The sequence below is a fragment of the Trinickia sp. Y13 genome (assembly GCF_029522115.1).
Lineage (GTDB): Bacteria > Pseudomonadota > Gammaproteobacteria > Burkholderiales > Burkholderiaceae > Trinickia.
Window position 1 is genome coordinate 1 of the sequence record NZ_JAKWFK010000009.1, and the last position, 57,538, is coordinate 57,538.

At 65.6% G+C, this 57,538-nt stretch carries 48 protein-coding genes, 1 other RNA gene, 1 pseudogene and 1 riboswitch (1 of these 51 cut by a window edge); of the genes and pseudogenes, 24 read left to right on the forward strand and 26 right to left on the reverse strand.

The window, feature by feature from the left end:
• Both MMB74_RS16670 and cobA read left to right on the forward strand, forming a co-directional pair.
• Positions 1-182, forward strand: a pseudogene (locus tag MMB74_RS16670) (sulfate adenylyltransferase); the annotation flags it as partial.
• Between the two features lie 56 nt (positions 183-238).
• Complete coding sequence (cobA, locus tag MMB74_RS16675) at positions 239-1,003, forward strand: uroporphyrinogen-III C-methyltransferase (RefSeq protein ID WP_277429771.1); 765 nt, start codon at positions 239-241, stop codon at positions 1,001-1,003.
• Between the two features lie 185 nt (positions 1,004-1,188).
• On the opposite strand, the gene MMB74_RS16680 is transcribed toward cobA, so the two are convergent.
• The 3 genes from MMB74_RS16680 to lptF are packed head-to-tail and all read right to left on the reverse strand — an operon-like array spanning position 1,189 to position 3,849.
• Complete coding sequence (locus tag MMB74_RS16680) at positions 1,189-1,572, reverse strand: CbiX/SirB N-terminal domain-containing protein (protein WP_277429772.1); 384 nt, start codon at positions 1,570-1,572, stop codon at positions 1,189-1,191.
• 25 nt (positions 1,573-1,597) lie between these two features.
• Positions 1,598-2,746 carry an LPS export ABC transporter permease LptG gene (gene lptG / locus MMB74_RS16685; protein WP_277429773.1) on the reverse strand — a complete coding sequence of 383 codons (1,149 nt, stop codon included), beginning with the start codon at positions 2,744-2,746 and terminating at the stop codon, positions 1,598-1,600.
• Between the two features lie 5 nt (positions 2,747-2,751).
• A complete protein-coding gene (gene lptF / locus MMB74_RS16690) occupies positions 2,752-3,849 on the reverse strand; it encodes an LPS export ABC transporter permease LptF (RefSeq protein ID WP_277429774.1) in 1,098 nt (365 codons plus the stop codon).
• Positions 3,850-3,977: 128 nt separating this feature from the next.
• On the opposite strand from lptF, the gene MMB74_RS16695 reads away from it, so the two are divergent.
• Genes MMB74_RS16695 through MMB74_RS16705 form a run of 3 tightly spaced genes read left to right on the forward strand, consistent with a single transcriptional unit; the run spans position 3,978 to position 6,498 of the window.
• Positions 3,978-5,489 (forward strand): leucyl aminopeptidase, encoded by a 1,512-nt coding sequence (locus MMB74_RS16695; RefSeq protein WP_277429775.1) that lies wholly within the window; start codon positions 3,978-3,980, stop codon positions 5,487-5,489.
• A 34-nt stretch (positions 5,490-5,523) separates the two neighbouring features.
• Positions 5,524-5,940 (forward strand): DNA polymerase III subunit chi, encoded by a 417-nt coding sequence (locus tag MMB74_RS16700; RefSeq protein WP_277429776.1) that lies wholly within the window; start codon positions 5,524-5,526, stop codon positions 5,938-5,940.
• Positions 5,941-5,985: 45 nt separating this feature from the next.
• Positions 5,986-6,498, forward strand: coding sequence for a DUF2486 family protein (locus tag MMB74_RS16705; RefSeq protein ID WP_277429777.1), 513 nt, complete (start codon positions 5,986-5,988; stop codon positions 6,496-6,498).
• Between the two features lie 111 nt (positions 6,499-6,609).
• Here MMB74_RS16705 and ilvD read toward each other — a convergent pair whose 3' ends face one another.
• Positions 6,610-8,283: a dihydroxy-acid dehydratase gene (gene ilvD, locus MMB74_RS16710; protein ID WP_277429778.1), complete on the reverse strand. Its 1,674-nt coding sequence runs from the start codon at positions 8,281-8,283 to the stop codon at positions 6,610-6,612.
• Between the two features lie 209 nt (positions 8,284-8,492).
• On the opposite strand from ilvD, the gene MMB74_RS16715 reads away from it, so the two are divergent.
• A complete protein-coding gene (locus tag MMB74_RS16715; protein WP_277429779.1) occupies positions 8,493-9,434 on the forward strand; it encodes a LysR substrate-binding domain-containing protein in 942 nt (313 codons plus the stop codon).
• A gap of 8 nt (positions 9,435-9,442) precedes the next feature.
• Positions 9,443-10,345 (forward strand): prolipoprotein diacylglyceryl transferase, encoded by a 903-nt coding sequence (lgt, locus tag MMB74_RS16720; protein WP_277429780.1) that lies wholly within the window; start codon positions 9,443-9,445, stop codon positions 10,343-10,345.
• 108 nt (positions 10,346-10,453) lie between these two features.
• Here lgt and MMB74_RS16725 read toward each other — a convergent pair whose 3' ends face one another.
• The 5 genes from MMB74_RS16725 to MMB74_RS16745 form a co-directional block, all read right to left on the reverse strand.
• Positions 10,454-11,176: an SIMPL domain-containing protein gene (locus MMB74_RS16725; protein ID WP_277429781.1), complete on the reverse strand. Its 723-nt coding sequence runs from the start codon at positions 11,174-11,176 to the stop codon at positions 10,454-10,456.
• A gap of 105 nt (positions 11,177-11,281) precedes the next feature.
• Positions 11,282-11,740: an EVE domain-containing protein gene (locus tag MMB74_RS16730; protein ID WP_277429782.1), complete on the reverse strand. Its 459-nt coding sequence runs from the start codon at positions 11,738-11,740 to the stop codon at positions 11,282-11,284.
• Positions 11,741-11,791: 51 nt separating this feature from the next.
• Positions 11,792-11,973, reverse strand: a non-coding RNA gene (gene ssrS / locus MMB74_RS16735) — 6S RNA.
• Between the two features lie 32 nt (positions 11,974-12,005).
• The gene (locus MMB74_RS16740) at positions 12,006-12,320 is read right to left on the reverse strand and encodes a cell division protein ZapA (protein ID WP_277429783.1); all 315 of its coding nucleotides are present in this window, start codon (positions 12,318-12,320) and stop codon (positions 12,006-12,008) included.
• Positions 12,317-12,667: an ATPase gene (locus MMB74_RS16745; protein ID WP_277429784.1), complete on the reverse strand. Its 351-nt coding sequence runs from the start codon at positions 12,665-12,667 to the stop codon at positions 12,317-12,319. Before MMB74_RS16745 ends, MMB74_RS16740 begins: the two co-directional genes overlap by 4 nt.
• A 167-nt stretch (positions 12,668-12,834) precedes the next feature.
• Positions 12,835-13,077, forward strand: a riboswitch (cobalamin riboswitch).
• 101 nt (positions 13,078-13,178) lie between these two features.
• Between MMB74_RS16745 and MMB74_RS16750 the strand changes: the two genes are divergently transcribed.
• The 6 genes from MMB74_RS16750 to cobC all read left to right on the forward strand — a co-directional run bounded on the left by MMB74_RS16750 (position 13,179) and on the right by cobC (position 19,820).
• Positions 13,179-15,170 (forward strand): TonB-dependent receptor, encoded by a 1,992-nt coding sequence (locus MMB74_RS16750; RefSeq protein WP_277429785.1) that lies wholly within the window; start codon positions 13,179-13,181, stop codon positions 15,168-15,170.
• A gap of 36 nt (positions 15,171-15,206) precedes the next feature.
• Positions 15,207-16,259, forward strand: coding sequence for an iron ABC transporter permease (locus MMB74_RS16755; RefSeq protein ID WP_277429786.1), 1,053 nt, complete (start codon positions 15,207-15,209; stop codon positions 16,257-16,259).
• Positions 16,256-17,077, forward strand: coding sequence for an ABC transporter ATP-binding protein (locus MMB74_RS16760; protein WP_277429787.1), 822 nt, complete (start codon positions 16,256-16,258; stop codon positions 17,075-17,077). Before MMB74_RS16755 ends, MMB74_RS16760 begins: the two co-directional genes overlap by 4 nt.
• A 192-nt stretch (positions 17,078-17,269) precedes the next feature.
• Positions 17,270-18,325 carry a nicotinate-nucleotide--dimethylbenzimidazole phosphoribosyltransferase gene (gene cobT, locus MMB74_RS16765; RefSeq protein ID WP_277429788.1) on the forward strand — a complete coding sequence of 352 codons (1,056 nt, stop codon included), beginning with the start codon at positions 17,270-17,272 and terminating at the stop codon, positions 18,323-18,325.
• Entirely contained in the window at positions 18,322-19,233 is a 912-nt protein-coding gene (locus MMB74_RS16770; protein ID WP_277429789.1) for an adenosylcobinamide-GDP ribazoletransferase, read from the forward strand. Before cobT ends, MMB74_RS16770 begins: the two co-directional genes overlap by 4 nt.
• Positions 19,218-19,820, forward strand: a complete 603-nt coding sequence (gene cobC, locus MMB74_RS16775) for an alpha-ribazole phosphatase (protein WP_277429790.1) — start codon at positions 19,218-19,220, stop codon at positions 19,818-19,820. The genes MMB74_RS16770 and cobC overlap by 16 nt, the downstream gene beginning before the upstream one ends.
• Before the next feature lie 28 nt (positions 19,821-19,848).
• Here the strand turns inward: cobC and MMB74_RS16780 are convergent, their stop codons facing one another.
• Genes MMB74_RS16780 through MMB74_RS16790 form a run of 3 tightly spaced genes read right to left on the reverse strand, consistent with a single transcriptional unit; the run spans position 19,849 to position 21,869 of the window.
• Complete coding sequence (locus MMB74_RS16780) at positions 19,849-20,889, reverse strand: cobalamin-binding protein (protein ID WP_277429791.1); 1,041 nt, start codon at positions 20,887-20,889, stop codon at positions 19,849-19,851.
• Positions 20,886-21,446 carry a bifunctional adenosylcobinamide kinase/adenosylcobinamide-phosphate guanylyltransferase gene (cobU, locus tag MMB74_RS16785; protein ID WP_277429792.1) on the reverse strand — a complete coding sequence of 187 codons (561 nt, stop codon included), beginning with the start codon at positions 21,444-21,446 and terminating at the stop codon, positions 20,886-20,888. The genes MMB74_RS16780 and cobU overlap by 4 nt, the downstream gene beginning before the upstream one ends.
• A 3-nt stretch (positions 21,447-21,449) precedes the next feature.
• A complete protein-coding gene (locus tag MMB74_RS16790) occupies positions 21,450-21,869 on the reverse strand; it encodes a PaaI family thioesterase (protein WP_277429793.1) in 420 nt (139 codons plus the stop codon).
• A 166-nt stretch (positions 21,870-22,035) separates the two neighbouring features.
• Between MMB74_RS16790 and MMB74_RS16795 the strand changes: the two genes are divergently transcribed.
• Positions 22,036-22,659: a ParA family protein gene (locus MMB74_RS16795; protein WP_277429794.1), complete on the forward strand. Its 624-nt coding sequence runs from the start codon at positions 22,036-22,038 to the stop codon at positions 22,657-22,659.
• Positions 22,660-22,743: 84 nt separating this feature from the next.
• On the opposite strand, the gene panD is transcribed toward MMB74_RS16795, so the two are convergent.
• The 4 genes from panD to MMB74_RS16815 all read right to left on the reverse strand — a co-directional run bounded on the left by panD (position 22,744) and on the right by MMB74_RS16815 (position 25,187).
• Complete coding sequence (gene panD, locus MMB74_RS16800; protein ID WP_277429795.1) at positions 22,744-23,130, reverse strand: aspartate 1-decarboxylase; 387 nt, start codon at positions 23,128-23,130, stop codon at positions 22,744-22,746.
• Positions 23,131-23,180: 50 nt separating this feature from the next.
• Complete coding sequence (gene panC / locus MMB74_RS16805) at positions 23,181-24,014, reverse strand: pantoate--beta-alanine ligase (protein ID WP_277429796.1); 834 nt, start codon at positions 24,012-24,014, stop codon at positions 23,181-23,183.
• A gap of 121 nt (positions 24,015-24,135) precedes the next feature.
• On the reverse strand, positions 24,136-24,996 hold the full coding sequence (locus tag MMB74_RS16810) for a ScpA family protein (protein ID WP_277429797.1): 861 nt from the start codon (positions 24,994-24,996) through the stop codon (positions 24,136-24,138).
• Positions 24,997-24,998: 2 nt separating this feature from the next.
• A complete protein-coding gene (locus tag MMB74_RS16815) occupies positions 24,999-25,187 on the reverse strand; it encodes a DUF3460 family protein (RefSeq protein ID WP_277429798.1) in 189 nt (62 codons plus the stop codon).
• A gap of 344 nt (positions 25,188-25,531) precedes the next feature.
• On the opposite strand from MMB74_RS16815, the gene MMB74_RS16820 reads away from it, so the two are divergent.
• Together MMB74_RS16820 and MMB74_RS16825 are read left to right on the forward strand one after the other, a co-directional pair.
• Positions 25,532-27,292 (forward strand): autotransporter assembly complex family protein, encoded by a 1,761-nt coding sequence (locus MMB74_RS16820; RefSeq protein WP_346780690.1) that lies wholly within the window; start codon positions 25,532-25,534, stop codon positions 27,290-27,292.
• Positions 27,293-27,321: 29 nt separating this feature from the next.
• Positions 27,322-31,485 (forward strand): translocation/assembly module TamB domain-containing protein, encoded by a 4,164-nt coding sequence (locus MMB74_RS16825; RefSeq protein WP_277429799.1) that lies wholly within the window; start codon positions 27,322-27,324, stop codon positions 31,483-31,485.
• A 22-nt stretch (positions 31,486-31,507) separates the two neighbouring features.
• On the opposite strand, the gene metG is transcribed toward MMB74_RS16825, so the two are convergent.
• Positions 31,508-33,658, reverse strand: a complete 2,151-nt coding sequence (metG, locus tag MMB74_RS16830) for a methionine--tRNA ligase (protein ID WP_277429800.1) — start codon at positions 33,656-33,658, stop codon at positions 31,508-31,510.
• A gap of 520 nt (positions 33,659-34,178) precedes the next feature.
• A complete protein-coding gene (locus MMB74_RS16835; RefSeq protein WP_277429801.1) occupies positions 34,179-34,829 on the reverse strand; it encodes an OmpA family protein in 651 nt (216 codons plus the stop codon).
• 556 nt (positions 34,830-35,385) lie between these two features.
• Here MMB74_RS16835 and apbC point away from each other — a divergent pair.
• The 5 genes from apbC to MMB74_RS16860 all read left to right on the forward strand — a co-directional run bounded on the left by apbC (position 35,386) and on the right by MMB74_RS16860 (position 41,055).
• Complete coding sequence (gene apbC, locus MMB74_RS16840; protein WP_277429802.1) at positions 35,386-36,474, forward strand: iron-sulfur cluster carrier protein ApbC; 1,089 nt, start codon at positions 35,386-35,388, stop codon at positions 36,472-36,474.
• A 214-nt stretch (positions 36,475-36,688) separates the two neighbouring features.
• Positions 36,689-37,177: a superoxide dismutase family protein gene (locus tag MMB74_RS16845; protein WP_277430026.1), complete on the forward strand. Its 489-nt coding sequence runs from the start codon at positions 36,689-36,691 to the stop codon at positions 37,175-37,177.
• A gap of 24 nt (positions 37,178-37,201) precedes the next feature.
• On the forward strand, positions 37,202-37,771 hold the full coding sequence (gene dcd / locus MMB74_RS16850; protein ID WP_277429803.1) for a dCTP deaminase: 570 nt from the start codon (positions 37,202-37,204) through the stop codon (positions 37,769-37,771).
• Between the two features lie 129 nt (positions 37,772-37,900).
• Entirely contained in the window at positions 37,901-40,180 is a 2,280-nt protein-coding gene (locus tag MMB74_RS16855; protein ID WP_277429804.1) for an arginine/lysine/ornithine decarboxylase, read from the forward strand.
• A 14-nt stretch (positions 40,181-40,194) separates the two neighbouring features.
• Positions 40,195-41,055 (forward strand): lysozyme inhibitor LprI family protein, encoded by an 861-nt coding sequence (locus tag MMB74_RS16860; protein WP_277429805.1) that lies wholly within the window; start codon positions 40,195-40,197, stop codon positions 41,053-41,055.
• A 123-nt stretch (positions 41,056-41,178) separates the two neighbouring features.
• Here the strand turns inward: MMB74_RS16860 and argH are convergent, their stop codons facing one another.
• The 4 genes from argH to MMB74_RS16880 all read right to left on the reverse strand — a co-directional run bounded on the left by argH (position 41,179) and on the right by MMB74_RS16880 (position 45,240).
• Entirely contained in the window at positions 41,179-42,582 is a 1,404-nt protein-coding gene (gene argH, locus MMB74_RS16865) for an argininosuccinate lyase (RefSeq protein WP_277429806.1), read from the reverse strand.
• Positions 42,583-42,689: 107 nt separating this feature from the next.
• Positions 42,690-43,523: an anti-sigma factor gene (locus MMB74_RS16870; protein WP_277429807.1), complete on the reverse strand. Its 834-nt coding sequence runs from the start codon at positions 43,521-43,523 to the stop codon at positions 42,690-42,692.
• Between the two features lie 114 nt (positions 43,524-43,637).
• Entirely contained in the window at positions 43,638-44,228 is a 591-nt protein-coding gene (locus MMB74_RS16875) for a sigma-70 family RNA polymerase sigma factor (protein ID WP_277429808.1), read from the reverse strand.
• A 130-nt stretch (positions 44,229-44,358) separates the two neighbouring features.
• On the reverse strand, positions 44,359-45,240 hold the full coding sequence (locus MMB74_RS16880; protein ID WP_277429809.1) for a helix-turn-helix transcriptional regulator: 882 nt from the start codon (positions 45,238-45,240) through the stop codon (positions 44,359-44,361).
• Between the two features lie 214 nt (positions 45,241-45,454).
• Here MMB74_RS16880 and MMB74_RS16885 point away from each other — a divergent pair, with 214 nt between their 5' ends.
• Entirely contained in the window at positions 45,455-46,207 is a 753-nt protein-coding gene (locus MMB74_RS16885) for a class I SAM-dependent methyltransferase (protein WP_277429810.1), read from the forward strand.
• 101 nt (positions 46,208-46,308) lie between these two features.
• Here MMB74_RS16885 and MMB74_RS16890 read toward each other — a convergent pair whose 3' ends face one another.
• From MMB74_RS16890 to ppc, 4 genes are all read right to left on the reverse strand, one after another.
• Positions 46,309-47,517, reverse strand: coding sequence for an EAL domain-containing response regulator (locus MMB74_RS16890; protein WP_277429811.1), 1,209 nt, complete (start codon positions 47,515-47,517; stop codon positions 46,309-46,311).
• A gap of 67 nt (positions 47,518-47,584) precedes the next feature.
• Positions 47,585-48,577, reverse strand: coding sequence for a response regulator (locus MMB74_RS16895; RefSeq protein WP_277429812.1), 993 nt, complete (start codon positions 48,575-48,577; stop codon positions 47,585-47,587).
• 27 nt (positions 48,578-48,604) lie between these two features.
• Positions 48,605-52,276, reverse strand: coding sequence for a PAS domain S-box protein (locus MMB74_RS16900; RefSeq protein ID WP_277429813.1), 3,672 nt, complete (start codon positions 52,274-52,276; stop codon positions 48,605-48,607).
• 354 nt (positions 52,277-52,630) lie between these two features.
• Positions 52,631-55,600: a phosphoenolpyruvate carboxylase gene (gene ppc, locus MMB74_RS16905; RefSeq protein ID WP_277429814.1), complete on the reverse strand. Its 2,970-nt coding sequence runs from the start codon at positions 55,598-55,600 to the stop codon at positions 52,631-52,633.
• A gap of 242 nt (positions 55,601-55,842) precedes the next feature.
• Between ppc and hemC the strand changes: the two genes are divergently transcribed.
• Both hemC and hemDX read left to right on the forward strand, forming a co-directional pair.
• Positions 55,843-56,826: a hydroxymethylbilane synthase gene (hemC, locus tag MMB74_RS16910; RefSeq protein WP_277429815.1), complete on the forward strand. Its 984-nt coding sequence runs from the start codon at positions 55,843-55,845 to the stop codon at positions 56,824-56,826.
• A 15-nt stretch (positions 56,827-56,841) separates the two neighbouring features.
• Positions 56,842-57,538, forward strand: the start of a protein-coding gene (hemDX, locus tag MMB74_RS16915; protein WP_277429816.1) for a fused uroporphyrinogen-III synthase HemD/membrane protein HemX. The gene runs 1,427 nt beyond the window's last position; 697 of the gene's 2,124 nt are visible here — the first part of the coding sequence; it begins with the start codon at positions 56,842-56,844; the stop codon falls past the right edge of the window.

The following is a 57,538-nucleotide window of genomic DNA, read 5'->3' on the forward strand; positions in this document are numbered from 1 at the left end:
CGCATACGAGCGAGAAGGGCGCATTGGCGATGAACGATATCGGGCGCGTGGCGTTGACGCTGCAAAAGCCGATCGTTTGCGATGCCTACGACGTGCATCCGGGGACGGGCGCGTTCGTGCTGATCGATGAAGCGACGCATCATACCGTGGCGGCCGGCATGATTCGTGCATATTCCGCGTGACTGACGAAGGCGGCGCCCGGCGCGCCGCCACATACACGCGAGAGGATGGAAGCGCAATGGGCAAGGTGTACTTGATCGGTGCAGGACCGGGAGCGGCGGATCTCATCACGGTGCGCGGCGCCCGATTGTTGGGCGCGGCGGACGTCGTGCTGCACGATGCGCTCGTCGAGCCGGCGATGCTCGACTATGCCCCGCATGCGCGCAAGATCGCGGTCGGCAAGCGTTGCGGCCAGCGTTCGACGGCCCAGCACTTCATCAATAAGCAGATCGTCGATGCTGCGCTCGCGCATGATGTCGTCGTGCGGCTCAAGGGTGGCGACCCGATGCTGTTCGGCCGCGCCGACGAGGAAATGCGCGCGCTCGAAGAGGCTGGCATCGACTATGAGGTCGTGCCGGGTATTACCGCGGCCCTTGCAGCCGCCGCCGCGGTCAAGCGCTCGCTTACGTTACGCGGCGTCTCGCGCAGCGTCGCGCTGGCCACGAAAAGCCGTGCGCCCGACACCGAGGCGATTCGCGAGACGCTGAACGCGGACTCGGTCGTCTTCTACATGGGCCGCGACAGCGCGCCCGACATCGCCCAGCAGCTGATCGATGCGGGGCGTGCGGCCACGACGCCCGTGGCTATCGTCGAAGCCTGCAGCACGCCGCGCGAAAGAACCCTGACGCTCACGCTCGAGGCGCTAGCGATGGGCGAAGCGCAACCTTGGCTAGACCCAACCCAGCCTAGCTTGTTGATGATTGGGCGGGCATTCGCGGAACGCGCATCGGCGAAAGCAGGGGCCGAGCGCGAGCGGCGCGACGCGTTCGCGCATGCAGCCTGAGCAGCCTGGCCATGCTGCGCATGCCTAAAGTGCTGGGGTCTAGGTAGAGGAGGTAACCTCGGCCACCGGCGAGGCGCCGGCGCATCGTTTCGTTTTATTGGTGTTTTCCATCGCGGTGGCCCTGCCTAGCTGCCGAACCATCCACGCGCCGATGCGCGCGACTCCCAAGCGACTCCCAAAACGTTCTACGCCTGACGCAGGCAATAGGCGGCTAGCGCGTCGAGCACCGCGTCGTCTTCGCCCACGGGCCCTGCCAGATGAATGCGAACGCCCGGATGGGCGGCGCGGCAGGCGTCGACGATCGAGGGCAAGTCGCGCCGCACGTGGCCGCCTTGTCCGAAGAACACGGGTATGACGGTGATCGCGCTGCAGCCCTGTGCGGCTTGATCGGCCACGGCTGTGGGCAAATCCGGCGCCATCAGTTCGAGGAAGGCGAGCGAAACCGCGGTGCCAGGCCCTGCGAGCACGCGCAGCTTATCAGCGAGCCGTGCGAACGGTTCGGCCCAGCGCGCATCGCGCGCGCCATGACCGAACAGCACGATACCGCGAGAGACAGCTTCTGCGTTCATCGCATCCTCCGCGATCGGACCGGCGTCAGTGCCGATCGACCCACTTGAGCCCCGCGAGCCCGAGCGCGAGATAGATGAGAGCCGGCAACGCGGCCGTGGCGGGCGCCGGCCACGTGTTGAGCATGCCGATGTGCGAGAACAGCGTGTTGATCAACTGAAAGCTCATGCCGAGCATGATGCCGCCGAACACCTTCACGCCGACCACGCCCGCGCGCGTATGCAAATAAGCGAACGGCAGCGACAGCACGAGCATCACGAGCACCGCGAAGGGATAGAGCACCTTCTTCCAAAGCGCAATGTCGTAGCGCTGCGTGTCCTGATGGTTCTCGACCAGATGTTGAATGTAGCGGAACAGGTTGAACATCGACATGCGATCCGGCGAGACGAGCAGCACCGACAGAATTTGCGGCGTGAGCTCCGAGCGCAGCGAGTATTCGGGCAGGTCGATTTGCGTCGCGCGATAGACCGGATTCAACGCATCGGCCTGCGTTTTCCCGGCCGGCGGCAACATCGTCAGTTGCGTATCGGTCACCCCCGTGAGCAACCAATGGCCATTGCCCTCGTAGCGGCCCGTTTTCGCGGTGCGCACGTTCGTCAATCTGAAGCCGGGATCGAATTCGTAGATGCGCACATCGCTCACCGTCGCATCGGGCATGAGCTCGCCTACGTTCACGAAGCGCGTGACTTGCTTGCCGTCTTCGCGCGCCGTCAACGTGTCCTTGACCCAGACACCGGATGCGAAACTGCTCGAGACGGCCGAGCCGAGCGCTTCGAGGCGCACGCGTTCGGATAACTGATCCGAATAGGGGCCGACGACTTCGCCGATGAAGTACGTGAGCGCGACGAGCGGAATGCCGATCTTCATCAGCGAGCGCAACGCTTGTCCTGTCGACAGCCCCGAGACGCGAAAGATCGTGTACTCCGAACTGGCGGCCATCTGCGCAAAGACATAGATCGTGCTGATGAGCGCGGCGACCGGAATGATCTCGTAAAAGCGCGACGGCGTTTGCAAAGCGACGCGCAGCACCGCGTAGCCGAACTTGTAGTTGCCGTGGCCGACCGTGTTCAGCTCGTTGATCAGGTCGAAAAAGAAGAACAGTCCCGAGAACGCGAACAAGATGAAGATGAACGCGAGATAAACCTGGCGGGCGAAGTATCGTTCGTAGATGCGCATGGCGGTCAGGCTCCTCGCGCGGACGCGAACCACGAGCGCGGGATCAGCGGACGGTTGCGCACGCGCAGCCAGAACACGAGCACGACCAGCGCGGCGGCGACGATATGCAACCCGACGAGCCCGAGCACGAACGACATCTTGCCTTGCTCGATCCACGATTGCACGACGTTGAGCAAGTTCGAATAAGTCAGAAAGATCAATACGGCCATCACGAGATTGATGGTGCGGCCGCGCCGCGGGTTTTGATAGGCGAGCGGGATGCCGAGCAGCATCAAATTGATCGCCATGAGCGGCAGCCCCGTGCGCCAGGCGAACTCGGCGAGTTTGTCGCGCGTGGGGTGCCGCAGCAGGGCCGGCGTGGACATGCCCGTCGTCGAAGTCGGATTGACGACAGGCGGATGCGTGATTTTCACGCCATAGCGCTCGAACTCCATGATGCGGAAATCGGGTTTGCCGGGCTCGCCGTCATAGCGGCGCCCGTTCTCCAAGACGACGAAACGCGAACCGTCTTTCATGGTTTCGGTATGGCCGTTTTGGGATACGACGACGCTGACCTTGCCGTGCTCGGTGCTCGTGACGAACACGTTCTGCACGTGCGCTTGATCGGGCGTCATCTTTTCGATGAAGAATACGCGGTGGGTGGCGGGCGACTCGCGAAATTGCCCGGGCGCGAGCATCGATACCTCGTCGCGCTGCTGGAAGCGGGCGCGAATGAGCTTGCTTTGCGTATTGGACCAAGGCCAGCCGACATAGGCGAAGAAGGCGACGAGCACGATCAGCGGGGCGGCGAACTTGGCGATCGGCTTGATGAAGGCGGTGAGGCTCACGCCCGAGGCCAGCCAAACGATCATCTCGGAATCGCGGTACCAGCGCGTGAGCACGAACAAGATCGAGACGAACATCGTCACGACGAGCATCACGGCGACATAGCCGATGACGGTCAGCCCGATGAGGACGACGACGTCCTTCGGGTCGACTTCGCCCGATGCGGCGTAGCCGACGATGCGGATCATCATCGTCGTGAGAAAGATGGTCAGCAGCACCATGAAAACGGCGCCGGCCGTGTAGGCGAGCTCGCGCTGAAGGGAGCGTTCGAAGATCATCGTCGGTGCGAGAGGGCGGGCCGGGGCGCGCGCCGAGCGCGGCGCATTCCGACGCCGAAGAAAAAATAGCGGATAATTGCGGCTTTGTTGCGACGAAGTTAAGCCGATTTTATCCGAGGACAAGCGCGATGGACTTTAGCATAAAAGCCTGTGACTGGACGAAGGGCACGACGGGCGGTTTTCTGACGGGGAAATCCGATTGCATCGTGATCGGGGTGTTCGAGGGGCAATCCCTCTCGGGCGCGGCGCTCGACATCGACGCGGCCACCAAAGGGCTGCTTCAGCGCATCGTCAAGGCCGGCGACATGCAGGGCAAGAGCGGCACGACGCTGTTCCTGCACGAAGTGGAAGGCATCGGCGCCTCGCGCGTGCTGCTCGTCGGCCTCGGCAAGCAGGACGCATTCGGTCAAAAGGCTTACGGCGAGGCGGCGCGCGCCGCCTGGCGCGCGATCCTCGGCACGCGCATCGTCCAGGTCACGTTCACGCTCGCACAACTGCCGATCAAAGAACGTTCGGCCGAGTGGGCCGTGCGCGCCGCGGCGCTCGCGCTGCGCGGCGAAACGTATCAATTCACGCAGCTCAAGAGCAAGCCCGAGGCGGCGAAGTACGCGCTCAAGCGCATCGTCATGACGGTCGATCCGGCTGACGAAAAGCTTGCGAAGCTCGCCGTCAAGCAAAGCCTTGCCGTGGCGAGCGGAATGGAACTCGCGCGCGATCTCGGCAACTTGCCCGCCAACGTCTGCACGCCCAGTTATCTTGCCGAGACGGCCAAGAAGCTCGGCAAGGAATTCAAGTTCAAGGTCGACGTGCTCGGCCAAAAGCAGCTCGAAGCGTTGAAGATGGGCTCGCTCTTGTCGGTCACGCGCGGCTCGGACGAGCCCCCTCAGTTCATCGTCATGCAATACCAAGGCGGCGGGGCGAAGGCCGCTCCGATCGTGCTCGTCGGCAAGGGCGTCACGTTCGACAGCGGCGGCATCTCGCTCAAGCCCGGCGAAGGCATGGACGAGATGAAGTACGACATGTGCGGCGCGGCGTCGGTGTTCGGCACGCTGCGGGCCGTGGCCGAGCTCGGCCTGAAGCTGAACGTGGTCGGCATCGTCCCCGCGGTCGAGAACATGCCGAGCGGCAAGGCCACGAAGCCGGGCGATATCGTGACGAGCATGTCGGGGCTCACGATCGAAGTGCTCAATACCGATGCCGAAGGGCGCTTGATTCTCTGCGACGCACTCACGTACGCGGCGCGCTTCAAGCCCGCGGCCGTCGTCGACATCGCCACGCTCACGGGCGCGTGCATCATCGCGCTCGGCCATCACAATGCCGCGCTGTTCTCGAAGGACGACGCGCTCGCCGGCGAATTGCTCGATGCCTCGCGCGAGGCGTCCGACCCCGCGTGGCGCATGCCGCTTGACGACGAGTATCAGGAGCAACTGAAGTCGAATTTTGCTGACTTGGCCAATATCGGCGGGCGTCCGGCTGGCAGCGTGACGGCTGCGTGCTTCCTTTCGCGCTTCACCGAAAGCTACCCGTGGGCGCATCTGGACATTGCCGGCGTGGCATGGAAGAGCGGCGCGGCCAAGGGCTCGACGGGGCGGCCCGTGCCGCTGCTCACGCAGTTCTTGATCGACCGCGCGGGACAGTAATGGCCCGGGGTAGTGCCGCTTGCGAGGAGGTGTGGTGACGCGCGTCGATTTTCATACGAACGTCGGCGATGCGCTGCTCTATGCATGCCGGCTCGCGCGCAAGGCGTATCAGGCTGGGCAGCCGCTGGTCGTCACGGCCGACCCGCAGCGGCTGCGCGTGTTCGACGAGCGGCTCTGGACGTTTTCGCCGCTCGACTTCCTGCCTCATTGCATGGCCGATAGCGCGCTTGCCGCGCGCACGCCGATCGTGCTCGCGGCCGATCTCGAGCACGCGCCGCATCACCTCGTGCTGCTCAACCTCGCGCCGTCCGTGCCGGCGCAATTCGCCCGCTTCGAGCGCTTGCTCGAGGTGGTCGGCAATAGCGAGGACGAGCTCGCCTCTGGCCGCGAGCGTTATCGCTTCTATCGCGATCGCGGCTATCCGCTCAACAATTACAAGCAAGGCGCGTAATGTGCTGTCGATGGGGCATGCCGCCGATCAATGAGGGAGACAAGCATGACCGATTCCCACGACCCTAACGACCCGAACGACCCCGATTCGATCCCGATGCTGACGGACGTCATCGTACCGGGGCGGCCGCCCATCGCCCGGCCCGGCGCAACGCAGGCGGCCGCGGTCCCGGCGCAGATGGCTGCCCCCGACGATTCGTCACCGCCTGCCGCGGCCCCGGCGCAGTCGAATGTTGCCGGGCCGGCGCTCGGGCTATCGCAGTCCGCTTCACCTGTCGCTTCGGCACCGGAGGCAGCCGCCGGTGCGCGCGGCGCGGCGTTCGATGCACGCGACGTCGAATTCATCGCCGAACGCTTGCGCGGCCGTTTTTCGAGCTATTTGCGCGAGGATGCCCGCCGTGTGGTGGAAGCGCGATGCCGCGATGCTGTCGAAGAGCACACGAACTGGCTCGTGCGCCAAGTGACGCGCGAGGTCGTCTCGGCGCTCGAGGCCGAGGTGGCGGGCTGGGTGCGCGATGCCGTGCGCGAGGAACTGGCGCGGCATACGGCGAACCGATAAGCGTCGCCGCACCGGGCCCGGTGCGGTAACGCCTCGCATTGTTGCGGGCCGCTGCGGGTTCGCCGGTTCGACCCGTGGCCTTGGGCTGCGGCGCTCAGCCGCTCAGCCCGCTCAGCCCGTCACCGCGCCCTTGTCAGCGGGCCGCGCCAACGCCGCGAACTTGGCCAGCACGCCGCGCGTATAGCGAGGCGCGGGCGCGGCCCATGCCGCTCGTCTCCGTGCCAATTCGGCATCGTCGACATTCAGTTGCAGCAGCAACCTGTGCGCATCGATCGTAATCGAATCGCCTTCCTGCACGAGCGCGATCGTGCCGCCCACGAAGGCTTCGGGTGCGACATGCCCGACCACCATCCCCCACGTTCCGCCGGAAAACCGCCCATCGGTGATGAGTCCCACCGATTCACCCAGCCCTTTGCCGATCAGCGCGGAAGTGGGCGCGAGCATTTCCGGCATGCCGGGGCCGCCTTGCGGGCCGAGATAACGCAGGACCAGAACGTCGCCCGCGCGGATTCGATCGTCCAGGATCGCGGCGAGCGCGCTTTGCTCGTCGTCGAACACGCGCGCCGGCCCCGTGATGACCGGGTTCTTCAAGCCCGTGATCTTCGCCACCGCGCCATCGGTCGCCAAGTTGCCTTTCAAAATGGCCAGATGCCCTTCCTTATAGAGCGCCTGCTCGATCGGGAAGATCACTTGCTGATCGCCACGCGGCGCGCTCGGCACGTTTTGGAGCGCCTCGGCCATCGTCTTGCCCGTAATCGTCATGCAGTCGCCGTGCAGCAGACCTGCATCGAGCAAAATCTTCAGCACTTGCGGAATCCCGCCCGCGCGATGCAAATCGGTTGCGACGTATTCGCCCGAGGGCTTTAGGTTGCAGATGACCGGCACGCGCTTGCGGATCCGCTCGAAGTCGTCGATCGACCACTCCACTTCGGCCGCATGCGCAATGGCGAGGTAGTGCAGCACCGCGTTGGTCGAGCCTCCCGTGGCCATGATCAGCGCCACCGCGTTTTCGATCGACTTGCGCGTGATGATGTCGCGCGGCTTCAGGTCCCGCTTCACGGCTTCGACCAGCACGCGCGCCGATTCGGCGCTCGATGCGACCTTCTCGTCATCGGGGTTCGCCATCGTCGACGAGTAGAGCAACGACATGCCGAGCGCTTCGAACGACGAACTCATCGTGTTGGCCGTATACATTCCGCCGCACGAGCCGGTCGAGGGACAAGCGTTTTGTTCGATGCCTTCGAAGTCTTCCTTGGACATGCGGCCGGCCGTGAACTCACCCACGGCTTCGAACGACGACACGATGGTCAAGTCCTTGCCCTTCCAGTGGCCGGGGCGAATCGTGCCGCCGTAGACATAGATGCCGGGCACGTTCATGCGGGCAAGCGCGATCATGCCGCCTGGCATGTTCTTGTCGCAACCGCCGATCACGACGACGCCATCCATCCATTGGCCTTGCACACAGGTTTCGATGCAGTCGGCGATGACTTCGCGCGAGACGAGCGAATATTTCATTCCTTCGGTGCCCATCGACATCCCGTCGGAGATCGTCGGGGTGCCGAATGTCTGCGCGTTCGCGCCGGCTTCGTGCACGGCGGCGACGGCCGCGTCGGCCAGTTTCTGCAGGCCCGCATTGCACGGCGTGATGGTCGAGTGGCCGTTCGCAATGCCGATCATCGGCTTGTCGAAATCCTCCTTTTTGTAGCCGAGCGCGTAGAACATCGAGCGGTTCGGGGCGCGCGCGACACCTTGCGTGATGTGCTGAGAACGGCGGTTGTTGGCCATCGAAGAGCTCCGGTTCGTTCATGAAACGTTCATGGGAAACGAGCGTGGCGGCCGCCCGGGCGGGCGAAAAGGGCGCGAAAGGTACGAGCGCGCGGCCGACGCGCATCAAGCTCGGGCCAGCATGCCCCCACTCGTTGGACCTGTCCAATATATGATTCAGGGTGAATTAGGTCGAAACACATATCAATGACCGCTGCCGGACTGCCGCCATGACCCCCGATTTGCGCCAACTTCGCTATTTCGTCGCCGTTGCCGAGGAGCGTCATTTCGGGCGCGCGGCGCGCAAGCTGTCGATGACGCAGCCGCCGTTGTCGCAGGCGATCCGCGCGCTCGAGGACACGCTGGGCGTCGAGTTGTTCGCGCGCACCAAGCGCACGGTCGAGCTCACGCCGGTCGGCGCCGATTTGCTGCCCGAGGTGCGCAAGCTGCTGGCGCAGGCCGATGCGCTGCGGCCCCACGCGCAAAGTTTGGCCCGCGGCGAGGCGGGCGCGCTTTCGCTCGCATTCGTGTCCACGGCCGATTACGGCTTGCTGCCGCATTTGCTGCGCGAATTCGCGGTGTGCCATCCGCGCGTGCGATTGAATTTGGCCGAGGCAACGAGCGACGTGCAAATCGAAGAGCTCGCCGCGGGCCGAATCGATGCGGGCCTCATCATTCCGCCGCTGCCGCCGCGCCATGCCGCGACCTTGTCGTACCTGCCCGTGATGCGCGAGCCTCTGGTGGCGGCGCTGCCCGCGGCCAGCGTTTCGCATCGTGGCCGCGGCGAGCCGCCCGATTGGATCGACGCCCCCATCTCGCTGGCCGAAGTGGCTCAATTGCCGCTCGTGATTTTTCCGCGCCGTTTGGCGCCCGGCTTTTATGACATCATTACGGCCTGCTACGGCGCCGCAGGCCTCACGCCCCGCATCGGGCAGGAGGCGATTCAGATGCAAACGATCGTCAGCCTCGTGTCGGCAGGCATGGGCGCCGCGCTGGTGCCGCAATCGTTGCGTAATTTGCGCCGCACGGGTGTCGTCTATCGGCCGCTCGTCGAGCGCACGCCGCTCGTCGAGACCGGGCTGGTTTGGAGAACGGCCGATGTGAGCCCGGTGCTGGCCGGCTTCCTGGACATCGTGCGCATGCACGCGAAAACTCTAACCTCAAGGGCTTGAGCCTTACGATGCTGATTCATCCGAATTTCGATCCCGTTGCAATTCATTTCGGCCCGCTTGCCGTGCGCTGGTACGGACTCATGTACCTCGTCGGCTTCATTTTGGCGGTCGTCATCGCCCGGCTGCGGCTGCGTTTGCCCCACGTCGCGGCGCAAGGCTGGACCGCGAGGGATATCGACGACATCTTGTTCTACGGTGTGCTCGGCACGATCTTGGGCGGCCGGCTCGGCTATGTGTTGTTCTACAAAGCCGATTACTACCTCGCTCACCCGCTCGATATCTTCAAAGTCTGGCAAGGCGGGATGTCGTTTCACGGCGGCTTTCTCGGCGTCACGCTGGCGATGGTGTTGTTCGCCTATCAGCGCAAGCGCACGTGGCTGCAAGTGACGGACTTCGTTGCACCCATGGTGCCGACGGGGCTTGCCGCCGGCCGTCTCGGCAATTTCATCAACGGCGAGCTGTGGGGGCGCGTGACCGATCCGCAGGCGCCGTGGGCGATGATGTTCCAGAGCGCGTCGAACGACGACGCGCTCTGGCTCGCCGCCCATCCGCAACTCGCGGCGAAATGGAATCTCACGCCGATCTTCGCGCAATATCACATGCTGCCGCGTCATCCCTCGGAGCTGTACGAGATCGCGCTCGAAGGCATTGCGTTGTTTCTCGTGCTGTTCTTTTTCACCCGCAAGCCGCGTCCGGTCGGCGCGGCTTCAGCCGTGTTTCTGATCGGTTACGGGCTGGCGCGTTTCATCGTCGAGTTCGCGCGCGAACCCGACGATTTCCTGGGTTTGCTCGCGCTAGGTCTGTCGATGGGACAGTGGCTGTCGTTGCCGATGATCGTCGTCGGCACGATCCTGCTCGTCTGGTCGTACCGGCGCGCACGCATGGCGCCAGCCGGGGCGTCGCCGCGCTGAGCGCGTAGCCGGTTAGCCCGGCGCGCGGCTATGGCAGCCGCGCGCCGGCGATCGCCTCCGGCATCCAGGCGTGAATGCGTACGGCGATCGGCCCTGTTCCCGCTGCCGTCAGCGCGTCATTTGCACTGAGCCGGATACGGTCACGGTCACCGTCGATTTGCCGCCTTCGACAGGCAGCGGCGCCGGCGCCGATCCGGCCGCCATCGCCCGCATGGCGAACATCGGCCGCGGCGGCGGCGCGTTGTTACTGCCCACGTTGACTTCGCGAATCGTGTAGCCGCTGTAGCCGAAGGCATGCGCGGACGAATCGGCCTGCTCTCTGAACTTCTTGATGGCGTCGGCGGTTAGCGCGTCCGCCGCCTTGCGCTGGGCCTCGGGCGAGAGCGAGAACGCCACGCTGCCGATCTGCATCGTGGCGTTGATCTGCCCCGCGAGCTTGGTGGCCGCCGCGAAATCGCGCGATTCGAGGACGACTTCGGTGCGGCCGCGCCATGAGGCGAGGTGGCCGTCGCGGTCGGTCGTGGGGTAGACCGTAAACGCGCCTGTGTGGGCCGTGACGTCGGATACGCCGCGCGCTTGCTTGAGCGCCGCCTCGGCATGCCGATTGAGCGCATCGGTGAGCGAGGCGGCATCGCGCGCCTCTTGCTCGTAGAACAGCGTGATTTCCACCACGTCCTGCGGCACGTCGGTGCTCGCTTGCGCCGACAGCGACAGCACGCCCGCGGGTTCGTGTTGCGTCATGACCGTATCGGCGCGCGCAGGCAGCGCGGCTAGGGCAAACGGCGCGGCGGCCGCGGCGGCAAGGATCAAGCTTGCGGTTGTTCTTTTCATTTTCATCGGTGCTCCGAGTGGGCTGCGTTCCTACACAGTGGGATCGTGAGAACCCGAGCGAGCCTCGTGCGCGCCTACCGTTCGCCTCACTTTCTGCCCGATGGGTCAGGCGAGCGCTTTCGTGATGAAGCGCCACTCGTCTTCGGTCACGGGCGTGATCGACAGCCGGTTGCCTTTGGCAAGCACGCGCATGCCGGCCAGCTCCGGATGCTCGCGCAACTGCGCGAGCGACACGAGCGGGATCTTCTTCACGAAGCGCACGTCGACCAGCATCCAGCGTGGCGTCTCGCGCGTCGATTTGGCATCGTAGTACGGGCTCTTCGGGTCGAATTGCGTCGGATCGGGATACGCATCCGACACGACTTCGGCAATGCCCGCGATGCCAGGTTCCGGACAACTCGAATGATAGAAGAGGACGCCGTCGCCAATTCCCATCATGTCGCGCATGAAGTTGCGCGCTTGATAATTGCGCACGCCGGTCCATGGCAGCGTGCGCTTGGGCGCGGCGGCGAGATCGTCGATGCTGGCTTCGTCCGGTTCCGATTTCATGAGCCAGAAGCGCATGGATGCAGGCCCCAAATGAAAACGGCATCGGTAGCACCGATGCCGTTGAATAAAATCCCCGCCTTAGCCGCTAGGCCGGCATCCTGAACCTGAGGTTCAGAATTGGTCGCAGTTAGCAGCACTTCGGGTACATCAGACAGAGTGACGCGCACGCCCGTGCTACAAATTTCCGCAACCATGCACATGGCATTGGTTCAAGGAATTTATGACCTTGGCGAACCAGGCAGGGAAGCCTTAAAACTTATTGTTCGAGAATCGTCGCCCGTTACAGCGCCTCGTGTTGATCGAGCACCGCACCGAGCTTGTCGTTCATTTGGCGCATTGTACGCCGGATTTCTTCGGCAGGGAACGCTTCGCCATGACGCACGCTTTGCTGCAGCTTGAGCAGCTCCGATGCGAGCGAAAGCGCCGCCATCACCGCGATGCGATCGGTGCCGCGAATATTGCTCATCGAGCGGATCTTGGACATTTCCGCATCGACGCGCGCCACGGCTTCGAGCAGCGCCGCTTCGGTTTCCGGGGAACAAGCGAGGCGATAGCTCTGGCCGAGAATCGTCGCTTCGATCTGTTTCGTCGTCATGCATCTTCTCCATGCGCGGCGGCGCCCGCAGCGCTCTTGTGCTGCTGCGTGGCGAGCAAATCGAGCTGGCTGTCGGAATCGTAGGGGCCGTTCGTGCGCGGCAATTTTTCGAGGATGGCGTTCAAGCGCACCTGAGCATCGTCGATTTTTGCGACGAGCGCATCGCGTTCGGCTTGAAGCGCGTTACGCGCTTCGCGCAAGAGTGCGAGCTCGGCATGGGCCGCCTCGTTTTCTTGGCGCAATTGCGCGAGTTGCTCTTCGAGCGCGTGACGTGCCTGCTGCTGGCGTTCGTTGATCGCGATCAGCCGGCCGATATTCTGTGAGAGGGATTCGAGTTCGTTGAGCATCTGCTGCGTCCTCTAAAGACCCCGCATTTTAGCGCTAATTATGCGCACTTCCGATCGCAGTCTCGTATCGAGACGTAACCGTTGTAGGCTTTTTTTGCAAAAGGGGCTGTTTACGCACGATGTTTGCGGGCGTTTTGGCCGTTTCTTGACGCCTCCTGCCCGCGCTCCTACACTTGCGGCACTTTGGTGCTCGCGCGCTAGGCTGCCTACGCGCGCGGTTAAACGGGAAACAGGGAGCGAAGTCCGCTCGGACGAGCCAACCTGTGCTGCCCCCGCCAACGGTAAGCGACACGCGCGGCACACGACACCTGGCCGCGCAACGCGCCTCCAATGCCACTGCGTGACCCACGTGGGAAGGCGCAGGCGCTTCGTCGTCAGCCCGGATACCGGCCAGAGTGGGAGTGCGATGCCGCGCTCGCGCCGCCTCGCAGCGCGCGCCGGCCGTCTCGCTCGATGACAAAGCAGTCTGCGGGGAGCAGGCTGCGTGCCGATCCCACAGGAAAACCACACGATGTCCACGCTTACCGTCCGTGCGGCGCTGCTTGCGTTCGCCGGTCTGCCCCTTGTCGCGCTCGCGCAGAGCGCGCCGAGCGATCCCGCTTCTTCGCCGTCCGAGCATGCCGCCGCGTCGCCCGCGTCCTCGTCCGCGCCTTCAGCGGCGGCTTCCCCCGCTGCGGATGCGAGCGGCGCGGCCGTCCCTGCGGCGCCCGCCGGCGCATCGCCGGCCGTTGCCAGCGGCGGCGCGCTCGCGCCTGTCGTCGTCACCGCTCAGCGCGGGCCGCAACCGCTTGCCGAGGCGATTCCGCAAACCGTGCGCTTTTCCCGCGAGGACATAGAAGATTCCACGGTGACCGATCTGCCCGGCTTGCTCGCCCAAGCGCCTGGCGCGCAGATCATCCGCAATGGCCCGCCCGGATCGAACGTGACGTTGTTCTTGCGCGGCGGTTCGGCGACGCAGTCGCTCGTGCTGATCGACGGCGTGCGCGTCGATTCGGTGAGCCTCGGCCAGGCGCAAATCGGGCAGATTCCCCTGTCCCAAGTCGATCGCGTCGAAGTCGTGAACGGCGACGTGTCGGCGCTGTACGGCTCGGGCGCGATGGGCGGCGTCGTGCAAGTGTTCACCAAGGACGGCGGCAATCATCCGCCACGGTTCAATTTCTCGCTCGGCTACGGCAGCTATCACACGCAGACGCAACAGGCCGGCGTGCAAGGCGCACTCGACAAGGACGGCAAGACGACGTTCAGTTTCAACGTGTCGCGCTCGAAAGACGACGGCTTCTCGGCCATCGATCCGCGGCTCGCGCCCAGTGCGAACCCGGGCCCGGACGGCTACCTGAACGAAACGGTGTCGGCCATGGTCCGCCACAAGTTCGACGAGCGCTGGGACGCGGGCGTGCGCTACTTCCAATCGAACGGGAAGGACAGCTTCGACAATGCGTTCGGCGCGCCGACGGACGTGAACTATCTCTACAGCAAAGTGCGTGAAGCCTCGGTCTTCGCCAACGGCAAGCTCACCGATTGGTGGACGACTCACTTGACCGCGGCGCTTGGCGACGATCGCGCCATCGACAAGACCAACGGCGTCTACAACAACCGATTCGACACCGACAATCGTCAATACACATGGCAGAACGATTTCAAGCTCGGCGCGCGGCAGAAGCTGCAACTCGGCTATGAGCGGCTCGATCAAAGCCTCGACTCGGATCAGTTCGCCGCGCCCGACCGTCACGTGAATTCGGTGTTCGCGGGTTACACGGCGCGTTTCGGCGCGAACCAGATTCAGGCGAACGTGCGGCGCGATCAATATTCGGATTTCGGCGGCGCCAACACCTACTATCTGGGCTACGGCTTCGATTTCACCGAGCATTGGAAAGCGACGGCGAGCTATTCCAGCGCGTTTCGCGCACCGAGTTTCGACGATCTGTACTTCCCGGGCAGCGGCAATCCGTCGATTCGCCCCGAGCGCAGCCACTCCGTCGAAGCGGCGCTGCAGTATGCGTCGGATGCGCTCGGCGTCATGCGGCTCACTGCATTTCAGACGCGCTACTCGGATTTGATCAACTATGTTCCGACTCAGGGAGGTTTGTTCTATCTCGCCGAAAACGTCGGCCGGGCGAAAGTGCAGGGGCTCGAAGGCTCGTGGGCCGGTGAGGTCGGCAAGACCCGCGTGCGGGCGGCGCTGACGGTGCAAAATCCGGTCAACGAGGACACGCACACCGATCTTCCCCGCCGAGCGCGGCATTTCGCCTCGTTCTCGGCGAATCGTTCGTTCGGCGACTGGCGCGTCGGCGGCGAGTGGATCGTCAGCGGCGCGCGCGACGATAGCGGCGCCAACCTGGCCGGGTTCGGTCTCGTGAATTTGTCGGCGCGCTACGACATCACCAAATCGTGGTATGTGAGTGCCCACATCGACAACCTGTTCGACAAGAACTATGAGCTCGCCTACACCTACAACACGCCGCGCCGCAGCGCGTTCGTCACGATCGGTTGGCAGCAGCGGTAGCAGTAGCGTGCAAGCCGGCGAGGCGAGCGTGCGCCGATGAACCTGCCTGTTTCGCACGCGCGCGCTTCGATGAGCGCGCGTCGTGCGTGCTCCGTTTGGGTCGCGCTGGCGCTGACCGGGCTGGTCGTTTTCGTTGCCTCGCTCGCGCTCGGCAGCGTGACGATCTCGCCGTGGCAGGTTTTGCTCGCCCTCGTGCATGCCTCGTCGCACGTCGTCGATGGCGGGCCGGCGGGCGATCTCGCCGGCGAAATCGTGCGCAGCTTGCGCTTGCCGCGTGCGTTGGCGGGCTTTTCCTGCGGGGCCTTGCTCGCGCTCGCCGGTGCGTTGTTGCAAGTTCTGCTGCGCAATCCGCTAGCCGAGCCCTACGTGCTGGGGGTCTCCGGGGGTGCCGCGGCGTTTGCGGTAGCCGCCTTGTTCGCCGGATGTGCTTGGTGGTTCGTCGACCTGGCATCGTTCAGCGGCGCGTTGCTCTCCATCGCGCTCGTGCTGGGCCTCGCACGGCGGGAGTTCTGGCGCGGCGAGCGGCAGGAAGCCTCGCCGAGGTTGCTGTTGACGGGCGTCGTCGTGGCGACGGGCTGGGGCGCCGCTATTACGTTGGTCATTGCGCTCGCGCCCGACGACCGGCTGCGCGGCATCGTGTTTTGGCTTACCGGCGATTTGAACGGGGCCGCCAGCCCGTGGCCGGCGCTCGTTGCGCTGGCCGTCGCGCTGGCCGTCGCCGTGCCCGTCGCGCCCCAATTGAACGTGCTCTTGCGCGGCGATGCGTTGGCTAGCTCGCTAGGCGTGCCGGCGGCCAAGCTGCGGCTGCGCATTTACGTCGTCGCCTCGCTTGCGGCGGCGGCGAGCGTGACGACGGCCGGAACCATCGGTTTCGTCGGTCTCGTCGTGCCGCATGCGCTGCGGCTCGTGCTCGGCAACGATCAGCGCATGCTCGTGCCGGCCAGCGCGCTAGCGGGCGGGATCGCCGTGATGGGCGCGGATCTGGCCGCGCGCACCGTGATCGCACCCGCGCAACTGCCCGTCGGTGTCGTGACGGCGCTCGTCGGCGTGCCGGTGTTTCTGTGGATGTTGCTCGGGAAACGCCGATGAAGCCGCTCGCTCGTGCGGATGGACAGGCTCGCCCGGCATCGCTTTCGGCGCAGCATTTGACGCTGCGCGCGGGCGATCGCGTATTGCTCGAGGATTTCACGCACACGTTTTTTCCCGGCGAAATTTGGTGCGTCGTGGGGCCGAACGGGGCAGGCAAGACGACGCTGATCACGACGCTCGCAGGCCTCGCTCGACCGGCCCACGGCCACGTCGAAGTCGACGGCGAGCGCATCGACGCTTGGCCGAGCGCCGCGCTGGCGCGGCGGCGGGCGTTGATGCCGCAGCACTCGCACGATGCGTTCGGCGCGAGCGTGCTCGATGTCGTGTTGCTCAATCGCTTCCCTCATCTGACGGGATGGGGATGGGAGCGCCCGGAAGATCGCGCGGCCGCGCATGCTGCGCTCGAGACGCTCGGGCTTGCCTCGCTCGCCGCGCGCGATGTGCTCTCGCTCTCGGGCGGCGAGCGCCAGCGCGTCGCCCTGGCGGCCGCGCTGTGCCAGGCCGCGCCGCTGCTGCTGCTCGACGAACCGCTCGCGTTTCTCGACTGGCACCATCAAATCGATTGTTTGACGGCGCTCGTGCAATGGACGCGGGCGTCGCCGCGCACGATCCTGTTTTCCTGTCACGACCTCAATCTCGCCAGACGCTTCGCGACCCACGCGCTGCTGCTCGAGGGCAACGGCGTCGCCCATACCGGCGCGGCACGCGATGTGCTTACGCCGGCGCTCGCGAGCCGCGCGTTCGGGTATCCCCTCGTGCTGATCGAGCAAAACGGCTATGAGGCGCTCGTCCCCGCTTTGCCGGAAGCCCCGTGCTGAAAGCGCGCACACGCCACACACGGGAAATCCACATAGTGATGTCCCTAATACGCCGTGGCGAGGACGATGCGGTTTTACCGAATTGAACCGCCCCGACCGATGCGAGTATGGTGAGACCTTTGCGAAGCGCGCGCCTGCAATGCAGTGATGGAAATCGGCCGCGCATCGCCGGCTATTCGGATCGAATCGAGTATGAATGCACCCCTTCCACTGCCCGTCGTCGAACCGCTCGATCGTTCGTTGCGCGATGAACTCTCGCGCCTGATCGATGCCAAGACGAAGCCGCAAGGCAGTCTCGGCATGCTTGAAGTGCTGGCGCGCCAAATTGGCATGATTCAGCGCAGCCTGCGTCCCACCATCGAGCGGCCCGCGATGATCGTGTTCGCGGGCGATCACGGCATCGTGCAGGAAAGCGTGAGCCCATACCCGCAAGCGGTGACCGCGCAGATGGTCGCGAACTTTCTATCGGGGGGCGCCGCGATCAACGCGATCAGCGGCGTCTCGGGCCTGGCGCTCGAAGTCGTCAATGCGGGCGTTGCGACCCCCCTTGCGCCGCTGCCTGGGCTCGTCGATGTGCCGATCGCCGCGGGCACGCGCAACTTCGCGCGCGAGCCCGCGATGACGCGCGAGGAGGCCCGCGCCGCGTTGCGCGTTGGTGCCTCGCGCGTGCGCCATCACGCTGGGCTTGGCACGAATGTGATCGGCTTCGGCGAAATGGGCATCGGCAATTCGTCGTCGGCCGCGTGCCTCATGAGCCGTCTGTGTGAGGTGCCGATCGACGATTGCGTCGGCCGCGGCACCGGGCTCGACAACGCGGGCCTCGCGCGCAAGCGCAACGTGCTGGCCTCCGCGCTGGCGCTGCATCGGGACGTGACGGAGCCGATCGACGTCCTAGCGACGTTCGGCGGCTTCGAAATCGGGATGATGGTGGGCGCGTATTTGGCGGCCGCCGAGGCGAAGATGACGATCCTCGTCGATGGCTTCATTGCGACCGCGGCGCTCGTCGTGGCCGACGCGATCGCGCCGGCCGTGCGCGACTACTGTGTGTTCGCGCATCTATCGAACGAGGCCGGCCACCGGCGGATGCTCGACTACTTCGGGGCCAAACCGCTGCTCGCGCTCGACATGCGCCTCGGGGAGGGCACGGGCGCGGCGCTCGCGCTGCCGGTGCTGCGCGCGGCGGTCGCGTTTTTGAACGAGATGGCGAGCTTCGAATCGGCCGGCGTGGCAGGGCGCGAGGCTCGATGACGGTCGAGCGCGGGCCGGGCCGGGCGAGCGCCGGCCATGCGAAAGCCGACGCGGCCGAGGTAGTCGACGTAGCCGACGTGGTTCAAGAGGGAGGCGGTGCTGCGCCGCGTGAGCGGGCGGGCGCCGATACCGCAACGGTTGCGCGGCGTACCCGGTTTCAGGCGCAGTGGCGATACATCGTCGCCGCGCTCGGCTACTTCACGCGCGTGCCGATCCCGCATGCGATTGCATTGGACGCCCACGACCTTGCCGGCGCGTCGCGCTACTTTCCGCTGATCGGCGTGCTCGTCGGCGCAGTCGGCGCGCTCGTCTATCTCGTGGCTTTGTCTCTGTTTCCGGCGGGCGTGGCCGTGTTGCTGTCGATGGCCGCCACCTTGCTGCTGACGGGGGCGTTGCACGAAGACGGTTTGGCCGACTGCTGCGATGGCCTTGGCGGCGGCATGACCCGGGACGACGCGCTGCGGATCATGCGCGACCCGCGCTTGGGCGCATTCGGCGCGATCGGGTTGATGCTCTCGCTCGCACTCAAATGGCAGACATTGACGGCGCTCCCGGCGGCGACGGCGGCCTGGGCCATGGTGGGCGCGCACGCCGCCAGTCGCGCGCTGGCCGTGACTTATTTGGCGACGCACGACTATGCGCGCGAGCAAGGCAAAGCCAAACGTGTCGCACAGCCCATGTCGAAGCGCTCGCTCGCGGTGGCCTTGATGGTGGGCTTGCCTTGGCTGCTCGTGCCGGACTGGCGCGCCGGGGTGCTCGGCCTTGCAGTCATCGCCGCGTTGCGTTTTCTGCTCGGGCGTTACTTCGCTCGCCGGCTCGGCGGTTATACGGGCGACTGCCTGGGCTTTGCGCAGCAGGTGTTCGAGCTCGCGCTCTACTTGACCGTGCTCGCGTGGACCTCGTTCTGATCCGGCACCCCGCGCCGGCGATCGATGCCGCGCTTTGCTACGGCAGCACGGACGTGCCGTTGGCCGGCGATGCGCGGGAATCGGCGCTGGCGCTCGCCGCGCGGCTGCGGGCGCTCGAGGCGCCTTCGCCTCTGTATCTGGTGACGAGTCCGTTGCAACGATGCGCCCATTTGGCCGGCGGGCTCGCCACGGAACTGGGGTGCACGGTGCGCGTCGACGCGCGCTTGCAGGAAATCGACTTCGGCGCATGGGAAGGGCAGCGCTGGGATGCGATCGATCGCGCTGCGCTCGATGCCTGGGCTGCCGATCTGCGCCACGCGCGGATGCATGGCGGCGAGAGCGTCGCGCAGTTCGAAGCGCGCGTCGGTGCGTGGCTCGCGCAGTGGCGCGAGCCGATGGCGCCACCGGTGCAGCACGTGCATGCGGTGACGCATGCCGGCGTCATGCGAATGATTGCATCGCTTGCGCTCGGCAAGCCTTTGGAGGAGACCTTGACGTGGCCGCTCGAAATGGCCGCCATCGTTTGGCTGCGCTACGAGGCGATGGGCGGCGCAGGAAGCTGGCGGTTATTGCATTGGAACGCCTGAGCCGCTGCTCGCGTGTGAATCGGCAAGGTCAACGAACGGGACGTGGTCCAAGTGTATCGCTTGGCCGCCGCGCTCGCGCCAGATCGAGATCGCGGCACAGTTGCGCGGCGCCTTGCACGAGGCGCGGGCCGGGCCGGTTGATGAGATCGCCGTCGAGCGCGAACAAGTTGCCGCGCGCGACAGCCGTCATGCGCGGCCATGCGCGCCACGCCGTTAGACCGTTTGGCAATGGCGCGTCGGCGGCAGTGGGGCCTTGACGCGTCGCCACGATCGCTTCCGGGTCGGCGGCGACGACGGCCTCCGTCGACACGGTCGGCACGAGCGGCGCGAGCCGGGCGAAGACGTTGCGCCCCCCGCATAGCGCGATGATGTCGCTGACGACGTGCGTGCCGTTCAGCGTCATGAGCGGATCGTCCCACACTTGGTAAAAGACGCTGACAGGCGCGCGTTTGGCGTACCGCGCACGCAGCGCGGCGACGTTGGCTCGGTATCGGGCCGCGGCGGCATCGGCTTGGGAGGCGGTGCCGAGCAGCGTCCCGAGGGCGGCGAGATCGGTCGCGACGTCGTCGATCTTGCGCGGCTCGCTGTGATAAAGCGCGATGCCTAGCGCGCGCAGCCGGTCCAGTTGCCGCTCGTCGTTGCCGTGGCGCCAGACGATCACGAGGTCGGGCCTGAGCGCGACGATGCGCTCGAGGTCCAGCGCGTTGTTATCGCCCACGCGCGGCAGCGTTTTTGCAGCGCTGGGGTAATCGCTGTAAGACACGGCGCCGACGAGCTTGGCGCCGCCACCGGCCGCATAGACGAGTTCGACGGCGTGGGGCGACAGGGCGATGACGCGCCGCGCTGGCGCGGCGAGTGTGACGCGATCGCCGGCATCGTCGACGATGGAAATCGAGGCATAGGCGCGTGGGCAAACGCTCAGCGCGACGCCGAACGCGAGCGCGAACCCGGCTCTGAGCCACCCTTGCCGTTTGCGCGTGCTTCCGATCGCGCCGCTGCCCCCACCGGTCGGCCAGGGCTGACCCGTGCGCGGGACAGGCTTGCAATGCGCCGCTGCGCGCGCCTTCATCGCGTCGAATCCCCTTTCACCGCCATCGGCAAGCCCGCCACCATCAGCGTGACGGTGCGTGCGATGGCCGCGACGCGCTGATTGAGCCGTCCCAGTTCGTCGACGTAGCGGCGCGTCATGGCGCCGAGCGGCACGACGCCCATGCCGATCTCGTTGCTGACGACGATGACCGGCCCGCGCGCCTGCGCAAGCGCCAAGGCCAAGGCATCGATCTGCGCTTGGCAAGCGTCGGGCGGCAGGGCGAAGGCCTCGCCGCGAGCCGGGCAAACGAGGTTGACGAGCCATAGCGTCAGGCAGTCGACGAGAATGCAGCGTTCGCCATCGTCGGCCTCGGCGATCACGGCTGCCAGGTCGATGTCGGCCTGCACGACGCGCCAATGCGTTGGCCGCCGTGCGCGATGGTGGGCGATGCGCGCGGCGAATTCGGCATCGTCCGTCTCGCCGGCGGTGGCGACGTAGGTGACGGGCCGCGCGGTGGCGGCCGCCAGCCGCTCGGCATGACCGCTCTTGCCGGAGCGGGCACCGCCGAGCACGAAGGTGAGATCGGGTTGGGTCATCGGCTAGAGCAGAATCATTTGCGTGCAGCGAAACAGTGCGATCGTGTGTCCATCGGGGTCGAAAACGGACGCGTCCCACACATGCGTGCTACGCCCCAGATGAACGGCGCTGGCCACCGCGCGCACGGTGCCCGCCCGGCAGGTGCCGAGGAAATTGCTCTTGAGCTCGATCGTCGTGAAGCCGCGCGCGTTTTCGGGCAGATGAGCCATGCACGCATAGCCGCAGCAAGTATCGGCCAGCCCGATCACGGTCGCGGCGTGCAAGAAGCCGTTCGGTGCGAGCAGTTGCGGCCGCACGGCGAGCTTGCCCGTCAGCGTGCCTTGGGCGAGCGCGACGACGCGCACGCCGAGCAGTTCGGGCAGCGTCCCCTCCTGGTGCTCATGGATCGTTTCGATCGTGAAGTCGGGGCGTAAAGTCGACATGAAGTGAGCCTCTGCGAGATGGGGACGGTGACCGCATTTGCCGATATTATCGGGGCCTGCGATGCATTTCGATAGCGTAACGGGCCGCTTGCCTCGCCGGCGAGACCGGCCTCGTGACGCAACCGGCTAACCGGTCGCGCTGGCGGCCTTCTACTCGGGAGTGTTCATGACGGTGATCGTGGTAGCGAACCCCAAGGGCGGCGTGGGTAAAAGCACGTTGTCGACGAACTTGGCGGGCGCCTTTGCGGCGAACGGCGAATGGGTGGCGCTGGCCGACCTCGATCGGCAGCAGTCGTCGCACGGCTGGCTTGCGCTGCGGCCGGAAGGCTTGCCCCCCATCGAAATGTGGCGCTTGGATCCGGACGCGCCGGCCAAGCCGCCTCGCGGGCTCGAGCGCGCGATCATCGACACGCCGGCCGGGTTGCACGGCAGCCGGCTCGCCGCGGCGCTCGAATTGGCCGACAAAGTGCTCGTGCCGCTGCAACCGTCGATGTTCGACATCCTCGCCACGCAGCATTTTCTCGAGCGGCTCGCCAAGGAAAAAGCCGTGCGCAAGGGCGACATCGAGGTGGGCGTGATCGGCATGCGCGTCGATGCGCGCACGCGCTCGGCGGAGCAACTGCATCGCTTCGTCGAAAGTCTCGACCTGCCCGTGCTCGGTTTTCTGCGCGACACGCAAAACTACGTGCAACTCGCCGCGCACGGCCTGACGCTGTGGGACGTGCCGCAAAGCCGTGTCGAGAAGGACTTGGAGCAGTGGGAGCCGATTACCGCGTGGGTCTCGAAGTAAGTGCGCGCGCTGCCGCGGCGAACGCGGCCGCCGCACCCGCGGCGCGCGGGTACCTGGCAAGAAGCGGCCACGGGCCTTCGCGCCTCAGCTCCAGCTTTGCACCGGCACGTGAGCGCGGCTGCCCTTGATCTTGTTCTGTTCGTCGACGAATACGAGCTTGGGCGCCCAGCCCGCCGCGAGTTCCGCGTCCTCGACCATCGCGAACGCCGCGATGATGACGAGATCGCCCAACTGAGCGCGGCGCGCGGCCGAGCCGTTCAGCGAAATCATGCCGCTGCCACGCTCGCCGCGAATGGCGTAGGTCGAGAAGCGCTCGCCATTGTTGACGTTCCAGATATCGATGCGTTCGTTTTCGACGATGCCCGAGGCATCGAGCAGATCTTCGTCGATGGCGCACGAGCCTTCGTAATGGAGCTCGCAGTGCGTCACGACGGCGCGGTGGATCTTCGATTTAAGCATGTGTCGCTGCATGATCACTTCCTTCGGACTTCAGACGATTCGGACGATTGCCGCAGGCAACGTCAAATTTCGAGATTATCGATGAGGCGGGTCGGCCCGAGCTTGGCCGCGGCGAGCACGACGAGCGGCGCGTCGAGCTCGTCCGGGCGCGGCGCGAGCAGATTCACGCGTTTGCGCACCGCGATGTAATCAGGCGCCCAGCCGCGCGCCGCGAGGCTTTCCATCGCTTCGCGCTCTAGCGCGGCGAAATCGCGCCGGCCGGCAAGCACGCCTTCGCGCACGCGCGCGAGCGTGGCGGCGAGCATGGGCGCTTCGGCGCGCTCGGCCTCGCTCAGATAGCGATTGCGCGAACTCAGGGCGAGGCCGTCGGCGTCGCGCACCGTTTCGGCCGCGACGATATCGGTGGGCAGGGCGAATTGCCCGCACATCTGCCGCACGATCATGAGCTGCTGATAATCCTTCTTGCCGAACACAGCCACGCGCGGCTGCACGCACGACATCAGCTTCATGACGACCGTGCAGACGCCGGTGAAGAACCCGGGGCGAAATTCCCCTTCGAGGATGTCGCCTAAATCATGCGGCGGATGGACCCGGTATTCCTGCGGCTGCGGGTACATGTCGCGCTCGGTCGGCGCGAACAGCACGTAGACGTTCTCCCGCTGCAGCTTGTCGATATCGGCTTCGAGCGTGCGCGGGTATTTATCGAAGTCCTCGTTCGGCCCAAACTGCAGACGATTGACGAAGATGCTCGCGACGACCGGATCGCCGTGCTGGCGCGCGAGCCGCATCAGCGACAAGTGCCCTTCGTGCAGATTGCCCATCGTCGGGACGAAGGCCGTTCTGTTTTGGCCGCGCAACTGGTCGCGCAATTCCTGGATCGAGCTGATGACTTTCATGACGGATGAGATGCTCGCAGCGCCGGCGGGGCGAAGCCGCGCCGATTGTAGTGGATTTGACGGCCCCTTGGCATCGAAAAGAGCGGTTGCTCGACGAGCGCGCCGGCGCGGCATCGGCCCGTTATGCAGGCAAATACGCTAGGCGCACGTAGATCGGTGCGAAAGGTTCGGGTTGGGTGATCTCGATCAGCGATTCGCGTGCGAGCTCGAGCATCGCGATGAAATTGACGACGACGACCGGCACGCCGCGCGTCACGTCGAACAGATCGGAGAACTCGACGAAGCGCGCATTCTGCAAGCGCCGCAAAATCAGGCTCATATGCTCGCGCACGGAAAGCTCCTCGCGCGAGATCTTGTGATGCTGCACGAGCTTGGCCCGCTTGAGCACATCCGCCCAGGCGGCGCGCAGATCGTCGATGCCGACGTCGGGGAACCGCGGCGCCATGCTCTGCTCGATGTACACCTCGGCGCGCAGGAAGTCGCGCCCGAGCTGCGGCAACTGATCGAGCCGCTGCGCCGCAAGCTTCATGCGCTCGTACTCGAGCAGGCGCCGCACCAGCTCGGCGCGCGGGTCTTCGGCTTCTTCGCCCGTATCGGCTTTTTTCACCGGCAGCAACATGCGCGACTTGATCTCGATCAGCATCGCGGCCATCAGCAAGTACTCGGACGCGAGTTCGAGATTGGTCTTGCGCAACTGCTCGACGTAGCCGAGGTACTGCGCCGTCACATCCGCCATCGGGATGTCGAGCACGTTGAAGTTCTGCTTGCGGATCAAATAAAGCAGCAAATCCAGCGGACCTTCGAAGGTCTCGAGAAACACCTCGAGCGCATCGGGGGGGATGTACAGATCTTGCGGCAGCTTGAACAGCGGCTCGCCGTACAGGCGCGCGAAGGCGATGCCGTCGACGATGTCGGGCGTCGTATCGGTCGCGGGCGCGGTCAGCGCCGAATCCCCGCGCTGCCCTTCGTCGGCGGCGTTCACTATCAGAAGTTCTGGTAGTACACGTACGGGTTTTGCTTCACGCGCGTCTGCTGTTGGGTGGCGCGCTCCTCGAGATCGATGGGCTGCTTATCCCACAAGAGCGCGCGGCCGCGGCGTTGCTCTTCTTCGAGCGTAGGCTTTTGCTGTTTGAGTTGATTGATGAACTGCGTGATGTCCGATTGGTACAACATGATGCGATCATCCTGAAAAAGGGGTCGAATCGGCGGGGCGCCAACTCGAGCAAAGCGCGATTTTAGCGCATGCGGCTCATGCGGAACACGGCGCGTGCTCGCGCGTCCAACGCGGCGCGTCCCGTGCGCGTCGTGGTCCGATGCGAGGCCGTTATGGTCAAATGATCGTTTTTGCCGGAGCGGTCGCTCGCCCGGCCCGGCCGCGGAGGTAGCGGCACAGGCCCATGACCCGTTCCGTATCGCGGGGCGAGCGCCTTCGGCCATTCAACGTTGAGAGGTTCTATTTGCGGGAAGCCGTGATCGATACGTCGCGCACCAGGGCAAGCCGGGGCGCCGGGCGAGGCATGCGCGGCGATAGCGCGGCGGGCCGGCCGGTATGGCGGCTCCTGGCCCTCGGGGCGTTGCTCGCGTTGCTGTCCGCGCCGGCGGCGGCGAAATACGACGTGACGATCGATGCGCCGCGCGACATGCGCAAGCTGTTGGAAAAGCATCTCGACCTTGCGCGCTTCGCGTCGCGCGACGATGTCACCGACGATCAATTCGACTTCCTCGTCACGGCCACGCCCGAGCAAGTGCGCGATTTGGCCGCGACCGACGGCTATTTTTCACCGGTCGTGCGCACGGACGTGCGACAAGGCGGCAAGGGCAGGAAAGACGTGACGGTGCACGTCGACCCCGGCCCGCGCACGATGGTGTCGTCGGTCGCGCTGAGCTTTGCCGGGCCGATCGAAAGCGAGGAGCCCACGCGCGAGAACGCGGCGCGCTTCGCTTTTTCGCTCCATACCGGCGACCCTTTCACGCAGTCCGCTTGGACCGATGCGAAGGAGGCCGCGCTCAAAGCGCTGCAAGCGCATCGCTATCTGGGCGCGAAGATTGCGCAGTCCCAGGCGCGGATCGACCCGCGCACGCGCCAGGCGGCGCTCTCGGTCGCATTCGAAAGCGGGCCGACGTTTACGCTCGGCGCGCTCGATGTGTCCGGGGTGCGCCGTTACCCCGAGCGCATCGTCAGCAACGTCAATCCGCTGGCGATCGGTGAAGTCTACGATGCCGATCGCGTCGCCGAACTGCAGCGGCAGTTGCAGAACACCCCGTACTACGCGAGCGTCGCGATCGACGTGGGCAGCGACGTGGAAAAACCGAACGAGACGCCGATCCACGTGAAAGTGAGCGAGTACCCGTACAACAGCGTGCGCGGCGGCGTCGGCTATGCGACCGATACGGGCCCGCACGTGCAAGGCTCGTACTCCTATCTCGACACGTTCGGCGCCGCTTGGCCGTTTTCGATCCAAGGCCGGCTCGACCAGATTCAGCAGTACGGGCAGGTTCAATTGGCCATGCCGCCCGGCAAGCGCGGTTGGACGAACGCTGCGCTCGCCTCCTATACGAACACGCAAGTCTCCGGCACGCGCATTTACAGCGCCCGCGCGGGCTTGCAGCGCACGCGCACGGCGCAGTTCATCGACTATGCCTATTCGATCCAGTACTACGCAGACCGCCTCGATCAGAATCTCGTCGGGCCGACGACGAGTCACGCGCTCGTGCCGCAATGGTCGTGGACGCGCCGCAACGTCGACGATCCGCTGTTTCCGCGCAAAGGCAATCTGCTCCACGTCGAAGCAGGCTTCGCGGTGAAAGGCCTCGCCACCGATCAAACGTTCACGCGCGGCTATGCCCGCGGCGTGCAATACGTGCCGCTATTCAAGCGCGACCTGTTCCTCGTGCGCGCGGAGCTCGGCGGCGTCTTTACGAGCGGCGGCTCGAGCGGCATTCCGGCATCGCTTTTGTTTCGCGCGGGCGGCTCCAATTCGGTGCGCGGCTATGGCTTCCAAAGCATCGGCAACAACGTGGGCGGCTCGGTGCTGCCGACGAAGTACCTCATCACGGCCACCGCGGAATACCAGCATTGGTTCACGCATGATTGGGGCGCGGCCGTTTTCTACGATATCGGCGCGGCGACCGATACCTGGGGCGAGCGTGTGTTCTTTCCGGGCGCGGGCATCGGCGCGCGCTGGCGCAGCCCCGTCGGCCCAATCAACGTCGATCTCGCGTACGGCGTGCGCAACCGTAGCGTGCGGCCCTATCTGACGCTGGGTATCGCCTTCTAAGAGAACAATCGCACAAGGAACGCCTTCGGATGACGCACGATTCGCCGCCACCCTCGCCGCCGCACGACGACGCCTCGGACGCCGCCGGTGCGGGCGCGGGCGCGCTCCCGGCGCACGCGGCGGGGGCGAACGGCGCGGGAACGCCTGGCGGCCCGCCGGAACCCGGTGCGCCGCGGCCCAGACGCCGCGGTCGGCGTGTGCTCGGATGGGCGACGCTCGGGGTCGCGCTCGGCTTGCTTTGCATTGCGGCGGCGCTCTACGGCGCGCTCGTCACCGAGTCCGGCACGCGGCTCGCGTGGCGCGCGGCCGTCGCACTGACGGGCGGGCGCTTATCGGGCACGTTCGAGGGCGGCACGCTCGCGCGCGGCGTCACGCTGGCCGATGTCCGCTGGCGCGGATGGGCGAGCGCGGCCAGTGCGCCCCCAACCGATATTCGCATCGATCGCTTGTCGGGCCGTTGGTCCCTCACGCGCTCGCCGTGGAGGCTGACGGTCGACACGCTGCGCGCCGGAACCATCGACGCGCGGCTCGCACCGTCGACGAGCAAGTCGCGGATGCAGCTGCCCGCGGATTTGCGCCTGCCGCTCGAGATCGACTTGCGCGCCATCAGCGTCGGCAAGCTGCTCGTGCGCAACGGCGCTTCGACGACCGAGATCGATCGCTTGCGCGTCCACGGACGCAGCGACGGCAGGCATCATGCGCTCTCGATCGACGGGCTGGATACGGCCTACGGCGCCCTCGTGGCACAGCTTGCACTGGACGGCGTGCGGCCGTTTCCGCTGACGGGCGCGTTCTCGGCCTCGGGCGAGCTCGGGGGCGCTCCGGCGCAGGTCCAGGCAAAGCTTTCCGGAACGCTCGAATCGCTTGTCGCCGATGTGGACGCCAACGGAATGAAACTGGCGGGACGGGCGCATATCGAGGCGACGCCGTTTGCCGCGGTGCCGCTCGAGCGGGCGACGATCGCGTTCGATCATGTCGATCCCCGCGTGTTCAGCGCCGGGGCGCCGCAAGCCGATCTTTCGCTCCGAGCGGCGCTCGCGCCGGTTCCCGGTGCGGGGCCGCTCGTCGTCGCGGGTCCAGTCTCGGTCGTCAATGCCGCGCCGGGGCCGCTCGACGCGCATCGCTTGCCGTTGGTGCAGGCGCATGCGCAGGTGCATCTGGACCCGCGCACGCAACGCCTCGATGGCCTCGATATTCGATTGATTCACGACGCCGCGTTAACCGGCTCGGGCAGCTTCACGGGCGGTCACGCACGTCTGGATTTGACGGCAAGCGGCGTCGATGCCGCGACGTTCACGCCGTACGTGCGGCCGACCGCGTTCTCCGGGCCGATCGTCGTGACGCTGGACGGGGCAACGCAACAGGCTTCGCTCGATTTGACCGACTCGCGTGCACGCTTGCGGGCGCGCGTGCACGTGGCGTTGGAGCCGGGGAGCATCGCGCTGCACGATGTGCGCATCGACGCGGGCGACGGGCGCTTGCAATTGAAGGGGGCGCTCCAGCGCGAGGCGCGCGAGGGCTATGAACTGAGCACGACGCTGACCAACTTCGACCCGCGGCTCGTCCTGGCCCAAGCGCTGCCGACGACGCGCGCAGCGGCGCCGCAAGCGCGGTCTGCCGATGCGGCCGGCGCGGCAGACCGACCGGCCCAGGCGCCCAAACCGTCGAAAGCGCCGCGCGCCAAGGCGCGTGCGGTGAGTTCGGTCCCCGAGGCCCGCATCACGGGCCGCTTCAGCGCGGTCGGCGCGCTGGCTCCGGCATTCTCGACGAAGCTGCGCTTCGATCTGGGCGAAAGCGTCTACGACGGCTTCCCGTTGACGGGGGAGGGCACGATAGCGCTGGCCGGATCCCGCCTGCTGCCGAGCAAGGCGACCTTGTCGATCGCCGGCAACGACGTCGAGTTGCACGGCACCTTCGGCGCCCCCGGCGACCGCTTGCGCTTTCACGTCGATGCGCCGCGGCTCGATCGTCTGGGCTTCGGCGTTTCCGGCGCGCTGTCGGCCGATGGCGATTTGACGGGGGCCTTGGCGCACCCCGACGCGACCCTGAGCTACAACGCGCGCTCGGTGGTGATCGGCGATAACCGCATCGGCGCGGCGAGCGGTAACGCACGCATTCGCGACGGCGCAAAGGGCGCGCTCGAGTTTTCCACCGACGCGCGCGACGTGCAGGCCGGCGCGGTGGCGCTGTCGACGCTGAGCGCGCATCTCACGGGCACGCGCGCGAAGCACGCTTTCGATGCCCAGGCGAAGGGCACGGTGAGCGGGCGCGCCGTCGACATGGCGCTTGCGGGGACGGGCGGCGTCTCCGATACGCGCGAGGGTCCTCGTTGGGAGGGCGTACTCACGCGCTTGTCCAACCGCGGTCTGCCCGCGCTCGAACTGCAAGCGCCGCTCGCGCTATCGGCCGCGAAGCAACGGGTCACGCTCGGTCCGACCCGAATGGCGATCGAAGGTGCGACGCTCGAGTTGAAGTCTTTCGCCTACGACCACGGCGCAGTCAGCTCGGCCGGTAGCGCGTCGAACCTGTCGGTGGCGCGCTTGATCGCCATTCGACGAACGCTGACGGGCACGCCGTCGAAGCTATCGAGCGATCTCATCCTCGGCGCCGACTGGAACTTCGCGCTGGGCGCCACCGCGAGCGGATACGCGCGCATCGAGCGCCGCAGCGGCGATGCGACGCTGTCGACGGGCTACGGCGTGTCCGCGCTCGGCATCACGGCGCTTGCCGCGCGAGCCGATTTCGAAGGCGGGCGGCGGCTCAAAATCACGTCGCACGCGGCGGCAAGCCGCATCGGCACGTTCGACGCGAACCTGAGCGCAGGGCTGAGCCCCGATCCCGCACGCGGCGGCGTGCTCGGCCTTGCCGCCGATGCGCCGCTCTCCGGCACGCTTGCTTTCGACGTGCCGGCGCTCAAGACCACCGGCGGCTTGTTCGGCCCGAGCTACGTGCTCGACGGCCATCTTGCGCTGAACCTCGTGCTGGCGGGCACGCGAGCCAAGCCCACGGTATCGGGCGCGCTGATCGGCGACGACCTGTCGGCCACGCTCGTCGATCAGGGCGTGCGGCTCAAGGATGGCATCGTGCGCGTCGCGTTGACGGAGAACCTCGTCGATCTGCAGCGTGTCGAGTTCCACGGCGGCCAGGGCACGCTGCGCGCGACAGGGCGAATCCGGCTCGACCAAGACGAACCGGATCTGACGGCCCAGATCGTGGCCGACAAACTCGAGTTGCTCGCCGCACCCGATCGGCAACTGTCGCTCTCGGGCAGTGCGACGATGGCGAACGGCGGCACGAGCGGCGGGCTCGACATCGACGGCAAATTCCGGGTGGACCACGCACTGTTCGATCTGCCCGAGCAGCCGGCGCCGCGGCTATCGGACGACGTCGTCATCGTGCGCGACCATGTCGCCGTGCGCGGGGCGCCCCCGCGGCCGACCGAGTCCACCAACAAGCCCGTGGGCCGGTTTGCGCCGCGTGCGGACGTCGACATCAACCTGGGCGATCACTTCCGTTTCCGCGGTCGGGGCGCCGACCTTGGCCTGCGCGGCACGGTGACGGCGCTATCGGCGCCGAATCAGCCGTTGCGCGCGATCGGCAACGTGCGCGTGACGGAAGGGTCCACTTACACGAGCTTCGGGCGCAAGCTCGCGATCGAGAACGGTTATTTCACGTTCAATGGACCCGTGGCGAACCCTGGCATCAATATTCTCGCCATGCGCCGCAATCAGGAGGTGGAGGCTGGCGTGCAAGTGACGGGCACGGTGCGCGCACCGGTGGTCAAGCTCGTATCCGAGCCCAACGTGGCCGACAACGAAAAGCTCTCTTGGCTGCTGTTCGGCCACGGCACCGACCAGGGCAACAACCTCGGTCAGCAAAGTTCGATGACGACGGCGTTGGCGTTGCTCGGCAGTGCGACAGGCAAACGCGTCGCGCAAACTTTCGGGCTCGATGAGTTTTCGGTCGGGCGCAGCGAAGTGGGCCTGACCGATTCGCAGGTGGTGATGTTGTCCAAGGCGATCAACGAGCGCCTCGTGCTCGGTTTCGAGCAAGGCTTGCAATCGGCAAGCAACGCATTCAAGGCGACGGTGAACCTATCGCGGTTCTGGTCCGTCGCACTCTATACGGGCACCTTCCAGGGCCTAGACCTCAACTTCACGCGCCGCTTCGATGGCTGGCACGGACGTCATTGACGCCAGAGCCCGGAGGTGTTTTTCAGCGCACGCGCATGCCGGGCTTCGCGCCGCCGTGCGGCTCGAGGATGTAAAGGCCCGGCTCGGCTTTCTCGTCGGCGCTCGATGCAGCCAGCACCATCCCTTCGGAGAGGCCGAACTTCATCTTGCGCGGCGCGAGATTGGCGACCATCACCGTCAGCTTGCCGACCAGATCCTCGGGCTGGTAAGCCGACTTGATACCGGAGAAGACGTTGCGCGTTTTTTCTTCGCCGATATCGAGCGTCAATTGCAGCAGCTTGTCGGAGCCCTCGACGGCCTTGCAGTCGACGATGAGGGCCACGCGCAGATCGATCTTGGCGAAATCGTCGATCGAAATCGTTTCGCTCGTTGCTTCTTCCTTAGCGCTCGCGGATGCCTTTTTCGCTTTGCCCGTGGCAGCCGAAGCGGCCGCAGCCGCTGCCGCGCCGGTTTCGGTGGGCTGCAGCGACGTGCGGTTGGCTGCGATCAGCGCTTCGATCTGCTTGGGATCGATGCGCGTCATCAAGTGCTGATAGGCGTTGATCGGCTGGGCCGACGAAAGCGGCGTGCCGGCATGGCCCCAAGCGAGCGGCGCGATGCCGAGGAACGCTTCGACCTTGGCCGCCAGGGCGGGCAACACGGGTTTGAGCGCGATGGTGAGCAGCCTGAATGCTTCGAGGCTCACGCTCACGGTTTCATGCAGCAAGGCTGCGTTGGCCGGATCCTTCGCCTGATCCCACGGCTTGGCCGTGTCGACGTAAGCGTTGACGGCATCGGCCAATTCCATGCTCTGGCGCACGGCGCGGCCGTATTCGCGCGCTTCGTAGTGCGCCGCGATGGCGGGGATCGCCGCCCGCAGCGTGGCGAGCAGCGGGTGTTGCATGGCGCTGTCCTGCACGCGCGCATCGAAGCGCTTGAGCAGAAAGCCCGCCGCGCGGCTGGCGATGTTCACGTACTTGCCGACCACATCGCTGTTCACGCGCGCTTGAAAATCTTCGAGATTCAGATCGAGATCTTCCATCGTCGCGTTCAGCTTCGCGGCGAAATAGTAGCGCAGCCATTCGGGGTTCAGCCCCGTCTCGATGAAGCTGTTGGCCGTGATGAAGGTGCCGCGCGACTTCGACATCTTGGCGCCGTCCACGGTCAAGAAACCATGCGCGAACACGTTCGTCGGCGTGCGATAGCCCGCGAATTCGAGCATTGCCGGCCAAAACAGCGTATGGAAATAGAGGATGTCCTTGCCGATGAAATGATATTGCTCGGTGTCCGAGCCGGGCTTGATCCACTCCTCGAAATCGAACCCGCGCTTGGCGGCGAGGTTCTTGAAGCTCGCGTAGTAGCCGACCGGCGCATCGAGCCAGACGTAGAAGTACTTGCCGGGTGCGCCGGGAATTTCGAACCCGAAGTAGGGCGCGTCGCGCGAGATGTCCCAGTCGCCGAGCTTCGCATCGCCTGCGTCGCCGAGCCACTCGCGCATCTTGTTCGTCGCTTCGGGCTGCGCGAGGCCGCTCACCCAGTCGCGCAGGAAGTTCTCGCAGCGCGTATCGGAGAGACGGAAGAAATAGTGCGTCGACTTGCGGCGCACCGGCGTCGCGCCCGAAATGGCCGAGTACGGGTTGACGAGATCGGTAGGCTGATACGTCGATCCGCATACCTCGCAACTGTCGCCGTATTGGTCCTTGGCGCCGCATTTCGGGCATTCCCCCTTGATGAAGCGGTCGGGCAGGAACATTTCCTTGACGGGGTCGTACGCCTGCTCGATCTCGCGGGCGTCGATGAGCCCGGCCTGCTGCAGGCGGCTGTAAATCGTGCCGCACAACTCCCGGTTTTCTTCGGAGTCGGTCGTGTAGTAGTTGTCGAACGAGACGAGGAAATTGCTCAGATCGCGCGTGTGCTCCTGCCACACCCGCTCGATCAGCTGCTTAGGGGTGATGCCTTCCTTTTCGGCGCTGAGCATGATCGGCGTGCCGTGCGTATCGTCGGCGCCGACGTAGTAGATCTCGTGACCGTGCATTCGCATCGCGCGCACCCAGATGTCGGTCTGGATGTATTCGACCATGTGGCCGAGGTGGATCTGTCCGTTCGCGTACGGCAAAGCGGACGTCACGAGAATGCGGCGGCGGGCGGCGCCCGCGCCGGCTTGCGCGGCGGAATGAGGGGCGGATACGGTCATGTGCGTATAGATGGAGCGACTGCTCGAGGGAAAGCGTCGATTTTAGCAGGCACGCGTCGTGCCGCGAGGCGGTGCCGCGCGATCGACGGCGATGAAGCGGTCAAAAGTGCCGAAACAGCGTCGAACGAGGGCAAAAACGAAGCGGGCCGCGATGCACGTGCGGGGTGCTCGGCCTGGGCATGCTATGCAGCGAGTCAGCGTATCGGCGTATGAGGCAGCGCCACAGGGGGAGGAAGCTACTGCGCGCGAGATGATCGCGTGGTGGCGATGGCGGCAAAAAAAACCGGGGCGTTCGGCCCCGGAGCAACAACGACAAGAGGAGAATGGTGACGCAGCGGCGTTGGCCAGCCACGTACCGAACATACAGACAAGCAAAACGCCGGCGAGTTCGAAAAATTTTTCGATTCGTTTACCGGCGGCTTCTAGCTGCCTTCCGGCGCTGCTTCTTCGATCAGTCCGCCACCGTCGAAGGCTTGCCTGGCGTCGACCCGCTGCAGCCGCGGCGGGCCTTGCGCCACGCTCAGCCCGCCGGTTGCGACGTTGCTCGCAGGTAAACCTCGACGCGCCGGTTCTGCGCTCGGCCGGCTTCCGTGCTGTTGTCCGCAATCGGGTTGCTCGGTCCGAAGCCCTGCGCCACGAGGCGGTTCGGCGCCACGCCGTGCTGACTCAAGTAGGTCGCCACGCTTTGAGCACGGTTTTGCGACAGGGTTTGGTTGAGTTGCGCGCTACCGGTGCTGTCGGTGTAGCCGCGAACTTCGGCCACGAGTTCCGGGTGCTGCTGCATCTGCGCCGACAGCTCGTTCAGCGTCGGATAGAGCGCCGGATTGATTTGGTAGCTATTCGTCGCGAACGTGACGTTGCTCGGAATGTTCAGCTTCAGCGAGCCGTCCGGCTGCTCGGTCACCTGCGTGCCGGTACCCTTCGATGCGCCCGAGAGCTTATTGCGGATGTTTTGCCAGTTGTAGCCGGTGATGCCGCCCACGGCCGCGCCGACGCCCGCGCCGATGGCTGCGCCCTTGCCGCCGCCGAAGATTGCGCCGAGCGCCGCGCCGGTGCCGGCGCCCACGCCCGTGCCGACGGCCGTGTTGGTGCCTTGCTGAGTCGCACAGCCGGCGAGAATCGCGCCGGTGACGGCAAAAGCGGTGAGTCGGGTGACGATTTTTGCGTTCATGTTCAAGTCCTCTTTGGAAAAACGGTCGCTCACGCGGTTAGCGCGATGGGCAGCGCAAAGACCAAGCGGGACGACGAGGCGGATCGATTCACCACCGACGCCGGCCACCGGCACGGCTACCGTGCAACGCTCGCGCCACGATGCCCGCTTGCGCTTGCTGCAGCGCGAAGTTGCCCTGCCGAACTCATTTTGGCAATGGCGCGCAACAATTGTTTTCAAATTTTCGCGGTTGCGGCAATGCGACCCATAGGCGGCATCGACCGCGCTAGCCGATCGCATCCTCCATGAAGCGATCGTCGGCGCATGCGACGCCGCGAGAGACCCGACGAGGGGCCGGGATATCGGAGCCCGCGTCACATCGCTAACCACTACAATAGTGCGCGTCGGCGCTCGATGCCGAGCTTTCTGCGCCAAGCGGCCCAGGTGCTCCAACCCGCAGTTCACCTATTGGCAATAATAGGTAATATTGGCCGTTAACTTATTGTTTTGATGCAACATTTCCTTTGCGCCGCGTTCTCGTACCGTGCTGCGCCTTTTATCCCTCGGAGTCGAATCGATGAGTATTGATCGGGCCCTGGTCGACGCCGCTCTCGCGGCCGTCGTCGATCCCAACACGGGCCGCCCGTTCGCGGCCGGCAAGGGCGTCAAGAATGTGAGCGTCGACGGTGCGGCCGTAAGCGTCGAAATCGTGCTCGGCTATCCGGCCAGGAGCCAGTTCGATGCGGTGCGCTCGGTCGTCGAACAGGCGCTTCTAAAGATCCCCGGCGTCGAACGGGCGGGCGTCACGGTGTCGCAGTCGATCGTCGCGCATACCGTGCAGCCGGGCGTGAAGCTGCTGCCGAAGGTCAAAAACATCGTGGCCGTGGCCTCGGGCAAGGGCGGCGTCGGCAAGAGCACGACGGCCGTCAATCTCGCGCTGGCCCTGGCGAGCGAAGGCGCGGCGGTGGGGATTCTGGATGCGGACATTTACGGCCCGTCGTTGCCGATGATGCTCGGTATCGAGGGCCGTCCCGAGTCGCCCGACGGGCAATCGATGAATCCGATGAAGGGGCACGGCATCGAGGCCAATTCGATCGGGTTTCTCGTCGATCAGGACAACCCGATGGTCTGGCGCGGCCCGATGGCCACCTCCGCGCTCGAGCAGCTTTTGCGTCAGACCAATTGGGGCGAGCTCGACTACCTCATCGTCGATATGCCGCCCGGAACCGGCGACATTCAATTGACGCTCGCGCAGCGCGTGCCGGTGACGGGCGCGGTTATCGTCACGACGCCGCAGGACATCGCGCTCATCGACGCGAAAAAAGGCCTCAAGATGTTCGAGAAGGTCGGCGTGCCGATCCTCGGCCTCGTCGAGAACATGAGCATCCATGTCTGCTCGAACTGCGGCCATGCCGAGCACATCTTCGGCACGGGGGGCGCCGAGCGCATGGCCAAGGATTACGGCGTCGAAGTGCTCGGCAGCTTGCCGCTCGACATCGGCATTCGCGAACAAGCGGACAGCGGTCACCCGAGCGTGGTAGCCGACCCGCACAGCCGCGTGGCCGAGACTTACCGCGCCATCGCGCGCAAGGTCGCGATCCGCATCGCGGAGCGCGCCAAGGACATGAGCGCGAAGTTTCCCACGATCGTCGTTCAAGACACGTGAGCCTCGTTCGTCCCACGGTTTGCGCCCGCGCGCTGCCCCGGCGTGGCGCCGGGACTCGATTGTGCTTGCGCCGTGCGCGTCGCGGTATCATGTCGCCTTCGCTTGAGTCCGGCTCGGCGGCGCGACGGGCGCCGCGTACCGGCATGAGGATCGCATGAGAGAACCCACCGGCCGATGGCGTCCCCAGCGCGCGGGTGTCGTGGCGGTGGCCGGCATGGTGCTGGCGGCCAGCGCGACGCTCGGCGGCTGCGCCGCCTTGTTCGGCCCCCACGAAAAGCGCGCCAACGCGCAAGTCTTGCCCACGGTGGGCAACACTGCGCGCGGCTCCGTCACGTTCATCGAACGCTCGGACGGCGTGCAAGTGACGTATAACCTCGTCGGGCTCCCGCGCAACAGCGATCACGCACTGCAAGTGCGCGAGCGCGGCGATTGCAACGCGGCCGATGCGTCGAGCGCCGGCCCCGTCTTCGCGCCGGCGGCCGATCGTTTGAAAAGCGGGGTGCGCCGCGCGGGCGATTTGGGCAACATCCATGCGGACGCGGCGGGTGTGGCGGCGGGGTTCATCGTCGCGCCCGACGTGGCGCTCGACGGCGTGCGTTCCGTCATTGGCCGCTCGGTGAGCGTCGCCCGCGAGGCGGGCGATCCGGCGTTTCCCGACCGCAATGTGGGTCCGGCGCTCGCGTGCGGCGTGATCCGGCAGTAAATCCGCTTTTTTCAGCGTCTTTTTATGACAATCAAATCCGACAAGTGGATTCGGCGCATGGCCGAGCAGCACAACATGATCGAGCCGTTCGTGCCCGATCAAGTGCGCACCTCCGAAGACGGGCGCAAGATCGTCAGCTACGGGACGTCGAGCTACGGCTACGACATCCGCTGCGCCGACGAATTCAAGATCTTCACGAACATCAATTCGACGATCGTCGATCCGAAGAACTTCGACGAGAAATCGTTCGTCGATTTCAAAGGCGACGTGTGCATCATTCCGCCGAACTCGTTCGCGCTCGCGCGCACCGTCGAGTATTTTCGGATCCCGCGCAACGTGCTGACGGTGTGCCTGGGCAAATCGACGTATGCGCGCTGCGGCATCATCGTCAACGTGACGCCGTTCGAGCCCGAATGGGAAGGCTACGTCACGCTCGAATTTTCAAATACCACGCCGCTGCCGGCGAAGATCTACGCGAACGAAGGCGTGGCGCAAGTGCTGTTCTTCGAGAGCGACGAAGTGTGCGAGGTGTCCTACGCCGATCGCGGCGGGAAATATCAGGGGCAGCACGGCGTGACGCTGCCCAAGACTTAGCGCTGCGGCTTCGCTTACCGTCATACAACGGACGCGTAGCGCAGAGAAACTAGGCAGTTTCAGCGGCCGCTGGCACGTGGGATGCGAGAACCCCGGGCCCGCGGTCGTAGTGTTTTGGAGATTCGGTCCATGAAGTTTCGTTTCCCCGTCGTCATCATCGACGAAGATTTCCGCTCCGAGAACATTTCCGGATCGGGCATTCGCGCGTTGGCCGAAGCGATCGAGGGGGAGGGCGTGGAAGTGCTCGGTCTGACGAGCTATGGCGACCTCACCTCGTTCGCGCAGCAATCGAGCCGCGCCTCGTGCTTCATTTTGTCGATCGACGACGACGAGCTGATGCTCGGCGAAACGGGACCGGATGGGGAACTGCCCGAACTGGCCACGGCTATCTTGGAGCTGCGCGCGTTTGTGCACGAGGTGCGCCGCCGCAACGCCGATATCCCGATTTTTCTCTACGGCGAGACGCGCACCTCGCGCCATCTGCCCAACGACATCCTGCGCGAGCTGCACGGCTTCATCCACATGTTCGAGGACACGCCCGAGTTCGTCGCGCGCCATATCGTGCGTGAGGTGAAGGTCTATCTCGACTCGCTCGCGCCGCCGTTTTTCAAGGAACTCGTCAAGTATGCCGACGAAGGCTCGTACTCGTGGCACTGCCCTGGCCACTCGGGCGGCGTCGCATTCCTGAAAAGTCCGCTCGGGCAGATGTTCCACCAGTTTTTCGGCGAGAACATGCTGCGCGCCGACGTCTGCAACGCCGTCGACGAACTGGGCCAGTTGCTCGATCACATCGGCCCCGTGGCCGCATCCGAGCGCAACGCCGCGCGCATTTTCAGCGCCGATCATTTGTTCTTCGTCACGAACGGCACCTCGACGTCGAACAAAATCGTTTGGCATGCCACGGTGGCGCCGGGCGATATCGTCGTGGTCGATCGCAACTGCCACAAGTCGATCTTGCACGCGATCACGATGACGGGTGCGATTCCGGTGTTCCTTACGCCGACGCGCAACAACTTCGGCATCATCGGGCCGATCCCGCTCGACGAGTTCAAGCCCGAGAACATTCGCAAGAAGATTCTGGCGAACCCGTTCGCGCGCGAGGCGCTGGAAAAAGATCCGAACCTGAAGCCGCGCATTCTCACCATCACGCAGAGCACGTACGACGGCGTGGTCTACAACGTCGAGATGATCAAGGCGTTGCTCGGCGATTTTCTCGATACGCTGCACTTCGACGAGGCGTGGCTGCCGCACGCCGAGTTCCATCCGTTCTATCAAGACATGCACGCGATCGGCGCGGGGCGTCCCCGCACGGGCGCGCTCGTGTTCGCGACGCACTCGACGCATAAGCTGCTGGCGGGCATTTCGCAGGCTTCGCAGATCGTCGTGCAGGACTCGGAGCATGGCGTATTCGACCGCCACCGCTTCAACGAAGCGTACTTGATGCATACGTCGACGAGCCCGCAATACGCGATCATCGCTTCGTGCGATGTCGCGGCCGCCATGATGGAGCCGCCCGGAGGCACGGCGCTCGTCGAGGAGTCGATTGCCGAAGCGCTCGATTTTCGCCGCGCGATGCGCAAGGTCGATGCCGAGTACGGCGACGACTGGTTCTTCCAAGTGTGGGGGCCCGATGCACTTGCCGACGAGGGCATCGGCTCGCGCGACGATTGGATCTTGCACGCCGAGGATCGCTGGCACGGTTTCGGCCCGTTGGCCGACGGCTTCAACATGCTCGATCCGATCAAGGCGACGATCGTGACGCCGGGCCTCGACATGGCGGGCGACTTCGGCGAATCGGGCATTCCGGCCGCCATCGTCACGAAGTACTTGTCCGAGCACGGCATCATCGTCGAAAAGACGGGCCTCTATTCGTTCTTCATCATGTTCACGATCGGCATCACGAAAGGCCGATGGAACTCGATGGTCACCGAGTTGCAGCAGTTCAAGGACGATTACGATACGAACCAGCCGCTATGGCGCGTGCTGCCCGAATTCGTCGCGCAGCACCCGGCTTACGAGCGCATGGGCCTGCGCGATCTGTGCCAGGCCATCCACAGCGTTTACCGCGCAAACGACATCGCGCGTTTGACGACGGAGATGTACTTGTCGAACATGGAGCCTGCGATGAAGCCGTCCGACGCCTTCGCCAAGCTCGCGCACCGCGAGATCGATCGCGTGCCGATCGACGAGCTCGAGGGGCGTGTCACGAGCATCTTGCTCACGCCGTATCCGCCTGGCATTCCGTTGTTGATTCCGGGCGAACGCTTCAACAAGACGATCGTGAACTACCTGCGGTTTGCACGCGAATTCAACGAGCGTTTTCCTGGTTTCTCGACGGATATTCACGGGCTCGTGGCCGAGACGGTGGGCGGGCATACCGAATATTTCGTCGACTGCGTGCGCGTTTGACGATGTTGCCTTCGATGAATCTCTTCGGCGCTCGGGCGATATCGGCGGCACTTGGCGCGCTGATCGCGATGATGGTTGCGGCCGCGCCGGTTCCCGTGCGGGCGGAAGCCGCGCGAGCCGATCCGATCGATACGACGATGCAGAATTGCTTCGCGCGGGCGGATCGGTCGACCACGGCTGGGCAGGTGCAATGCATCGACGCGGCGCGCGATGCGTGGCAGGCGGCGATCGACGCGGCGATGCGCGGGATCGATGGCAATGCCCCCGACAGCGCGCGGCGTGCTTGGGATGAGAGCCAGAAGCGCTGGCTGGCTTGGCGCAAGGAAGAGGCGTTGCTCGTGCACGCCGTGTTCCAGACGACGCGTGGCAGCGCTTATTCGATTACGCAAGCGAACGTGTTGCTGCAGTCGGTGCGCGACCGTGCGCTGGCGGTGCGGCATGCGGCGGCGAGGTTTGCGCCGCCGGCGCCGGTTCCCGCTAGCGCTGCCGTGTCGGTTTCCGGCGCTTCCGGCGCTGCGCCCGGCTCAGCGCCAGCGCTGGCCTCGGCAGCGGCGGCAAGCCGGTCGGCAACGGCTGCGGCGGCTTCGATCACACGTGCGCAGAGCGACGATGCGCGTGCCCACAACGAGCGCATGCGTCCGTGTACGGCCGATGCGACTTGCGAGCATGCGCAGTTCGACTTGCGGCGCTACACCCGGGCTTTGCGCGACAAGCTGCCGGCCCATTCGCGAGCGACGCTGGTCCGTGCGCAACGGGCATGGACGGCATACTTCGACGCCACCTCGTCGCTCGGCACCGAAGCCGAGCGTGCCGATCTGATCGGGGAACGGGTGGCGACGGTGAAGCGTCTCTCGGAGACCGTCGGCAACGATTGAGGGCGGCGGGAACGCTCGCGGCGAAACGCCACGAGCCGCGAGCAAATGCGAACGATTCGGACGCGATGTATCGGCTGTTGCGTCCGCGATCGGGTGACCTTCGAACGCTTCGATCTGTCCGAACTACAGCGTCTTGCGCACCGCGGCCACCGCCGCCCGCACTTGCTCGGGTGCGGTCCCGCCCGGATGATTGCGGCTCGCGACCGATCCTTCCAGCGTCAAATAGTCGAACACGTCTTCGCCGATCAAGTGCGCGACGTTCGGCAACTCCGCGCGCATTTCATCGAGCGTGAGATCGGCCAGATCGCAGCCCCGATCGACGCAAATCCTTACCGCGTGCGCGACCGCTTCGTGCGCGTCGCGGAACGGCAGCCCGCGCTTGACGAGGTAGTCGGCCAAATCCGTCGCCGTCGAGAACCCTTGCAGCGCCGCGGCGCGCATGGCTTCGGGCTTGACCGTAATGCCCGCCACCATTTCCGCGAAGATGCGCAGCGTGTCGGCAACGGTATCGACCGTGTCGAACAACGGCTCCTTGTCTTCCTGATTGTCCTTGTTGTAGGCCAGCGGCTGGCCCTTCATCAACGTGAGCAGCGCCATCAGGTGCCCGTTCACGCGGCCCGTCTTGCCGCGCGCGAGTTCGGGCACGTCGGGGTTCTTCTTCTGCGGCATGATCGACGAGCCGGTGCAAAAGCGATCGGCCAAATCGATGAAGCCCACGCGCGGGCTCATCCACAGCACGAGTTCCTCGGACAGACGCGAAACGTGCGTCATGACGAGCGCGGCGGCGGCCGTGAATTCGATCGCGAAATCGCGATCGGAAACGGCGTCGAGCGAGTTCGCGCAAATGCCGTCGAAACCGAGCGTCTTCGCCACCGCATGCCGATCGATCGGATAGGTCGTGCCCGCGAGCGCCGCCGCACCGAGCGGCAGGCGGTTCACCCGCGTGCGGCAATCGCGCATGCGCTCGGCGTCGCGGCCGAACATTTCGACGTAGGCGAGCAAATGGTGGCCGAACGTGACGGGCTGCGCCACTTGCAAATGCGTGAAGCCCGGCATGATCGTTTCGGCGTGGCGCTCGGCTAGATCGACGAGCGCCGTACGCAGATCGGTGATGAGGCCGCCGATGCGATCGATTTCGCCGCGCAGCCACAGGCGGATATCGGTCGCGACCTGATCGTTGCGCGAACGTCCGGTGTGCAGCCGCTTACCCGCATCGCCGATCAACGCCGTCAAGCGCGCTTCGATATTCAAGTGGACGTCTTCGAGATCGAGCTGCCACTGGAACTCGCCGCGCTCGATTTCACCCTTGATTTGCGCCATGCCGCGCTCGATCGCCGCCAAATCCTCCGCGCCGATGATCTTTTGCGCGGCCAGCATCTTCGCGTGCGCGAGCGAGCCCTCGATGTCGACGAACGCCATGCGCTTGTCGAAGAACACCGACGACGTGTAGCGCTTGACGAGCTCGGACATCGGCTCGGAGAAGCGAGCCGACCAGGCTTCGCCTTTTTTGTGCAGTTGAGACGTCATGATGATGGGCAGTAGGAAGGTGCGCCAAGGCGGCGGGAAGCCGTCGATTTTATCACCGCTGCCCCGCCGTCCCGCCGCCGCGCGCGCAGCCCCGTGCGCTCTAGTCCTCAGGCCGTCGCCATCAACGCGCCTTCGCAGACGACAGGACCGCTCGGGCCGTCGGCGCGCCGCGAGCCGCCCATGGGCTCCACCGATACCGCGAGCTTCACGTAGACGTTCATTGCATGCACTTTCATATCGACGACGGCGCCGGCAGGCAGCATGCCGAGCGACACCATGCGGCCGTCGCGCATCACGCCCCACAATTGCTCGCTCTTGCCGGGCGGCGGCGCGTCTCCGCCGCTCATGCGATGCACGCTCGCCATGGCGTTCTTGTCGTCCCACATCACCAACGCCATGGTCGGGCTCTTGGGCTGATCCGGCGGCACGAGCGCGGCGACGTACGCCACGCGCTCGATCTTCGCCGCGCCGGAAGGCGAAGTTTGAGCGGTTTGCTCGACCGGTGCGCCGCTCCGAGGCGCGAATGGCCGCAGCGTTACCGCCAGCGCCACCACTGCGGCCAGCGCCAATCCCGTCGCGCCGATCGACCAGCCGCGCCAGAATGCCAGCGACTCGAACCAGCGCGGGCGCTTTTGTTCGAGCAGAGCGCGGGCGCGGCTCGATTGCGGCGCCGTGCGTTCGACGCCATGGGCGGCGCTCGGCGCGTTAGCGAAGGCGAGCCGACGCTCGATGCCGGCCCAGACGTGCGCCGGCGGGGGGGCGCTCGGCGCCAACTCGGGCATGGCCTCGATGCGCGCTTGCCACGCTTCGATCGCCGCGCGCACGCGCTGATCCTGCTGCGCCATGCGCTCGAAGCGCTTGCGCGCGCCGCCGCGCAGCACGCCTAGTGCGTATTCGCCGGCAAGGCGATCGAGGAGGTCCGGAAACCGGTGCAAATTCAATTCGCCCTCCGATGTGCCAAGCGGGTGGCCTGCCGACGATTGCCGCGGCTGGAGCTCGGGTCTGGCCGCTTCGACGAGGCGGCCAACGGTCGATTGAGCGCGAGGCCGTTCATGTTACCGATGTCCCATGCAAATCTTCAGTTTTTCCAAACCGCGCCGCACCCACGATTTCACCGTGCCGAGCGGCACCGACAACTCCTGAGCGATCTCGCTGTGGCTCTTGTCGCGCAGATACGCCAGCGCGACCGCTTGGCGCTGGCCGGATTCGAGGCGCCCCATGCAGACGCTCAGTTGCCTCGCTTGCTCGGACATCATCGCCGAGTCGGCGGGGTCGCGTTCGTCACCGGGGATCATTTCGTCGAGCGCCTCGCTCCATTCGGTCGTCAGCCCCGTGCCGTCGGCGGTCGCCGCCTTGTGCCGGCGCAGGTAGTCGAGTGCACGGTTGCGCACGATCGCCGCCATCCAGGTGAGAGGCGCGGAGAGCGGTTCGCGGTAATCGCCCGCGTACCGCCAGATATTGACGAACGACTCCTGCAAGACATCCTCCGCCCATTCGCGTCTCACCAATATACGCAGCGCAACGCCAAACAGTTTCGCGCTCGTCATTTCATAGATCGTGCGCAGCGCGGCGGCATCTTCCGCCGCCACGCGCGCGAGCAAGGCTGCGAGGACGGGCGGCGTAGGTTCGTTTGGCATCGTGGTCATAGCGAGCGCGCGGCGTGGCAGGCAACGGCAATGGGGTGCAATGGGCGCTATCTTACTGCCGGCGCGGTATGGTTAGGCATATGCGATCGCGCCGGCCCGCGTTTCGATCCATCGGCACTGCTTTCGCCGTTCAAGCGAGCACCAGCACCACCAGCAGCAAATCTTCGCGATGCGCGGGTCGCAGCGTGATCTGATCGTAGACGAGGCGCCCGTGCCGGGGATGATCGAACGCGCGCTGGCCGCCCTCGCGCTCGCCGACATCTTGCGACGCCCAAAACCTCCCGAACGCCTCGCTTCCGGCGGCGAGCGCATCGATGAGGGTGCGAGTGGGTCCGTCATTCAGATGACGAATCGAATCGGCGCGGAATTCGGCGACGAGCCGCCGCGCGCGCGTCTCCCAGTCGACGATCAGCGTGCGTGCGGCCGGTTCCATGAACGTGTAGCGCAGCAAATTGCGCTCGCGCGCGGGATCGGGCGGCCCGTCGAGCCAGCCGACGAAAAGGTCGGCTGCGGGCGGATTCCAGGCGAGCGCATTCCATTGGCGGTCCAGCACGTAGGCGGGGGCGTTCACGAGCCCAACCGTCGCGATGAGCGCGGCCGGCGCATCGTTCGAAGCGGGCGTGGGCTCCGCCGGATCGCGCTCGCCCGCGAGTTCGAACAGATAGGCCCGCTCGGCCCGCGACAACTGCAGCGCGACGGCGATGCGCGCGAGCGCGTCGGCGGACGCCGAAACGGGCCGTCCTTGCTCGATCCACGTGTACCAAGTCGGGCTCACGCCGCACAACTGAGCCACTTCCTCCCGGCGCAAGCCCGGCGTGCGCCGTCGCGGGCCGGGAGGCAGCCCCACGGCCTGCGGCGAGAGGCGCTCGCGATGGGCCCGGATGAACTCGCCGAGCGCGCGCGCGGGGCTTGCTTCGAGCGGCGTGCCGCCGCTTGCGGCAGAAGCGCTAGGCTGCACGGCGGTGACTGACGTGGCGCCTGTGCGCGGACGGGACGACTCGGCGATGGTCATGGCGTTCGATTAGAGCGACGAAACGAAAGTGGAGCGACCCAGCACGCGGGTAGATTTCATACCAGGATATTTGCTTGGCTTGTACCGGTACCTGCGTGGCCATATTGTAGCGGCAAGCGCGGTCGCAGTGCGCCCTGAGATGGGCGACGAACGGCGGCGCACGGGCCGGCTTGCCGGTCCTCTTTCCTCCATTTCCCGCCCAAGGAGCGCACCGATGAAACATCACGACCAGGTCGCCGACGCGTTCGGCTCGACCGCCGCCGCTTATTTGACGAGTCCGACACACGCGAGCGGGGCCGATCTGGAGACGCTGGCCGCGCAGATCGGTTCGACGCCGAACGCCGACGTGCTCGATCTGGGCTGCGGGGCCGGTCACGCGAGCTTTGCCGCGGCCCGCCATGCGCGCTCGGTGATCGCCTACGACCTCGCCGCGCCGATGCTCGCGACGGTGGCCGCCAGCGCGAACGAGCGCGGCTTATCGAACATCCGCACGGAGCAAGGCCCGGCCGAACGATTGCCCTTCGCCGATGCATCGTTCGATTGGGTGGTGAGCCGCTTCAGCGCTCACCATTGGCACGACGTCCCGCAGGCGCTTGCGCAAGTGCGTCGCGTCTTGAAGCCCGGCGGACGCGTGCTCTTCATCGACGTCGCGGGCGCCGATCATCCGTTGCTCGACACGCACTTGCATGCCGTCGAACTCCTGCGCGACGGCTCGCACGTGCGCAACTATCGCGCCGACGAGTGGTCGGCTTTCTTTGCGGCGGCGGGGTTCGATGCGAACGTGTGCGAGCGTTGGCGTTTGCCGATCGAATTCTCGTCGTGGGTGGCGCGCATGCGCACGAGCGCCGAGCGCGTAGCGGCCATTCGCTCGCTGTGGAGTGGCGCGCCCGATGAAGTGCGCGCGTACTACGGCGTGCAAGAGGATGGCTCGTTCATGCTCGATGCGCTGATGGTCCAAGCGCGTTGAGTGTCGGCGCGGCACGAACCGGCAAGCGAGGCGGTGCGCATCGCCGGCGCACCGTCCAAGCCGCGCGCCGTCGCGAACGAGCGCGACTTGCCGCGAGGCCGTTACTTCGCCAACGCCGCGTATCGCTGCGCCCAGCTCTGCGCCCATTGCAGCAACGCGTCTCCCAGCATCGGCGCGCCGACGAAGTTGCCTTGCGCGACCTCGCACGACATCTCGCGCAACACTTGCCAATCCTCGAGGTCGTCGATGCCCTGCGCAATGGTGCGCATGTTCAATTGGCGCGCGAGCAGCAGGCTTGCCTTGACGATGGCGTTGAGCGAGGCGTCGCGGCTCGCGCCGTGGACGAAGCCGCCGTCGAGCTTCAGTTCGTCGAACGGAATGTCGCGCAGGTGCTCGAGCGACGATTGCCCCGTGCCGAAATCGTCGATCAGCAAGCTGATGCGCTTCAAGCGCAGGCGCGTGAGCACGTCGAGCGAAATCAGGCGGTCGCGCGTGAGCCGCGCTTCGTTGATTTCGAGCACGATCCGGGACAGCGGGAAGCGGGCGCTCGCCGCCGCTTCCACGATGAAGTCGGGGAAGTCGAGCGCGGCGAGATCGTCCATCGACAGATTGATGCCGATGCGGAAATCGTCGCCTAAATGCTGCCATTGCGTGGCCTGCTCCAGCGTGGACTGCAACATGCCGCGCGTGAGATCGTTTAGGACTCCGTAATACTCGGCGCCGCCGAGCAGGCGCTCGGCCGGAACGAGTCCGTCGCGCGGATGCATCCAACCCACCATGGCTTCGACGCCCATCACTTCGCCGGTGGCGAACGCCACTTGCGGTTGATAGCAGGCGACGAGTTGTCCGGCAGCGATGGCCGTGCGCAATTCGTCGGGGGGATAGGGCGCGGTAGCGGCTTTGCGCGGTTCGGGCTGTGCGCCGCCGTGCAGACGCTGCTGCAATTGCTCGCGCGTGGCCGGTTTCGCCAATGAGCCGAGCACGCGCAACCCCCGCGAATAAGCGAGCTTCTCGGCGCTTTTCAAAATGCGGGCATCCTCGCCGCTCACGAGTACGACTTGCCCGTCGTAGCCGCGCTGCACGAGTTGGCGCAGAAATTCCACGCCGTCCATGCCCGGCATCTGCAAATCGGTGAACACGACGTCGACCTGATGGTCGTCGCGCTGCAGCACGTCCAGTGCGTCTTGCGCGTGCTCGTACGAGAGGATTTCCTCGTAGCCCAGTTGCGTCAACTGCCGCACGAGAACTTTGAGGACGAATGGCTCGTCGTCGACGACGAGGATTCGACGGGGGCGGGTCGACTGCTCCATGTGCTTCACTTCACATACTGCGGGTTGGTGCGGTGGCTTGGTCGATTAGCGGCGCATCGTGCTCGAATCAAGATGTCGCCAAGGCAGGCAGAAACTGACGCAGTTTTTCGTGAAGCGTGTTTTTATCGAACGGCTTGACGAGAAAATCGGCGGCGCCGGCCTTCAGGCTGTCCACTACGATGTTGCGTTCGCTATGCCCCGTCACCATCAGGATCGGCACGTGCCCGAACTGCCCGATCGACTTGATCTTGCGCGTCGCCTCCACGCCGCTCGTATCGGGCAGCCCAACATCCATCAGCACGAGATCGGGCTTGTGTTCCCACATTTGCTCGATCGCCTCGGCGCCGGTGCTCGCGAACAGGACATCGATGTCCAGGCCAGTCATCAGGCGGCCGATCAGCTTTTGCTGGAAGCCATCGTCCTCGACGATGAGCACGGATAGACGCTGCGGCGTGCGGGCGGCCTGAGCCGGCGCGCTCTGTTGCGCGCGGGCGGCGGACAACGCCGTCGCTTGCATGTCCTTCGCGGCGGCGCCCAGCACCACCGTGTCGGTATCGGCTTCGACGCGCTTGGGCTTGGGCGGGGGCGGCGCGTTCACCCCGCTAGGCGCTGCGCGCGGTGCGACGTCGCCGGCTTCCGCTTTGGCTGCCATGATCCGCAGCGCCTGATGCACCGACATCCGGATGCGCGGGGCATCGTTGGTCGCGGGCCAAAACAGGACGTAATCGTCGAAGTGCCCCTTGCTGCACAGGTCGTACACGTTCCAGACGTCATGCTTGTTGCACAGGACGACGACGCGATGGCGCGTTTCATGCACGACCGAGCTGAGGCGATAGAGCCCGATGTAATAGCGCTGCGCCGCCTCGAGCGTATCGAACGCGAGCACGAGCACGGTGGGCCGATGCGCTTCGAAATCCTCGATCGCGAACTCGGGCTTCGTCGACAACTTCACGTTGTGGAATTCGTCTTGCAACAGCTTGCCCACGAGTTCGGCGTCCGCTACGGATTGGCTCGCGACGAGCACGGCGGCGCGTTTGGGCGTCAGATCGGTATCTTCCATGATGATTTGATCCGCAGTCCTAATCGTTTATTTCATTTCCGCCGCGAGCAACTGCTCGAGCGACTCCTCGACGGCGGCGAGCGCCGCGTCGAACTGCTTCGCCCAATTCGCAAGCAGGGCGAGATCGCCGGCCTTGCCGGCGTTTTCCAATTCGGCGCATAGATCGCCGAGCGTCAGCGCGCCGACCGAGCGCGAGGACGATTTCAATTTGTGCGCGATCGCGCCCGCCTCTCGGCCACGGCCCGCATCGCAATGCACGCGCAGCTCCGCAGCGAGACGGCCGACCGATTGCTGGTAATCGCAAAGCAACTCGCGCACGACCTCGGGGTCGTCACCGACGATCCCTTTGAGCACATCGAGATCGACCGCGCATGCGTGCGCCTTTTGCGGCAGCGCAGCCGGCGCGACGTCGGCGGGCGGGGCGGCCGCATGCGCGGGGAAATGCGAATCGAGCACCGCCTGCAATCGCGCGAGTTGCAGCGGCTTGGTCAGGTAGCCGTCCATGCCGACCGCCTTCGCGCGCGCCGCTTCGCCCTGCACCGCGTTCGCCGTCAATGCGACGATGGGCAGGCGCGTGCCGGGCGCTTCTTCGCGGCGAATCGTTTCGACGAGCTCATAGCCGTCCATTTCCGGCATGTGCAGATCGGTCAGCAACAATGCATAGCGATTTGCGCGCCACATGCCGAGCGCTTCGCGCCCGTCGCTCGCGATCTCGGCGACGTGGCCGAGCAGGCCCAATTGGCGCAGGATCACCTTTTGGTTGATGGCATCGTCTTCCGCCACCAGAATGAGCCGCCCCAGTTCGCGCGCTTGAGCGACCGACAGCGCGGGGCCGGCCGCACCCAAGCTCGCCGCACCGGAGCGCTGCGTGCGGCCCGCGGCGCCGTTCGAATGCGACAGTGCGCGTCCGACGTCGGCCTGCTCGCCGATCTCGAGCGGCAGGCTGACGATGAACGTGGACCCTTCGCCCTGCACGCTCTGCGCCGATACGTCACCGCCCATCAATTCGCACAAGCGGCGGCAGATGGCGAGGCCCAGGCCCGTTCCGCCGAAGCGGCGCGTCGTCGACGCTTCGGCTTGCGTGAAGGGCTTGAACAGCTTGGGCAGCGTATCGGCCGACATGCCGATGCCGTTATCGCGCACTTTGAACGTCACCTGTGCGCGGTTCGGCTGCGATGCGTGAGGCGCCGCCTCGACGCTGACGGTGACGGCGCCGGGCTTCTCGGGGCGGCCGCCCGAAAACTTGATCGCATTGCCGACGAGGTTGTAGAGCACCTGCCGCAGTCGCGTATCGTCGGAGAGGACCACCGGCGGGATATCGGGCGACACAGACTTCTGCAGATTCACGCCGGCGCGCTCGGCGACGGTTTTGAGCGAATGGCAAACGCCGTCGACGACATGGGCGATGGAAAGCGGGACCGATTCGATATGGAGCCGGCCCGCTTCGATCTTCGAAAAATCGAGGATATCGTCGATCAAGGTGAGCAATGCATTCGCCGATTCGCGGATCGTCGTGACCATGTCCCCCTGATCGCCCGAAAGCGGCGTTTGCGACAGCACCTCGATCATGCCGATGACGCCGTTCATCGGCGTGCGGATCTCGTGACTCATCGTCGCGAGGAACGCGCTCTTGGCGCGCGAGGCCGCTTCGGCATCGGCGCGCGCTTGCTCGAGCTGGCGCGTCGCGCGGCGGCTTTCGGTCACGTCGCGGGCGGTCGCGTAGACGAGCCCTTCGAGCTGAATCGCTTTCCACGAGAGCCAACGCGTGCCGCCGTCCTTGCACAAGTAGCGATTCTCGAATTGATCGATCGGCTCGCCGGGACGACGGCTGCCGATTTCCGCCATCGTGCGCTCACGGTCCTCGGGATGGACGAAATCGATGAATGGCCGCGACAGCAGTTCCTCGGCGGACCAGCCCAGCACCGTGGTGAACGCCGGGTTGACGCGTTTGAAGAGCCCGACTGGATCGGCCAGGCAGGTGAGGTCGAGCGACAGATCGAAGAGGCGATCGCGCTGGGTCTCGGCTTCTTTCCGGCTCGTGATGTCTTGCAGCATGACGAGCGCGCCGCGCACGCCGTCGAGTTCGTACGGAACGGCCGACATTTCCCCGATGAAGGCGTTGCCGTCGAGCCGCAGGCATTTGACTTCGCGTGCGGGCGCCGCGGTGTAGCGCAGCAAAAGCCGGCCGATGCGCTCCTCGACCACCTCGCGGTGCTCCGCGTGAACGAACTCGACGATCGAGAGCCCGCGGATCTGCGCGGCCGAATAAGCGCCGAGCATGTCCAGCGCTTTGGGGTTGGCGAACGCGATCGTGAACTCTTGGATCAGGAAGACGGCATACGGCGAGAGCTCGATCAACTGACGGTAGCGCGCTTCGCTTTGCATCAGCGCCTGCTCGTTCGCGTGCTCGCTGCTCACGTCGCGAATGAGCGCGACGACGCCGTTCGAATTTGCGCCGCGCCGTTCGACGCGCATTTCGTACACGCAGGGGAACGGCGTTTCCAAGTGGAACACGGCGCTTGCCGAATGATCGAGCGCCGCGCCGTGCAGCAAGGCGGCGAAGCGGGCCGAATTCTCGTCGCGCTCGGCGCTGCGATCTTCGCGGAAGAAGGCGCGCGCGACCGCTTCGGGCGTGCCCGTCTGCACTTCGTCGCCGCGCCAACCGAGCAACTCGAGCAGCCGCGGGTTGTAGCCGTCGATTTGGCCGTCGGCGGAAAAGCCGAGCGCCGCATCGGGGATCGCCGTGAACAGGGCGTCGGCGCGCGTTGCTTCGCGCGTCGTGCGCGCCAGCGCCTCGCGCTCGCTCCTCGAGGCGGCGCGCAGGCGCCGGAAGAGGCGGCCTTGGTAGACCTCCGCGACCAAAATCAACGCGGTCAGCATCACGCCGGCAATGACGAGCGCAAGCGTGCGCAGACGAAATGCCGCGAGAAAGTCGGCGTTCGAGAAGCCCGCCAGAACGACGAGCGGATAGTCGGGCAGCGTTTCGTACGAGACGGTGCGCAAAATGCCATCGACCGCACTGGGCGCTTGAAAATGGCCGCGCGGCGCTTTGGCGAGCGCCAAGCGCAGCGGCGCCCCCGCGGGGAGGCGCTGCCAGTCCAGATTGCTGCGCGCGCCGGTGCGGCGCGCTCTAAAGGCGAAGTCGCGGGCTCCAATGACGGCGACGACGCCGTCATTGCCGATGCGCAGCGGGCCATAGAACTCGGTCAGGTATTCGGGCGGCACCGAGACGACGATCACTGCCAGAAAGCGTCCCTGTTCATCGTTGATACGTCGGGACAACTGGATCGACGGCTGTCCGCTGATGCGCCCGATGACCGGACGGCCGACGATGAGCCGCGTGCTGGGATCGTTCAGGTGGACGCGGAAATGTTCGCGATCGGACAGGTCGATCGGCGTGAAGCCAGGGATCGTCGATGAGCGCAAAATGCCGTGCTTATCGATGACGGCCACTTGAATGAACACGTCGAGATCGAGCAGTCCCGAATGCACGTAGTCTTGCAGCGGCAGGGCCACCCCGTTGCGGCGCACCTGCCACGCGACGACCGACGCCACCTGATCCGCCTCCTTGATGACGCGAGAGGTGTGCGCGGCGAGCGCATCGGCGAGCGTGTCCGCCTGCAACTGCTCGCCGGCCAATTCGGTTTTCGCATCCCAGGTCGCGAAGGCGCCTAGCGCCAGCCAGACGGCGAAAATCAAGCCCAGCGCCATCGCGTGGTTGACACGAAAAAGGCGCGGGAGAGCAGATAGCGATCGTTGGAGACGCGAAAGGGATGTCATCGTTAAACAAGCATTCTTTACCGGTTTTATGGGTTTGCCGTGAAAACCGGGTTCCTCCAGTTTTTAACGACTGGAACGGGGGAAAACTTGAATACTCGACGATGGTGTAAACGCTTAAGGGTTGACTGAAGCGCATTTCCCCTCGCGACAAAGAAAAAAGGGTTGCGCCCCGCGCAACACGGGGGCAACCCTTGAAACTACATTTTTTCATCGGCCGGCTAAAGCTGTGGCCGCAACAGGCTTTTTCCGGTTCGCCGATTTAAGCGGCCTGCCTCAGCCCGTATTGCGCAATCCAGCGGCAATGCCGTTGATCGTCAAATGAATGCCGCGCCGCAACCTCGTATTCGTATCGCCCGCGCGGTGCCGCTTGAGCAATTCGACCTGCAAGTGATTGAGCGGGTCGAGATACGGAAAACGGTTCTTGATCGAGCGAGCGAGCAACGGGTTGTCGGCGAGCCGCTCGTCTTTGCCGGTGATTTCGGACAATGCGTGCGATGTGCGCTCCCATTCCGCCACGATTCGCTCGAACACGTGCTTGCGCAGCTTCTTGTCCTGCACGAGTTGGGCATAGCGCGAGGCGACGGCCAGATCGGTTTTCGCGAGCACCATGTCCATGTTCGAGAGTAGGGTCGAAAAGAACGGCCAGCTCTTGTACATCTTGCGCAGCATCGATAGCCGCCGCGTGCGTTCGGCTTCGCTCGCGGCGCCCTCCAAATGCGCGGCCACGGCGCTGCCGAAGCCGTACCAGCCCGTCAGCAGCAAGCGGCACTGTCCCCACGAGAAGCCCCACGGGATCGCACGCAGATCTTCGATGCGGCGGTTCTTCGGGTCTTGCAGCTTGCGCGACGCGGGCCGGCTGCCGATGTTCAGTTCCGCAATTTCGGAGATCGGCGTCGATGAGAAGAAGTAATCGGTGAATCCCGGCGTTTCATAGACGAGTGCGCGGTAAGCGGCCATGGCCGCATCCGACAGCGACTGCATCGTCTCTTCGAAGGCGGCCAGGCTTGCCGGTGCGTTGCCTTGCGGCAGCAGCGAAGCCTCGAGCGTGGCAGCGATAACGGTCTCGAGATTGCGCCGGCCGATTTCCGGGTTGCCGAACTTGCTCGCGATGATTTCGCCTTGTTCCGTCAGGCGGATCTGACCATTCACCGTGCCCGGCGGCTGCGACAGAATGGCTTGGTAGGTCGGGCCGCCGCCGCGCCCGACCGTGCCCCCGCGGCCGTGGAACAGCCGCAGCGTGATGCCGCGTTCGCGAAAGAGGCCGACGAGCGCGAGTTCCGCGCGATAGAGCTCCCAGTTCGACGTGAGAAAGCCGCCGTCCTTGTTGCTGTCGGAATAGCCGAGCATGACTTCTTGCTCGCCGCCTTGATGCGCGACCAGCGCATCGACGCCCGGCAACGCAAAGAACTCGCGCATGATGACGGGCGCGTTGCGCAAGTCGGCGATGGTTTCGAACAACGGGATCGCCATCAGCGCATTCTTCGCGCCCGCGCTATGCGGGTTGCGGCCGAGCGTGCCATCGAGCAAGCCCGTTTCCTTCTGCAGCAACAGCACTTCGACGAGGTCGCTGACCGTTTCCGTATGCGAAATGATGTAGTTGCGCACGGCCCGAGCGCCGAACCGCTCGCGTGTGGCGCGCGCCGTTTCGAGCACGCGCAGCTCGCTTTGAACGAGGGGCGAATACTCGAGGTACGGCGAGCGCAGCAGTCGCGGCTGCTCGAGTTCGGTAAGCAGCAGACGCAGCTTGTCGGCCTCGGACAGCGACGCGTAATCGCACTCGACCCCGGCGCGCGCGAACAACTCGGCGATCACGGCTTCATGCACGTCCGAGCTTTGGCGCAAGTCGATCGAGGCGAGGTGGAAGCCGAAGACCTGCGCGGCGCGCGCGAGCGGCGCCAGGCGCGGCGCGGCGAGCGAGGCGCCGTGATGCGCGGAAAGGGAATCGACGAGCACGTTCAGATCGTGCGCGAACGCTTCGGCGTCGGCGTACGGTGCGGCATCGCGATTGACGCCGCTGCGCGCATGCACGAGACCTTCGCCCAGCAAGGCGCGCGCCGTGGCGGCCAGGCGCGCGTAGACGCCGATCAGCGCGCGCCGATACGGTTCGTCGACGCGGTGCGGCGAATGATCGGGCGATGCGGCGGCGAGCGCCTTGAGGGCATCGCTCGCGCCCGCGAGCAGGTTCGACACCGACAGCTCGGCCCCGAGCGCATGCACTTCTTCCAAGTAGTGCTCGAAGATGACGGCGGCTTGCCGCGTGACGGCGTGTTCGAGCGTAGCCGCGGTGACGTTCGGGTTGCCGTCGCGGTCGCCGCCGATCCAACTGCCCATTTGGAAAAAAGCGGGCACGTGGGCGGGCGCGCCGGTGTGCTCGGCGAGCGCCGTTTCGATATCGTCGTAGAGCGCCGGAATTTCGTTTAGGAACGTGGCGCGGTAATACGACAGGGCATTTTCGATCTCATCGGCCACGGTCAGGCGCGAATCGCGCAGCATGCGCGTCTGCCAAAGCGTGGTGACGCGTGCGCGCAGCATGGCTTCGTTGGCGCTGCGTTCGCGCTCGGTCAGCGGCTGATCGCGCTCGGCCAAGAGCCGCGCGATGTCGTGCTGTGCATCGAGGATGCTCTTGCGCTGCACTTCCGTCGGGTGCGCCGTGAGCACGGGCACGATCAGTGCGTCGTCGAAAAAGCGCTTGAGCGCGGCGGCATCGAGCGCGCCGTTCGGCGCCAGGCGGCCGAGCGCATAAGCGATGGTGCCGGCCTGCGGCGCAGACCCCGCGAGCGCGTGAATGCGGCGGCGGCGGTTGTGATGGCGATCTTCGGCGATGTTGGCCAAGTGCGAGAAGAAGCTGAACGCGCGCACGACGCTGACCGTTTGCTCGGGTTCGAGCGCGCGCAATTGCTTTTCGAGCGCTTGCGCGGCGCTCGTGTCGTCCTCGCGCCGGAATTTCACGGCGCTTTGGCGAATCGTCTCGACCACGTCGAACACGGCGTCGCCTTCTTGTTCGCGCACGACATCGCCGAGGAGACGCCCGAGGTAGCGAATGTCTTGGAACAACGGCTGATCTTTGTCTTCGCGGCCGCGGCCGGCCGGTTTGGATGGAGCAGGGCGATTCGCGCCGTTACTACGGGCGCTGGCGTCGGCCGCTGCGGCGGCGCGCGCAGCGGCCGACGCAGCGGACTTTGCGGATGAGCGGGGCGATGCATCGTTGCGGCGGGCGGTGCGCGCCGATCCGGAAGACGTCACGGTGGGTTCCTCAGTGATGCCAGAGTGAAAGGGACAAACGGCAGACAGCTACAAAACTGACGAAAACGACTGCAAAGGTGCTGGCGCGCCCTGGATTCCGGCGGCGCGGCGCTCGTGGCGATGCGTCCGGATGCCGGCGGTGCGCGGTGGACGCGGCCGGGCGCCGGCAAGCGCAAAAATGGGGCAAGGCGTGCGTGCTACCATTTCTCGATGTTCGATCCCGTCCTTCCAAGTTTTGACTTATGAATTCCGAGACGCTTACAGCCGCACCGCCTACCGAACTCGTGATCGCGTCGCGAGAGAGCCGTCTCGCGATGTGGCAGGCCGAGTTCGTCCGCGATGCGCTGCGGAAATTATATCCATCTTGCGACGTCCGAATTCTCGGAATGACGACGCGCGGCGATCAAATCCTCGATCGCACGCTCTCGAAGGTCGGCGGTAAAGGGCTTTTCGTCAAAGAACTCGAGAATGCGCTGGCCGACGGCAGGGCCGATTTGGCCGTGCATTCGCTCAAGGACGTGCCGATGGCGTTGCCCGAAGGCTTCATGCTCGCCGCCGTCATGGAGCGCGAAGATCCGCGCGATGCGTTCGTCTCCAACGATTACGACTCGCTCGATGCGCTACCGGCAGGCAGCGTCGTCGGCACGTCGAGCCTGCGCCGCGAGGCCATGCTGCGCACGCGCTATCCCCATCTCGTGGTCCAACCGCTGCGCGGCAACCTCGACACGCGGTTGTCCAAGCTCGATCGCGGCGACTACGCCGCCATCATTCTGGCAAGCGCCGGGTTGAAGCGGCTCGGCTTGGCCGCGCGCATCCGCGCTTGGCTCGATGTCGAGGTTAGCTTGCCGGCGGCGGGGCAGGGTGCGCTCGGCATCGAAATTCGCGCTGGCCGGCCCGAACTTCAAGCGTGGCTGGCGCCGCTCAAGCACGAGCCCACGCGGCTTGCGGTCGAGGCCGAACGCGCCGTCTCGCGCGCGCTTGGCGGCAGCTGCGACGTGCCACTCGCCGCCCATGCGAGTTGGCAGGGCGAGCGCCTGTCGCTGGCCAGTTGCGTCTCGATGCCCGATGGCAGCCGCGCCGCCTTCGCCCAGGCGTGCGAGCCGGTGGCGAGCGAGGCCGAAGCGATGGCGCTTGGCGACGCCGTTGCACGCTCGCTGGTTGCGCAGGGCGCGCGCGCCGTCGTCGACGAGCTCGCAGCCGCGCGCGGCGCCGAGCCCGCCGCCTGAGACGCCGCCGCGACCGTGACGAGCGTCGATTCTGGCGGTTTGCAGGCGAGCGAGCGCAACGAGCCGCCGCGCTTCACGGCGGTATTGACGCGTCCGCCGGGGCAGTCCGCCGAGCTTGCCGCTGCGCTCGAGCGTGAGGGCATCGCGGCGTTTGATTTTCCGCTGATCGAAATTGCTGGCGCCGAAGACGCCGCCCCGCTGCGCGCGGCGCTGGCCGCGCTCGATCGTTACGCGTTGGTGGTGTTCGTTTCGCCCAATGCGATCGAGCGCGCTTTGGATGCCGTGCCGGGGCTCGCCTGGCCCGCGGCCGTCCCCATCGCCGTGGTGGGGCCGGGGAGCGTGGCTGCATTGGCGCGGCGCGGGATCGCGCCCCCGGCGTATCGGGTCGTCGCGCCGGACGGAGCGCAGGCCCCTGCCGCGGCCGACGATCGGGCAGCGACGCCGGCAACCCCTGCATCGACGGCAAGCGCGCCCGCTAGCCCGGCGGTGGCGGCAAGTGAAGACGGAAACGGCGATGCCGCCGCACGCTTCGACTCGGAGGCGCTGCTCGCAGCGCTCGAAGAACGGCTCGGGCTCGCCTCGTTGCACGGCCGTCCGGTGCTGATCGTGCGCGGCGATGGCGGCCGCGAGTGGCTTGCCGATCGCCTTCGCGAGGCGGGCGCGCAGGTCGAAGCGGTCTGCGCCTACCGGCGCATGGTGCCTGCGCCCACCG

Coding starts and splice junctions, on each gene's coding strand:
- MMB74_RS16760 (WP_277429787.1), top strand. CDS start 16,256: ATGAAGCCGCTCGCTCGTGCGGATGGACAGGCTCGCCCGGCATCGCTT.
- MMB74_RS16695 (WP_277429775.1), top strand. CDS start 3,978: ATGGACTTTAGCATAAAAGCCTGTGACTGGACGAAGGGCACGACGGGC.
- hemC (WP_277429815.1), top strand. CDS start 55,843: ATGAATTCCGAGACGCTTACAGCCGCACCGCCTACCGAACTCGTGATC.
- MMB74_RS16885 (WP_277429810.1), top strand. CDS start 45,455: ATGAAACATCACGACCAGGTCGCCGACGCGTTCGGCTCGACCGCCGCC.
- lptG (WP_277429773.1), bottom strand. CDS start 2,746: ATGCGCATCTACGAACGATACTTCGCCCGCCAGGTTTATCTCGCGTTC.
- cobA (WP_277429771.1), top strand. CDS start 239: ATGGGCAAGGTGTACTTGATCGGTGCAGGACCGGGAGCGGCGGATCTC.
- MMB74_RS16725 (WP_277429781.1), bottom strand. CDS start 11,176: ATGAAAAGAACAACCGCAAGCTTGATCCTTGCCGCCGCGGCCGCCGCG.
- MMB74_RS16880 (WP_277429809.1), bottom strand. CDS start 45,240: ATGACCATCGCCGAGTCGTCCCGTCCGCGCACAGGCGCCACGTCAGTC.
- apbC (WP_277429802.1), top strand. CDS start 35,386: ATGAGTATTGATCGGGCCCTGGTCGACGCCGCTCTCGCGGCCGTCGTC.
- MMB74_RS16745 (WP_277429784.1), bottom strand. CDS start 12,667: ATGCTCAACGAACTCGAATCCCTCTCACAGAATATCGGCCGGCTGATC.
- cobT (WP_277429788.1), top strand. CDS start 17,270: ATGAATGCACCCCTTCCACTGCCCGTCGTCGAACCGCTCGATCGTTCG.
- MMB74_RS16770 (WP_277429789.1), top strand. CDS start 18,322: ATGACGGTCGAGCGCGGGCCGGGCCGGGCGAGCGCCGGCCATGCGAAA.
- panD (WP_277429795.1), bottom strand. CDS start 23,130: ATGCAGCGACACATGCTTAAATCGAAGATCCACCGCGCCGTCGTGACG.
- panC (WP_277429796.1), bottom strand. CDS start 24,014: ATGAAAGTCATCAGCTCGATCCAGGAATTGCGCGACCAGTTGCGCGGC.
- metG (WP_277429800.1), bottom strand. CDS start 33,658: ATGACCGTATCCGCCCCTCATTCCGCCGCGCAAGCCGGCGCGGGCGCC.
- lptF (WP_277429774.1), bottom strand. CDS start 3,849: ATGATCTTCGAACGCTCCCTTCAGCGCGAGCTCGCCTACACGGCCGGC.
- MMB74_RS16705 (WP_277429777.1), top strand. CDS start 5,986: ATGACCGATTCCCACGACCCTAACGACCCGAACGACCCCGATTCGATC.
- ilvD (WP_277429778.1), bottom strand. CDS start 8,283: ATGGCCAACAACCGCCGTTCTCAGCACATCACGCAAGGTGTCGCGCGC.
- MMB74_RS16890 (WP_277429811.1), bottom strand. CDS start 47,517: ATGGAGCAGTCGACCCGCCCCCGTCGAATCCTCGTCGTCGACGACGAG.
- cobU (WP_277429792.1), bottom strand. CDS start 21,446: ATGACCCAACCCGATCTCACCTTCGTGCTCGGCGGTGCCCGCTCCGGC.
- MMB74_RS16755 (WP_277429786.1), top strand. CDS start 15,207: ATGAACCTGCCTGTTTCGCACGCGCGCGCTTCGATGAGCGCGCGTCGT.
- MMB74_RS16680 (WP_277429772.1), bottom strand. CDS start 1,572: ATGAACGCAGAAGCTGTCTCTCGCGGTATCGTGCTGTTCGGTCATGGC.
- MMB74_RS16795 (WP_277429794.1), top strand. CDS start 22,036: ATGACGGTGATCGTGGTAGCGAACCCCAAGGGCGGCGTGGGTAAAAGC.
- argH (WP_277429806.1), bottom strand. CDS start 42,582: ATGACGTCTCAACTGCACAAAAAAGGCGAAGCCTGGTCGGCTCGCTTC.
- MMB74_RS16815 (WP_277429798.1), bottom strand. CDS start 25,187: ATGTTGTACCAATCGGACATCACGCAGTTCATCAATCAACTCAAACAG.
- MMB74_RS16855 (WP_277429804.1), top strand. CDS start 37,901: ATGAAGTTTCGTTTCCCCGTCGTCATCATCGACGAAGATTTCCGCTCC.
- MMB74_RS16895 (WP_277429812.1), bottom strand. CDS start 48,577: ATGGAAGATACCGATCTGACGCCCAAACGCGCCGCCGTGCTCGTCGCG.
- MMB74_RS16835 (WP_277429801.1), bottom strand. CDS start 34,829: ATGAACGCAAAAATCGTCACCCGACTCACCGCTTTTGCCGTCACCGGC.
- MMB74_RS16860 (WP_277429805.1), top strand. CDS start 40,195: ATGAATCTCTTCGGCGCTCGGGCGATATCGGCGGCACTTGGCGCGCTG.
- MMB74_RS16845 (WP_277430026.1), top strand. CDS start 36,689: ATGGTGCTGGCGGCCAGCGCGACGCTCGGCGGCTGCGCCGCCTTGTTC.
- MMB74_RS16750 (WP_277429785.1), top strand. CDS start 13,179: ATGTCCACGCTTACCGTCCGTGCGGCGCTGCTTGCGTTCGCCGGTCTG.
- MMB74_RS16715 (WP_277429779.1), top strand. CDS start 8,493: ATGACCCCCGATTTGCGCCAACTTCGCTATTTCGTCGCCGTTGCCGAG.
- MMB74_RS16790 (WP_277429793.1), bottom strand. CDS start 21,869: ATGTCGACTTTACGCCCCGACTTCACGATCGAAACGATCCATGAGCAC.
- MMB74_RS16780 (WP_277429791.1), bottom strand. CDS start 20,889: ATGAAGGCGCGCGCAGCGGCGCATTGCAAGCCTGTCCCGCGCACGGGT.
- MMB74_RS16820 (WP_346780690.1), top strand. CDS start 25,532: ATGCGCGGCGATAGCGCGGCGGGCCGGCCGGTATGGCGGCTCCTGGCC.
- MMB74_RS16730 (WP_277429782.1), bottom strand. CDS start 11,740: ATGCGCTTCTGGCTCATGAAATCGGAACCGGACGAAGCCAGCATCGAC.
- MMB74_RS16825 (WP_277429799.1), top strand. CDS start 27,322: ATGACGCACGATTCGCCGCCACCCTCGCCGCCGCACGACGACGCCTCG.
- lgt (WP_277429780.1), top strand. CDS start 9,443: ATGCTGATTCATCCGAATTTCGATCCCGTTGCAATTCATTTCGGCCCG.
- MMB74_RS16875 (WP_277429808.1), bottom strand. CDS start 44,228: ATGACCACGATGCCAAACGAACCTACGCCGCCCGTCCTCGCAGCCTTG.
- dcd (WP_277429803.1), top strand. CDS start 37,202: ATGACAATCAAATCCGACAAGTGGATTCGGCGCATGGCCGAGCAGCAC.
- MMB74_RS16740 (WP_277429783.1), bottom strand. CDS start 12,320: ATGACGACGAAACAGATCGAAGCGACGATTCTCGGCCAGAGCTATCGC.